Genomic DNA, 57,671 nt, shown 5'->3' with positions numbered 1-57,671 from the left:
AAAAAAGCTAGTGATTTTCCGTAGCGCTCGGTTGTAGCGTTGAAACCAGCGTTGAATTTATCGTAAAATTTCTGCAAAAAGCTTTTGTTGCTATGTTCGTGGTCATCGTGACCTTTCAAAAACAAGGCACAAAGCGCTGGACTCAAGGTTAAAGCGTTAACGGCCGAAATTAAAATCGCCACAATCAGCGTCACCCCAAATTGCTCATAAAACACCCCTGTTGGTCCTTGAATAAACGTTACCGGAATAAACACGGCTGCCATTACCAAAGTAATCGAAATAATAGCTCCCGAAATTTCGTGCATCGCATCCAACGTAGCGGTTTTGGCACTTTTAGCGCCTTCGTCTATTTTAGCATGAACTGCTTCAACCACAACGATCGCATCATCAACCACAATACCAATGGCCAATACCAAAGCGAACAGAGTTAATAAGTTGATGGAATACCCGAAAATATTCAGGAAGAAAAACGTTCCCACAATAGCCACCGGAACAGCAATGGCCGGAATTAAAGTGGAACGGAAATCCTGAAGAAATATAAACACCACCAAGAACACCAAAAGGAACGCCTCAATTAAAGTATTACGTACTTTGTTCATTGATGCCGTTAAGAAATTATTGGTGTCGTAATTAATCGTGTACTCGATGCCCTCTGGAAAATCTTGTGACAAACGGTTTAATTCCGATTTAATATTTTCAATTATTTCTTGTGCGTTAGAGCCAGCTGTTTGATATATACCCATATTCACGCTGGGGTGACCTTCGGTAAATCCGTACGAATCGTATCCTTGGGCATCCAGTTCAATTTTCGCAACATCTTTTAATCGAAGATATTCGCCATTATCCAAAGCCTTAATAATGATGTCTTCGTATTGCTTTTCGGTTTTAAAACGTCCGCTATACTTTATATTATATGAAAATGCTTGTCCGTCGTTTTGTCCCAAAGAACCTGCTGAAGCCTCTAAACTCTGCTCTCTTAAAGCAGCGGTGACTTCGGAAGGCACTAAATTATAAGCGGCTAATTTTTCAGGTTTTAACCACACACGCATCGCATAATCCTGGTTGGAAAACACATTTACGTTACCCACACCATTCACCCTTTGCAAAGCAGGAATCACGTTGATTTTTAAATAATTTTGAACAAACGTAGCGTTGTAATCTTCATTTTCAGAATACACTGATAAGAACATCAGTGCCGATGTTTGCTGCTTTTGTGTAGTAACTCCTGTTTGAATTACTTCACTAGGCAGTAATGGATTTGCTCTTGCCACACGGTTTTGCACATTTACCGCAGCAATATCTGGATCCATTTCTTGCTCGAAATACACGGTAATATTTGCTGTACCATTATTGTCAGCAGAAGATGTCATATAAGTCATTCCCTCAACACCGTTAATCTGCTCTTCAATAGGAATAATAACACTCTCTAAAATAGTTTCGGCACTCGCCCCAGGGTAAGTTGCATTTACCTGAATGGTTGGCGGTGCAATATCTGGATACTGTTCAACAGGTAGTGCTGAATACCCTAAAATACCCAAAATGACGATTATAATGGAAATTACGGTTGATAAAACCGGCCTTTCTATAAATGTTTTTAACATAATTTATTGCTCTAAAATGTTATTGAAATAGTGGTTTTATAGGCTTTACAATACTATCGAAAGCCACTTTTTGTGGCTGTATTGGCATACCGTTTCTTAGCTTACCTATACCTTTTACTACGATTAAATCGCCTGCTTTTACTCCTGAATTTACAATGTAAAACAGGTCGGTTTTATCTTCAACAGTAATTAAAGTTGACGTTGCTGCATTGCCTTCACCTACAGTATAAACATAAGTTTGCCCCTGTTGCTCGTAAGTGGCCGATTGTGGCACGACTAAAGCATTTTCGTATGTATTTGGGATTTTTATGGTTCCGCTATTTCCGTTGGTCAACAACATATTTGGGTTATCGAAAACAGCTCTAAAGCTTACCGTTCCAGTATTGGCATCAATTTGTCCAGTTACGGTTTCAATGGTTCCTTTTTGTTCGTAGGTTTGTCCATTGGCCAATTGTAATTCCACTTTTGGGAAATTGGCAATTTTGTCTTGAAGTGTTTTGCCTTCAGTTTGTTGAAGGAAATCCAAATACTCGGTTTCGTTCATTGAAAAATAAGCGAACACTCTTTCAATACTAGCCACTGTAGTTAATGGCTTTGCACTAGTAGCACTTACCAAAGACCCTTCGCGATACGGAATCGCCCCAACAAAACCATCTACCGGACTCGTTACCGTGGCATAACCAATATTGGCCACCACACTATTGTACGTACTTTTTGCCTGTGCTAAATTGGCTTTAGCGGTTTCCAACTGCACTTCGCTGATAATGTTTTTTTCAACCAGAGGTTTTAATTTGTTTACCTCAACTTGAGCTACATTTACACGGGCTTTTGCAGCATTAGCATCCTGACTTAAGGATTGGGTTTCCAATTTAAAAAGTGCTTGTCCTTTTCTTACTTTTTGCCCTTCATCAACTAAAACTTTTTGAATATATCCAGAAACCTTGGCACGAACTTCACTGTTAATCGTTCCCTCAATAGTGGTTGGGTAAGTCGTGTAAGATCTTACGTTTTTCTGAGGAACTTCGGTTACCGTTAACGGTAAGGCTTGTTGCTGTGGTGCTTGTTGTTGTTCTTGCTTACAACTAGCAAACATAAGAGCAATCATACTAAGAATAGTAAAACTATATTTATTTAATTGTTTCATTTTATGAGTTGATTAGTGTTTATTATTTATTACAGTTTCTTTTAGTTTAATTATTGATGAAATAGCACCGTCCAAGAAACCTATAAAACTGTCGTGAAAACCAAGTTCAAATTTATTTTCTTCCTCTAAGGTTTTATTTGTCTCTTCTTTATAAGCTTTAATTTCTAAGTGCAGTTCTTTTTCATTTTTCCATTCTTCCACCATATTACTAATACCTTGAAGCATGGTATCGCGATTAATGATATAGTATTTTTTTCTATCGCCTGTTTTGGTAAAGTAGCTTATCTTTTTTAAATCTTGTAAATGACTTAAATGAGTGGATATGGTACTTTTACTGGCACATAAATCGTTTACCAAGTCCTCGAAGGTTGTGCCTAGTTTTCCCGTAAGGATTACATAGGACAAAATTCTGGCAGCCACTGGTGCTAAATGGTCTTTTTTTTCAAGATGAACCCCTAGTTTTTCAACTAAATCGGCTTTCTGTTTATTTAAATGGTCCATTTTTCAAAATTTTAATGGCGCAAAAATACGTTTAGTTCGGAACAAACCGAACCAAACGAAGTTAAAAAATTGTTAAATAAAAAAAGCCGATGGTTTATCGGCTTCTATCTTTTATTGAATTGCGCTTACAGAGCAGATTTAAACTGTTCCAGAAAGCGTACATCGTTTTCACTTAATAAACGAATATCGCCTATTTGATGCAAGAGCATGGCTATTCTATCTATTCCCATACCAAAAGCAAATCCAGAATATTCTTTAGAGTCTATGCCGCAATTTTCCAACACATTAGGATCTACCATGCCACATCCCATAATTTCCAACCATCCTGTTCCTTTGGTTATTTTATGGTCAATTTCTGTCTCCAAGCCCCAATATACATCTACTTCTGCACTTGGCTCCGTAAACGGGAAATAAGAAGGGCGTAAGCGTATTTTAGATTTCCCAAACATTTCTGTAGTAAAGTATTGCAAGGTTTGTTTAAGGTCTGCAAAACTTACATCTTTGTCAATATACAAGCCTTCTACTTGGTGAAAAAAACAATGCGAACGTGCCGAAATGGCCTCGTTTCTATACACTCTTCCTGGAGAAATGGTCCTAATAGGAGGTTTGTTGTTTTCCATATAACGCACTTGCACCGAACTGGTATGCGTACGCAATAAAATATCTGGATTGGTTTGAATAAAAAACGTGTCCTGCATGTCTCTTGCTGGATGGTATTCCGGCAAATTTAGCGCTGTAAAATTATGCCAATCGTCTTCAATTTCAGGGCCTTCACTGACATTAAACCCTATACGGGAAAAAATATCGATTATTTGATTTTTCACAATAGATATTGGATGTCTTGCTCCAATCTCGATAGGCTCTCCAGGACGGGATAAATCGCCATAAACACCTTTAATCTCTTCTTTACTTTCCAGTTCTTCTTTAAGGGAAGCAACTTTGTCCTCGGCTGTTTTTTTAAGGGTATTTATAACCTGACCAAATTCTTTTTTCTGATCGTTGGCTACATTTTTAAACTCCTTAAAGTAATCGTTAAGAAGTCCTTTTTTTCCTAAATATTTAATTCTGAAAGCCTCAACTTCTTCTTTCGATTTTGCTTGGAAAGCTTCAGCTTCAGCAATTAACTCTTTGATCTTATCTATCATGATATTTTTGAAAATGAGTGCAAATTTAGTGAATTATGATGAAACTTGTCTTTGAAGCGTGTATAAAACCGCTAATTATTCAATGTATTTACTTTCCATAAAGTAGCTTACAATGGCTTCTTTCATTAAAACACTTTGTTCTCCAGCTTTTAATGGAGGCAACTGTTCTTTTATGATATAATGAGGCCATCCATCTTCATCAAAATAATCAAATTCATAGTAACCATAAGGCTCCAGAAGCCTGCAAATGGCTATGTGCATAAGGTCCAATTTGTGATCTTTTTTGAATTTTTTATCAAATTGTCCCAGTTCCTGAACACCAATTAAGTAGATTATGGCGTCTAAATCCAAGGTGTCTCCATCTGCAAATTGCTTGGATAGCTTGTCGACTATAAGTTCCCAACGTTGTTTTAATTGTTCGTCTCTAGACATATTTATTTCCCACAAAAGTGGGTACTCTGTTTTTTAGTTTTTTATAGAAATGCAAAGTTAAGTTATATTTACAGAAATATTACTATTATGAGTGTTATTGATATTGTTTTATTGGGTTTTCTGCTTCTGGGTTTGATACGTGGTTTTTTAAAAGGGTTTTTTGTTGAAATTGCCTCACTTGTAGCTTTGGTTGCTGGTGTTTATGGCGCCATTCATTTTAGTGATTATGCCGCTTCTTTTTTTGAAGATAGTGTAGATTGGGATGAAAAATATGTAAACATTCTTGCCTTTACCATTACGTTTATAGTTATTGTTTTAGCAATTGCTTTGGCAGGAAAAGCCTTAACTAAATTGGCAGATTTTGCTGCGTTGGGCATCTTGAACAAACTTTTAGGCGCTTTGTTTGGTGGTCTGAAAATGGCACTTATTTTAAGTGTGCTCTTAAATGTTTTTGATAAATTGAACACGACCATGAGCTTTTGGGACGAAGCTCAAACAGAACAAACTGTGCTATACAAGCCTGTAAAATCTGTAGTGCCATTGCTATTTCCATTTATAATAAAATATGAAGAAACAGACCTTTTAAATATAGAGCCGAAAGAAGGCGTTTAAAAGAATTTTGAATTAAAAAAGCCACTTTTAAAGTGGCTTTTTTAATGGTTTAATCTAAGTGGTAAATTTCCATAATGTCTTTTAGGTATTTTTCAAAATCGATTTTTAAATCAATCAATTTTCCTGTGTGCACATCAAACACCCAACCATGAACTTTTAAACCTCTTTTTCTTATGGCTTTTTGAACAGCAGCTGTTTTAATTAAATTCACACACTGTTCTTTTACATTTAGTTCTACCAGTTTATCGTAACGCTCATCTTCGTTTTCAATGGCATTTAACTCGTTTCTATGGAGCCTGTATACATCACGAATGTTACGTAGCCAAGGGTTTAAAATTCCCAAATCGGCAGATTGCATGGCTGCTTTAACACCGCCACAAGCATAATGACCACATACAATAACATGTTTCACTTTTAGGTGGTCCACAGCATAATTGATTACAGACATGACATTAAGATCTATGCTTATTACCATGTTTGCAATGTTTCTGTGTACAAAAACCTCTCCAGGAGTTGCTCCCATAAGTTCTTCGGCAGTTACACGACTATCAGCGCAGCCAATATATAGCAATTCAGGGTTTTGTCCTTTTCCTAAAGCTTCAAAATAGTCTTTATCGGCTTGTAATTTATCTTGTATCCAAGATTTATTGTTTTCAAAAACTTTGTCTAAATTCATAATATTAATATTTATCTTTTACATTATTTTTTATCCAAGTGGTACAGTCCTTAAAAGTAAGAAATATATGGTCTGGATGTATTAAGTCTGGAATAATATCTATACGTTCCATTAAATATCTAGGTTGGTTTAACAAACCAACAAAAAGCACTGTAATGTTATTATTGTAAAGTTCCTGCAGCACATCTTCCATGGCGTACAGTCCAGATTGATCCATATACTGCATTCTCCCTAAACGTATTACCACAGTTGAGGCAGTTTTGGGAATTTGTGCAGCAAGACTTTGAAAATCGCTGGTGGAACCAAAAAACAAAGGCCCTTTTAAGTGCTTTATAAAAACTTCTTCTTTCAATTTCTCTGGAAAATTGGCTTCGTCTGTCCAAGCTTTTTCTTCTTTTAAGGTCTTAACATCTGATCTTTGTGCTGTTAAATCGCCTATTTTCTTCATAAATAAAAGCGAGGCAATAACCAATCCTATTCCTACAGCATATACCAAGTTCCAAAAGGTTGATAACAGTAGTACTATGACCATAATCAAAACTTCTGAACTTAATTTTAAAGGTCCCACTTTAATATCTTTTGGCATACTAGGAATGGATTTCAAGCCTTTGTAGTCCATAACACCAATTCCCACAGTAATCAATATTCCAGCTAAAACTGCAGCGGGAATACTGGAAGCCAGACCAGGCAAACCAGGTATTAATAAAATACATAACAGCAACAAACCTGCAATCATACCAGACAACTTGGTTTTTCCACCAGATTTAATGTTTACAACGGTTCTTATGGTTGCTCCTGCTCCAGGAATTCCACCAAAAATGGCTCCAATACTGTTACCTATACCTTGTCCTATCAATTCTTTATTTGGTTTGTGCTTTGTTTTGGTCATATTATCTGCCACCACACTAGTTAGCAAGGAATCAATAGCTCCCAAAAGAGCCAAGGTCAATGCTGTAAAGATATATGGTGTTATTATGCCAAAACTAAAATTGGTAATGATACTTAAATTTGGAACAGGCAATCCACTTGGAATTTCTTCAATAGGTCTATAATTTAAACCAAAAGCCATGGCAATGCCAGACATTACCACAAGTGCCACCAAGGTGCTAGGAATAGCTGTTGTAATGCGTTTAAAGCCATAGATAATAATGATGGTCCCTAAAGCCAATAAAACTTCCAGCCAATTGATATTCTGTATCGCTTTGGGCAAAACTTTAATAGCCCCTACAACACCGGAAGCCTCATTGGCAGCTAATGTCTTGGACTCTTTTAAAATATCTTCTTGACTTATATTCTTGGCCCTATCAATGGTTTCCTTAAAATCCTCCAAAACCAAGATCCCTTCACCTGCTTCTTCTTTTAAAATGTTTTGTAGGATAATCTCTTCGGCTTGAGGCTTAAATTGTTCCACAAAAACTTCATCGTCTTTGGGATAGTATCCTAAAGCTGGTAGTATTTGAGTGACAAGGATAATGACACCAATGGCTGTCATAAAACCAGAAACTACAGGATAAGGAATGTATTTAATGTATTTACCAAAGCCTAAGAAACCCAATCCTATTTGAAACAAACCTGCCAATAAAAATACGGTTAAAATAGCCGGCAATGCTTTGGTTACATCGCCATCATTAACAGCAAGTATTCCTGCTATTACCACCATACTTACGGCAGTCATTGGAGCCGTTGGACCAGAAATTTGTGTGTTGGTACCACCAAAAAGAGCTGCAAAAAAGCTTATAAAGATGGCTCCATATAGTCCTGCACTTGGGCCTAACCCAGACGAGACACCAAAGGCCAATGCTAGAGGAAGGGCTACAATACCAGCCGTTATACCTCCAAAGGCATCCCCTTTGAAATTTGAAAATAATTTTTTCATGTACAGATGTATTTTGTTTATGTTGATACCCTTAATGTGTATCAAACACTAATTATAATTGCACCTCTTGACTTGGGTACAATACTAACTTTAAAAAATTGTGAATGTTTGGTTTGAAGAGTTTGTTTTCAAACCATGCAATAAGGATTTATTGCTAAATAATACAATCTGGTGGTGGAGAATGTGTTTCCAGTGAAAGCTGGGAATAGTGATTTAAATAAAAATCGAATTGTTTCTTTTTTTGAAGTTCCAAAACAAGTAATTCTGAATTGTCATAATTAGGAAAAGCTATTTGCTTATGCTTGATTTCGTAGTTGTTGTTATTTTCTTCTTCGTTGATACCATAAAACATCGATATATCAAACGATTTGTCCATAACAGTAATCACAAAAGGAGCTGCTATAAACATGGTGAAAATAATGATAAAGCAAAGTGAAATAGTAGTTTTCTTCATCCAATTTTTTTAAAAATCAAGAACAAAGATACAATTCCATTTTTTTATTTTAGTTAAATAAACTTTAAAGTGCTTTTATATCCTGTTTTAGGATCCAACCTGTTTTCCCATCGGAAAGTTTGATTTTTTTCCAGTTGTTTACAGTGTCCAAAATTTGAACCTTGGTTCCTTCATGTAAAATAAAAGCTTCTGTGCTGCGTAAATTAGGCTCGCTTTTTACTTGACTTTCTTGCGCAAAAATAATGGCTGGTTGGTCTTTTTTATCCAAATTGAATTTATGAAAAGCAAATATCAAGGCTAGGCAAGTGAAACCTAAACTTAACATACTGCTTACAAAAGCGAGTCGCTTTTTAGTAGTGGAATAAGCAAAATAATAGGTTAGGAACAGAACTACAAAGATAGAAATAAAAGCAATTGCAAGTTTGGCCCAAGTATTAAAACCAAAGGTATTGGTTACTTTTTTAATGTAATTTGAAAGCCCAACCTCTGGAACAGAATCTATGGCATCAATGGTCATATTTCTTGCAAAAGCTGCATTGTTTTTTATCTCTTTATCGTTTGGCGCCAATTGTAAGGCTTTTTCGTAATAATAAATACTAGGAGCAATATGGTTTAGTTTATAATGTGCATTTGCCAAATTAAAATACAGTTCTGCAGAATGTTCCCCGTTTTCAAGAATATTTTCGTATTTAAGAATGGCTTGCTCATAATTTCCATCGTTATATAAGGCATTTCCCTGTTCAAACAAAGAGATGTTTTGAGCCGTTGTAATAAAGCTCAATAAAAACACAAGTATGTAAACTAACTTCTTCATTTAATTTGTTTGTCTATTGCAGAAATGGTTTTTGCTGCTTTATCGTAATCTTGTTGCATTTCCACATGAGTGATTGGTGTGTACCTAGCCAATTCGCAATTTTTTAATATTGCTATAAAACTAGTTACAACTTGACTGTCCACTTGTTTGGTTAGCAATAAATCTTGAATTTTTTCTTTGGTAAATTCACTGGTTTCAATATGCAGTTTGGCTTTTAAATAATTATGTAATGCTTTTTCCAAGGCCACATAAAAAGCTTCTTTATTGCCTAATGCTTTTTTAGCTTCACCTAGATAGCGTTTGGCCAGTTTATCGGCTTTTCTAATTTTATTTCCAGTAATATCTGCATCGCGTTCCTGTTTCTTTTTTCTAATAACTATGGCCAAAGGAATGGCTAAAAGTGGCAGCAGTAACCCTGTCCAGAAACCCGTAGACTTAAAAAAGTTGTTTGGTGTTATGCTTGTTAACTCTGTGCTTGTTTTAATAAAAGCAAATTGCTGGTTGTTTACCACAACAGGTTGTTTTCCATTATTTGCTGAAGCAATATTGTTGTCTGAAGCTGTAGTGTTTGTTGGACCATCTAGTACATTAATAACAATTTCGCCAGAAGAAATACGTTTATAGGATTCTGTTTTTACATCAAAATACGAAAAGCTAATACTAGGAATTGGGTATTTTCCTTTATATTGAGGTACAATGGTGTAACTATCTGATATGCTTCCTTGCATACCATTTAAATTGGTCACCACATTTTCTGAATGTTCTGGTTCGTAAACTTCCAAGGAACTTGGCAATGATAATTTAGGGAGTTCGAATAGTTTTAAATTTCCATTTCCTTTAACTTCTACACGAGCTTGCAAAGATTCTGAAGCGTTTAGCTCAGATTTGGATGTAATGACATTGAATTCAAAATCTCCAACAGCTCCTGTAAAATCGGTTGGCTTTCCTTCTACAGGTAACGGTTTTACTTGAATTGTCCTACTGCCAGCTGAGATGGTTTTATGCACTTGTGTCATCAATCTACCTCCAAAAATATCCCTTCTGTTTGTTGGTATTTCTATAGTTACATCCAAACTTAAAGGTTCTATTTCAAGTTTTCCGGTTTTTTGAGGGTATAACACAGTTTTACGCAATACCACATATCTATAATCTTCGCCTTTATAAGTGCCATTTAAAACTTTAAGGTTTTTTATATCAATATTCTGGCTCCAAAAATCGTTATATCTTGGGTTGTCTATTTCACGCCAATTGCTCACTCCTGTGTCTGGAGACACATAAAGTTTGTAAACCACGGTTATGGCTTCATTTAAATAAGGGTTTCCGTTGGATACCTCAGCCACCAAATGTATGTTATTGGAAGCAATGGTTTCTGGGTTATTGTCGTCGTTAGGTCTGTCAACGGCAGCAGTAACCACAATGGTTTGAGGGGTTGTTTTATATATTTCACCATCAATTTCTATGGTTGCCTGTTTAATGGTGATAGAGCCTCGTTGTTTTGGTGATAAAAAATAACTGTATGTTTTTTTATAAGACCGTTTTCCATTCATCCAGGACGTGCTCACTGCCTGGTTGGGTCCTCCAACAATATTAAATCCCACAAAATCTGGCGGATTGAAATTATCGCCATCTTTGTTCATCTCAAAATCTACACGCAACCTTTCGTTAATACCAAGTTTTTTCTTGCTTACTTTAGCTTCAAAAGTTACTTGAGCAGTAGCAATACTTGTACTTAATACAATGAGCAATAATGATATGTGTTTTATTATTTTCATAGGTTCATTGTCCTTTGGACGTCTTTCCCAAGAGGAAAGAGAAATCTTTATAAATTGTTTACCAATCTTTTTCTGTTTGAACTTTTACCCCTTTTTGCTTTTCAGCATTTATTTTTTCCTGTACTTTTTGTTCTTGATTGTTCATGGCTTCCAACAAGTTTTTTACTTGTTGAGGTGATAATTGTCCTGGCTGAGGTTGAGGTGGTTGTTGGTCCTTTTTCTGGTCGTCTCCCTTACCTTGATCCTTTTTATCTTCTTTAGGTTTGCCTTGATCGTCTTTTTGGTCGTCGCCATCTTTTTTATCTTGATCGCCTTGGTCTTGGTTATCGTCTTTATTTTCGCCTTCGTCTTGTTTGTCTTGATCGTCTTTTTGCTCGTCCTGGTTTTGATCTTGATTTTGGTCCTGATTCTGATCTTGGTTTTGATCTTTGTTTTGGTCGTCTTTATTATCGTCTTGCTGTTCGTCTTTTTGGTCTTCGGCACATTTCTTTGCTAAAGCCAGATTGTAACGTGTTTCATTGTCTGAAGGGTTGTTTCTAAGGGCATTTTTGTAGGCATCCACTGCTTCCTGACACTTGTTTTCTTTCATTAATATGTTGCCAATATTATGAAAAGCTTTGTGTTTTTCTTTTTTTGAAGTAGCGTTTTTTGTTGCTTGTTGCAAACGGTATAAAGCTTCGTTATAGCTTCCTTCTTGATAATAGGAAGTCCCTAGATTATAAGCTCCAGCAACCGAAGTGGCTTGCTGTGAAAGTGCCTTACGATAAGCCATTTCTGCTGAAACAAAATCGTTGTTTACTGCTTTTTCGTTCCCTTCGTACACAAAATTATTGGCTTTTTTCAAGGCCATCAACTCTTGTTTCTCTTGGTCTTTTTCTTGAGAAAATCCAGAAATACTAATTAGTGCAAATATGTAAAATAGTAGCTTTTTCATTCTTATTCTTATCGTCTTTCATTTTGCTTTTTTGCAACCTCTAATATATAAAACTGTTGTATTGCTGATAGTTAAAGCTTTTATAAAATTTCAATTTGGTTAAGCTTGCAGGACATTGAAGCTTGAGACTATAAGTTTTCGTTAAACAGATTCAATTTTTTTAACCAAGCTGTTTTTCTGTCCAATAAAAAAATGTCCAAAAACAAAAAAGCTATGGCAAAGGCCAAGAACCATTGAAATTGATCTTTAAAATCGGCAAACTGTTTGGCTTCAAATTCCTTCTTGTCCATTTTATTTAATATATCCCTTATGTTTTCTACCACTTCGTTGGTGTTCTTGCCATTTAAATAAGCGCCATTGGCTTCGTTGGCAATGGTTTTAAGGGTTTCTTCGTTTAGACGAGTGATAACGGTTTCGCCATTGGAATCTTTTTTGTAGTTTAAAACAATGCCATTTCGTTTGATGGGAATGGGACCTCCTTTGGCGTCTCCAACACCTATGGTAAAAATCCTGATGCCTTCTTCGCTAGCTTCTTCCGCTACTTTTGCTGCATCTTCACTATGGTCTTCTCCATCTGAAATAATTATTAAAACCCGATTGGTTTGCTCATCGTCGTCGTAATAGGTTTTGGCCAATTCAATGGCTTCATTTATGGCTGTTCCTTGAGAAGACAGCATGTCTGTATTCATGTTTTGCAGGAACATTTTTGCTGAAGCATAATCTGTAGTGATTGGTAATTGAGGAAAGGCTTTTCCTGCGTATGCAATAATTCCCACACGATCGCTAGCTAGGTTATTGATAATTTGTGTTACCAATTGTTTGGCTTTTTCCAATCTGTTTGGTGCTATATCTTCTGCCAACATACTTTTGGAAACATCCACTGCAAAAACAATATCCACTCCTTCTCGTTTAACCGTTTCCAGCTTGGTACCTATTTTTGGGTTTACCAAAGCAATGGACAAAGACGCTATGGCCAAGCAAATAACAGTAAGTTTTAAAATACTTTTAAACAGCGATTGGTTTGGGCTTAATCTCTTTAATAGTTTTTTATTGGCAAACTTTTTTTGAGCATGGCGTTTCCATATTTGAAGCACCAAAAAGAATAGGATTATTACTGGAATAACCGCTAATACCCAAAACCATATTTTTTCTTCTAATTGATACATTTTCTATTGTTAAGTGTTCAAAGTTTTAAGTTTACACAAAACTCCTAAATATTGTAAATCTCAATAATAACTCCAAAAGCAATAACATGCCTGCCAAAAGCACCAATGGTCTGTATTTTTCTTCGTAGTTATAGTATTTAAATTCTTCAATCTCTGTTTTTTCCAACTTGTTTATTTCGTCGTAAATTTCGGCAAGCTTCTCATTGTCTGTTGCTCTAAAATATTTACCTCCTGTTACTTTGGCTATCTCTTTAAGCAGTTCTTCATCAATTTCAACTTGTGCACGACCATATTGAAAATTCCCATTAGGCAAAATAGCCATTGGCGTTAAAGCCATTCCATTTGTACCCAAACCAATGGTATAGGTTTTAATACCATATTCCACAGCCAATTCGCTAGCTATTTTAGGATCTATAAAACCGGAGTTGTTAACGCCATCTGTTAATAGGATAATTATTTTGCTTTTGGCCTTGCTATCTTTTAAACGGTTTACCGAAGTTGCCAGACCCATGCCAATTGCTGTTCCTCCTTCAATAATGGTATTGTATTTTATGCTTTCCAGAGAGCGCAATACTATGGCTTTGTCGCTGGTAATTGGTGTTTTTGTATAGCTTTCACCTGCATATTCAACCAAACCAATTCTATCGTTTGGTCTTTCTTTTATAAACTCGGCAGCCACTTCTTTTAATGCTTCCAGCCTGTTTGGCCTTAAGTCCTTGGCCAACATACTTGCCGAAACGTCTATGGCCATGACAATATCTATCCCTCGAGTGGTTTTGGTTTTTGTTGAGACATCTACCGTTCTTGGTCTTGCCAAAGCTGTAATCAATAACGCCAACACCAATAATCTTAATACAAAAAGGACATGTTTTAATTTTGGTAAAAAGGAATTTCCTGTTTTAAAACCTTTTAAGCTGGATATTTTAAGTTCGGCTGTTTGTTTATTGAACTTAAAAACATACCATAAAATGGCTATTGGAAGCAATAAAAACAACCAGAAAAACTCTTTATTTAAAAATTCAATCCCTTCAAACATTATTGTGTTGCTTTTTTAAGTTCTATGGAGTTTATAATTCGTTCTGAAATTTGTTCGGCATACCTATCAGCATCTGCCCAAGTGATTAAAATTTGCTGCAAAACATCTTTATTGTCTGAAACAAATTGAAGTAGCACATAATGTCCATCCTTGAAATCGTTTGAGTTTAATTCAGGGATTTTTAAGGTTCCAAAGGTTTTAAGGCCTTCGGCGCCATTGGGAGTGACAAATTTTTCCTGTTTTACAAAAATATCTGTAACGCCTTGTTTTTCTAAATCGTTAATACTTTTGGCAGCTACTTGGGTTAAATCCACTTCTTTCTTCTCTGGATCTTGACCTTGATTTTGAAAGGTAGTGGTGCTCAGGTTTATATATAAGTCCTCTTGCAAAGTACCATACTTAAAACTAGTAATGTTAAGTTTTGCTTTAATATCCTGAGGTGTTGGAGGATTGTCCCTTTTTAAAACTTCTGGTGTAGATATATCAATTGGTGGCACGCCATATTCGCTTCTAACCCATTGTCCTTCCAACAGTTCTTTAGTATCATGACCCAGAAGCGTATCGGTAACATACCCAAATCCATATTTTATTCCAAACCCTACATATACTGCAACAAGCAGCATTACAGCAGCCAAACTGGTAAACACTATCTTTCTTTGTTTCTTTTTTCTTGCTTGTGCCTCTTTGTATTGTTGGTCCAGTAATTTTTCTTCTTCTGTTGGTTCTGGAAGCACTTCTTTTACATGATCTATTTCCAAATCTATGGTGTTTCGGTCCAGTTTTGCCAATTCTATATCTGGAGCAGATTTAGCGAATTTTACCAAATCGGCACGCTTGAAAATGCTTTCTAGGTTTTTAAGGGTTTCTTTACTTAAATCTATTTGGTTGCCTTCTTTAAGTAAATTCAACCTGGAAATAAGTTCATCTGTTGTGCTTTCCAAAGCTCTATCGTAAACCTTTTCGTCTATATATCTTCTAATGGCAAGGGTTAATTCTGAATAGTATTCCTTTAATTCCGAATTTTCCAAATAACCACTTTCGTCCAATTTTTTTAAGGCCAATTTAGCTCTTTCATAAGGTGGCAACAAAGCTATCTCCTCTGCTTCGGTCAATGGTTTTTTTCGCCATATAAACCAATATAAAAAAGCAGCCACAACAGCTACAAATACAAGGATAATAAGCAAGGTCTTCCACCAATCGCTTGCACTTTTTTCAACGTCCATTAAAGGTTTAATTTCGTACAAACCTTGTTTGGTGGTATCTACCTCAATGGTGTTTACAACTACTTTAAGGGAATCTGTAAAATAGGATTTGTTTCCTATAAGGATTTTTTGCTTTGGAATGGTGTAAGTACCAGAATCGAATTGGGTTAAACCATATTTTTTTATGAGAAGCCATTTGGCGTCCTTTTTGGTGGTATCCACTTTGTAAGACTCTATAACTTCCAAAGGCATGAAGGTTTGTCCTTCAGGAAAAACCACCAAATTTGTTGAGTCTGTTTCCACTTCCACCTTAAAGGTAATTTGCTCACCTATTTTAATGGATGTGGAATCTATGGATGAGGAAATTTCCTGTGAAAAAGTTAGGGATGAAAACAAAACAAAAAACATGGAAAATAGACTCCACGACTTAATTAGGCTGGAACTGAAATATGTTTTAACTTTGGTATGATTAATCTTATATTTCATTTTATTTTTTATCTTGTTTAGCACGTTCACTGCACTTAGTGTGTCATGCCATACCTGACATTTTTTTTTACTAATTTCTTCTTTTAAAATATCCCAATAACTTTTTTACGTAGCTTTCGTCCACACGACAATCTAAAGAACCTGCTCCAGATTTAGCAAAACTGTCTTTGAAATAGGCCACTTTATCATGGTAAAATTTACTGTAATTTCTTCTTACGGTTTTGGATGCCGTGTTCACCAACATATACTCTCCTGTTTCGGCATCTTGCATTTGTACCATACCTAAATTTGGTATGGATTCTTCACTTTTATCATAGATTCTAATACCTGTAACATCGTGCTTTCCAGAGGTTATTTTTAAGGTTTGTTTATAATCGTCTGCTATAAAATCGCTTAAAAGAAACACTATGGCCTTTTTCTTCATTACATTGGACAAAAACTTTAAGGCTTCGGTAATATTGGTTTGTTTGCTTTTAGGGTGAAACTCTATAAGTTCCCGAATGATACGAAGTACATGTGAACGTCCTTTTTTAGGTGGAATGTATAATTCGATAGTATCTGAAAAGAGTATCAATCCAATCTTGTCGTTGTTTTGAGTGGCTGAAAACGCCAAGGTTGCAGCAATTTCAGTAACAATTTCATTTTTAAATTGTTCTTCGGTACCAAACAACTCAGACCCTGAAACATCCACCATAAGCATCATGGTCAATTCGCGCTCTTCCTCAAAGACTTTTATATGAGGTTCGTTGTAACGTGCTGTTACGTTCCAGTCAATGTTTCTTACGTCGTCTCCATATTGATACTGCCTAACTTCAGAAAAAGTCATCCCACGACCTTTGAAGGTGGAATGGTATTCCCCTCCAAAAATATGATCAGACAAACGACGTGTCTTGATCTCGATTTTTCGTACTTTTTTTAGTAGTTCTTTAGTATCCATGATTTAGATTCAAGATTAAATATTTAAAATTCAAAGTAACAAAACCCTGAATTTAGAATTTGAAACTTTGAACTATTAAGGTACTTCAATCTCGTTTACAATTTTGTTGATAATATCCACAGAAGTGATGTTTTCTGCTTCGGCTTCGTAGGTTATCCCTATTCTATGACGCAATACATCGTAAACAACAGCTCTAACGTCTTCAGGGATTACATAACCACGTCTTTTAATAAACGCGTAACATTTTGCTGCTGTTGCCAGGTTGATACTTCCACGTGGAGATGCTCCAAAAGAAATCAATGGTTTTAAATCGGCAAGTTTGTATTTTTCTGGATAACGTGTTGCAAACACAATGTCCAAGATATATTTTTCTATTTTCTCGTCCATGTACACATCACGAACAGCTTTTTGGGCGTTTAAAATTTGCTGCACGGAAATCACCGGATTTACTTTTTCGAAAGCGCCTTTTAAATTGGCTCTAATAATTAACTGTTCTTCGTCCATCTTTGGATAGTCTATAACTGTTTTTAGCATAAAACGATCCACTTGAGCTTCTGGTAACGGATAGGTTCCTTCTTGCTCTACAGGGTTTTGGGTTGCCATTACCAAAAATGGCTTGTCCAACACAAAGGTTTCGTCTCCAATGGTTACCTGTTTTTCCTGCATGGCTTCCAGTAAAGCCGATTGTACTTTTGCAGGTGCCCTGTTAATCTCATCAGCCAACACAAAATTTGCGAAAATGGGTCCTTTTTTAATGGAGAAATCATTTTGCTTCATGTTATAAATCAATGTCCCAACCACATCTGCAGGTAATAAATCTGGGGTAAACTGAATTCTGCTAAAGCTACCATCCACAGCTTGTGCAAGCGTGTTAATAGCGAGTGTTTTTGCAAGTCCTGGAACACCTTCCAACAAAATATGTCCTTGACCAAGCAAACCAATAAGCAACCTTTCTACCATGTGCTTCTGACCCACAATAACTTTGTTCATTTCCAAAATAAGTAAATCAACAAAAGCGCTTTCCTTTTCAATCTTCTCGTTAATTGTCTTAATATCAATTGTACTTGTATCTTCCATCATTTTTTTAACTTTTTATAGGCTCGAATATAGCATCCTTAATTGAGCCATGCAAATTGTTAAAATTTTCGCTGTCTTGCTGTTAATAATTGGTTAAAAATTAAAGAGCAGCACTGTTAGTGCTGCTCTTTAACATATATTTTAATAAAACTTTCAGTTACTCCAAAGTAATGTCTCCTAAATCTAAAGTTGCATCTTGAACAACTTCAACATCTATAAACTCTGTACTGGATAAGCCAGAAACTGGATCTGGAGTAATTATTACTGTATAAACACCTACTGGAATATTTTCTAAAAGAAACACACCAGTGTTTACATCGCTTTCGGCTGTAATTATGTTTCCTTCCACATCAACAGAAGCTGTAGCAGTAACACCAGTATTTAAAATAGTACCTGTAATTGCTCCAACTTCAGGCAATAGTTCTAATTCAACCAGACCCATATCTGTAATTTGACCATTTACAACAGTTATATTATCCACGGTTACTATTGCATATCCAGAATTTGGATCAGGAGTAAAAGTTACCTCATATGTGCCTTCTGGAATACCACCAAGTAAAAAATTACCATTGGCATCAGCATAAGCAGAAACAACTTCTCCGTTTATGTCAACAGATGCCATAACTTGAAAATTTGATGGATTTACCATGCCCTGAATGCTTCCTGAGGTATATTGAGTACTTGCCCTAATTACTGGTTTTAAGTTTATATTTCCAGAATTACCAGCTACTACAATAGACTCATCAACATCAAAGTCTAAAAGAATATCATAAGTAAAACCTGGTGATAATTGCTCATTAATGTTAATTTTTAGTCCAGATTGTTGCGCACTTGGGGTATTTAATGGAAAAGTTTCCCCATCAATAACTATGGTGTTATCTTCTCCTAAAACCAATCTTATTTGATTTAAGGTGCCAGAAGGGACTTCATAACCATCTGCAAGCAACACACTCACTCCACCTGTTAACTCCAACAAGTCATAAACACCTGTGTTAATGGCTTCTAGACTTACCCATCCGCTTTCATCATCGCTAGCATCATTAACCTTTACCATAACATCAACAATATCAACAAATACATGGTCGTAATCTCCTGGTTCATCTACTAATTTTACAGATAAATAGGATGTTCCATCTATTGCAGTAGTATTATCATCGTTGTCACTACAATTAAATAATGTAATTGCCAATATTGATAAAATAAAAATTTTAAATTGCTTTAATGTTTTCATAAATAAGTTTTTTATTAGGTTCATTTAATATACGATTATGTCTGTAGAAATTGATTATTCTTTAAAACCAAACGCTTGTTATCGTGATTAAACAATCCTTACTTTTAATTAATAATTATTATTAAAAACCTGTTAAACAGCATTTTAACTGTTTTGTTTTTAAAATCACTAAAATTTTGTTAAATCTTTTAATTGCTTAAAAATAACCCGTCCACCAAATATTTTATGCTATCAATAAGATATTATTTAATCACGAATTGATATTTTTATAGTATAATTAAAAATCATGAGAAAAATTGCCTTAATAACAGGAGCCACCAGTGGTATTGGTCGTGCAACAGCTTATGAATTTGCCAAACATGGCATGCATCTTATTTTGTGTGGAAGACGACAAGAACGTTTGAAATCCATACAAGCAGCTTTAAAAAAACAGACCGAAGTACATATTTTAAATTTTGATGTTAGGAACAAAGAAGAAACACTAAAAGCCATTGCATCCTTGCCTGAAGCCTTTAAAAACATTGACGTTTTGGTTAACAATGCCGGAAATGCCCATGGGCTGGACGCCATTCAAGCAGGCAATCTGGAGGATTGGGATGCCATGATGGACATAAATGTAAAAGGGTTGCTGTATGTTAGCAAAGCTGTGATTCCACAAATGACAGAACGAAAGACCGGACATATTATCAATATTGGTTCTTCGGCAGGAAAAGAGGTATATCCCAAAGGAAACGTGTATTGTGCCAGCAAACATGCTGTGTTGGCCATTACCGAAGGTATGCGAATAGATTTAAACGATTTTGGCATTAAGGTAAGCGCCATAAACCCGGGATTGGTGGAAACAGAATTTTCCAAGGTTCGTTTTAAGGGAAATGCCATTGCAGACAATGTATATAAAGGCTATAAAGCCTTGCAACCCGAAGATGTTGCCGAAATTATATATTTTACCATAAGCAGACCTGCCCATGTTAATATTGCCGATTTGTTGGTGTTCCCAACGGCCCAAGCTTCGTCTACAATTGTAAAGAAAGAGTTATAAATAAAAATGCCACTTTCGTGGTAAATGAACATGATCAACAAACGCTTACTTATTAAAAACCTATTGGCTCATAATGATGAGAATAGCTTTTACGATAAAAAGCGCATGATTGATATTAGCCAAAAAGAAGGAAAGGCTAAATTTTTAAAGCATGTCTGTGCCCTTTCAAATAGCAATCCAAAAAACAATTCTTACATAGTTATTGGTGTTGAAGATGAGGACAACCAAATAGTAGGTGTCGATTTTTTTGATGACAGCAAAATTCAAAACCTTATCAATGCCTATTTAACAAATCCTCCTATCGTTCAATATGAAAACATTCCGTTTCCTCATTTACCAGACGATAAAGTGGTTGGTTTAGTGACCATAAGGTCCATAGATAAAATTACTTCCTTAAGGAAAAATATCTGGAAGTATTATGGTGGTTCTGTTTTTTTTAGGGATGGCAGCATGAGCATGCCCAAAGTCTTTGATATAGAAATTAAGGATGTAAACTCTGGTATTGTAACTGCCATTGAAAATCATTCTCAAAACAACATTGAACATACCCTTGATGGTGTTTTCGATTTTTTAAAAAGCAGACAAGATTACAACCCGAAATACAAAGTATTTAAAGAATATTTTGTGTTATGCTGGTCTGGACAAAAAAAACAGGTAAAAGACGAAACCTTTTACTCCCGAGTTGATATTAAACTTATAAACGAACAAGTGCGTTTGTTTTACTCTACCTTGGATGAAGTTTCCATTTCTTATGATGAAGATAGCTTTAAAATAATTGAATATGTTAATTTAGGGCTACAAAACTCCTATAAATATTACCCTTTGGAGGAAACGGTTATTCAATTTTCTGATAACGTTAGTTATAACATTGAAACCACTTTACTTTTTGAAGCACCTCAATACGATAAGAAAGTGCTGCATCATATTTACAATGCCAATAATGCCATATTGGATAAATTAAAAAAAGGGATGTCTTTAAATAAAAACGAAGTCCAAGATTTAAAAAACCTTCCTGCCACCTACTTGATTTGTTATTTGAACTTGTTTCACGAAGCCATAGACAAACTTCATGAAGCGAAGCCTTTTTTAAAATCTTTTAACAAAGAAACCTACCTGCTTTACAAAGAAGCCGTTAGGATATTAAGAAAAGTAAAATACAGCTAAAGTTAAGTATGCCAAAATTACAACCAATTATACAATAGTTCTTACCAACTATAAAATAGTTAGCACTCTAGAGATGGTTTTTTAATATTTTTGAATGCTATTAATCAATTACCATATCAACCTTGTTTAAACAGTTTCATACTGCTTTAATCAAGGTTTTTTTTATATAAAATCCAGTTGCTTATAATTCTTGAACAATACTGCTTCATGGTTTACATCCAACCATTTATTTAAAACAGTTGCATATATAGTCCTAAAGTCTATTTCAAATTTAAGATCACCATTGTCGTCCAAATCGCTTAAACTTGCTAGATTGTTATAGATTCCTGGTTTTTTTAAATTTCCTCCAATAACAAACAGCGCATTGGCAGAACCATGATCTGTTCCATGACCAGAATTTTGTTTGACACGTCTCCCAAATTCAGAAAAAGTTAAAATCAAAGTGTCATTAAAGGTATCTTTAGATTGCAGGTCTTTTACAAAAGCATGGATGCCTTCAGCATATGCTTTTAAAAGTCTTTTATGTGTGTTTTCTTGATGCACATGTGTATCAAAACCGTTTAAAGACCCATAATATACTCTTGTTTTTAATCCTGAATTAATAAACTGCGCTGTGGTTTTTAACTGCTTGGAAAAAGAATTATTAGGATAGTTTACAGAAGTAGAAACCGTTTTACTGGTTTCGTAAATGTACTTGGCAGAAGACTCTGCATCTATCATGGTTTTGTATAAATACCCTAAATTATGTTCGCTTAAATGCGCTTCTTCTTGATGGCTTGCAATATTCTTTAAATAAGGATCCTGTGTCATTTTGTAAAATGTATGGGCATTTTGTACTGCCAAGCCATTTTGGGTTTCTCCTTTTAGAGCCAAAGACAAACTATGGTCTAACTCCAAAGCTGTATAAGGTGCTGTACCAAATTGGTCTACATATCTGCCTATCCAACCACTTTGCAAGTACTGATTGGAACTACTGGCTGTTTGCCAAATATCTGTTGCCCTAAAATGGGACCTGTTGGGGTTTGGGTAACCTACATTGTTAATAATGGACACAAAACCTTTGTCATAGAGTTTTTTAAGAGGCAACAGGCTTTTATGCATGCCCAAATCGTTATCCAAAGCCATGACGTCTTCCTTCTTTAAGGCAAGCGTTGGTCTAGCCCTATAATACTCATCATTTCTAAAAGGAACAATGGTGTTCAAGCCATCATTACCTCCAGAAAGCTGTAGAATAACCAAACGTTTATAGCCTGTTTCTGCAGTAATATAACTACTGAAGGCTTTAACAAAGCTTGGCACAAAAAACAAGCTACTTGCCAAAGAGGAATGCTTTATAAATTTTCTTCTATCCATAATTAACACATTTGATACTCTGGCAAAGACATTAGTTGTACGCAATAATCTTGCTTATTATTGATTCTTAAAGTTTCCAAATAATTTAACGTGCCCTTATTTATAGGACATTGCAACAGGTATTGTGCCAAATCCTTAGTTGAAACCTGTTGATAGTTGGAATTAAAAACACGCCAATTTGAAGTGGTTTTAAAAAAGTTATTTGCTACCTTTTCTTTGGTGTATGTTTGAAAAGAATCGTAAAACTCACCTTTTTTGTTATTGGCAATTGTTGCATTGGAGAGCAACATGGATGGTAGTTTCAATCGCAGCATCAAGGTATTGCTGTCTATCCAACTTTTCCCTCCTTTCCAACCTGCCACATTTGGAGGGAAAAATAATATTTGACCTAACATTCTTTCTACTGCAACCAGCTGTTTGGTATCCTTAAAAGATAAGGGAATGGTATTGGAAATTCCAGCAATCAACTCGATAGGGGATTTTATTTTATTGCCAATATGCTTTGGATTGTAAAACCAATCCTGAGCGAACATATACCTCAATACCGTTTCAATATTGTAGTCTGGATAGAATACTTGGGTCATTTCCTTAAGGTGTTCCTTATTTAAGGCATCATTAACAAAATACCGATACAGTTTTTTACAAATAAATTCTGCACAGGCCTCTTGTTCTAAAATAATATCTATGATGTCGTCTCCTTCATAGCGTCCTGCCTTTCCAAAAACATACTTAAATTGGGTGTTGTGATGGTTTTCGTTAAATACAAAATGGCCTTCAAAATCGTGATTATAACCTGTAAAAGCTTTGGCTGCTTCTTTAATATCCTCTTCAGTATAGTTCCCAACACCAAGAGTGAATAGTTCCATTAATTCCCTAGCAAAATTCTCGTTGGGTTTGTCATTTCTATTTTGTTTTAAATCTAAATATTCAATCATTGCAGGTTCCCTGGATATGGCTTTTACCAACTCTTTAAAACTGCCCAAAGCATGTTCACGGATGGTATTATGAAATTTTTGGACATACAGGATCATTCCATTCTGACATGCAAAATGGTTGCTCCAGAACAAAGTCATTTTTTCTTGTAAAACACTATGGGAGTTTAAGACTCTTTCAACCCATGCATGGTTTAATTCCTTAATCTTATTCCTGCTTTTTTCAATGTATTCCCGTTGTATTTTATCTGTTTTTTTAAACTGTTCTTGGGTAAGCGTGTCAAATTCATGGGTGTCAATCTTTAAAGGAAGAGTGTTTTGCGACTCATAAAACAACATATCTATAATATCTTCCCTACTTTTTGTTGAAAGAAATTCCAGCTCCTTTGGGTTAATACCAAATCCTGCCCTCCAATATAAATGTTTCATTTCCTTCTGTTCCATAAGTGGCTGTTCAAAAAATATTCACTCTTTAAAGTATATACGCAAAAACCTTTCCAAATAGTTTATAAAAAAAAAGCCACTATAAAAGTGGCTTTCCTTCTGTGGGTTAATATTTATTTTTTTATGAATTTTCTATTGATACTTTTGCCTTTTTCTTCCAATCTTAACACATAAAACCCACTTTGAAGCATGGAAACATCCAGCGTGTTGTTAAACAATTTAGAACTGAAAATTTTCTTTCCATTCACATCAAAAACAGTAGCCACTTTGTTTGAAATATCTACTGAAGATGTAAAGTTTAAAACATGCTGGGTTGGATTAGGATACATTACTAAATCTGAAAGTGTTTCGTCCTGAATGCTTAAAGACTGGCCTTCAACAATGGTATGTAATGTGTTGATGGAAGGGTTGAGAATATTATCGACCACACCTGATGGCCAATAAATTACCATGTTGTTGATAACTGTATCTGTACCTAGCCCAAAGTGTACGTTTAGGGAACTCATAAACTCAAAACCTTCTCCACTTCTTACATCTCTAATTTGTGTGCCAGAATCTGTGTGGATTTCTATTCTTGCCCCAATACCATTGTAATTACTTTGTACGCCTTGGGTACGAATCATGATGTAATTATTTCCATTGCCTCCATTGTTTTTGTATAAGTTGCCATTAAAAACATCCAAAAAGCCATCGCCATCCACATCTCCAATGGCTCCACTTGGTGGCATATCGGTTGTGACCACTGTAAACGAATTATCGCCATTGTTAAGGAGTATTCTGCCATTGGATAAAATATCCACATAACCATCGTTGTTAAAATCGCCAGGAGCATTTTCAATACCAAAAGGAGCACTGCCCACATTTGCTGTTGCAGTAGCATCTGTAAAAGTGCCATCTCCATTATTGATCATGTATTTATGGGACCCATCTGATGCTGAACTTGCGCCAACATACACATCCATATCGCCATCGTTATCAAAATCTGCCCAAGCAGAAGACCATGTTTGCACAGGATCGGCAAGGTTTGCAGCTGTTGCTACATTTACAAACACACCATTTCCGTCGTTTCTCCAAAGTTCGTTTATTTTATGAGTCACGTTACCACCACGACATTTGGCAATAAACATATCCACATCTCTATCGTTGTCATAATCAATCCAAACCGTTCCATAATTCCCACCATTTGGGTGCACTCCCAAACCATTAGGAACCGCTGTAGAAGGACCTTGATAAAAAGTTAATCCTCCACTGCCATTATTAATAAAATACACATTTGGTTGCACATCATGACACACAAAAGCGTCAAGATTTCCGTCGTTATTGATATCTACAAAGTTGGAGCGTTGTGAAAACACATACGAACTGGTATTGAAGGTTTGGGAATAAGCCGTTCCATCGGTATTTGCAGAAACAAAAGAAACGCCATTTCCTGCTGCATACAACAAGTCGTTATACCCATTTCCATCGATATCGCCTGCTGCAATACTCCAGGTAGGTCCATAGTTTGTTGGTGCAGAAAAATTAGACAAGGTAAAACCTCCAGCAATTTGATAATTGATATTTAAGTTTGAAGATGAGGCCGCAATCAAATCGTCCATGCTATCGTTGTTCATATCCACTACTGCATAGCTAGTACCACTCATGTTAATGGAATTATCCCTAATAAAAACAAAATCGCCAGGGTTTGGTGGTGCTTCATTGGTTGTAAAACTTATGGACACCCATTCACTATAACCGTCGGACAAACAATTTGCCCTCACATAAGCTTTATAAGCCGTATTGGGTGTTAAATTTGATACGCTATAAGGATTGTTTAAACTGGTTGCAGTTCCAGAAGTTGGAGGATTTGTTCCTGCCAGTTGCACAGCAACTTGCCAAGCTGTTTCTGTATCTCCAGGTAACCAACTAATATCTGCTGAATTATGGGTGATATTGGTTACATTTAAATTGGAAACTCCTATACAAGCTGGAGGAAGAACTGAAGTGATTGTAGGGGAAGAAAAACACATGCCCCAACCATAAGAACCATTGTCATTGTAATGGATTCGATATCGAAATCCTGCTAATTGCGTACTTGTAAAAGTTGCGATATTTAATTCAATACTTTCAAAATCACTAAAAGTTCCAGAGCAAAAATTCACATTTGGAGCATTAGGGGTATCAGTACCATATGGTGATCCCCAGTTTACCCATTCACTCGCATCAGCATCCCAATATTGTAAGGTAATGGTTTCTGATTGATATACATTTAACACGTAGGTGGAATAAACCCTTAAAACAGTTTCTCCAGCATTATAAGCGTTTGTTAAATTTATTGTTGGTGATTGTACGGCCACATTGTTAACAGAGCTGCTCCCACCCTGATCGTCATCAAAAGAAAAGGTTGATGAATTTGTTGTAGGGTTCCCTGTAAAGATTAAAGGATCTGAATCGAAAGAGCCTGCCAATGTCCAACTGGAATTGGGCCAGTTTGCAGGTTGATTCAATACTTGCGCTATGGTGTAATAACTACAACATAGCAAAGAAAATAATAGAATAATTTTTTTCATGTTCTTGGGTGTTTAATTGCATTGTATGGTTAAAGAGTTTATCCATTGTTGTATTAACTGGACTCCTTCTTGGTGTTTGAGTGTTCTTCCCAAAAGTGGCATTCTGGTTGATTCCTCAACAGAATTCATTCTGTAATATAAAACAGATCTATCAAAAGATCCTGGGTTTACAATGTGTGTTAATCCTGCTCCAACTATCTCTGTATCCGGTTCTACACAAATCCCCAAATTCTCAGGAATGGAGGTAGATTCAAAATCAAACCTAACAGGTCTGTAAGCACAATGTGCTTCTTCTGAGTGGCAATGAGCACAATTAATGTCTAAATAAGACCTGGCTCTTAGTTCTAAAGATTGCGTGGTATCGTCCCAACTTGGCAAGGATTCTATGGTATCTGGATATGACGCGTCCAAATAACCCATTTCTGCCCATTTTTGTAATTGATTTTTGGTTTCGTCTCCGTAATTAAAGAGTTTATTGATGTTTCTTGGTTTAGGACCAATAGGAATGGAAACATCACCTGTTTTATGACAGGTATGACATTCGGCTTCTGAAGGCACTCTAAAATTAACACTTTTAGTTTCACTATTTTCATCCCATTGCACAAAAACATCCCTTCCGTTTAAATCGAATATGGCATCGTCTTGTTCTTCGTTCCATATATATTCAGCAAAAATCCAGCCTTCAGCCTTTTTAATCATTAAACGGGTTTCTATTATTTTGGTATTGTAATCCGGAAGCACATTTTCATAATAAAAATTCTTTATTAAAACCGTTCCTATTGGAAAATTAAAAATGTCACCATCACTTACATAACTTGCGCTAACATTATCTGGCATCCAAAGAAATCTTTTTTTGTGTGCATAATCTGAAAAAAGAGGGGAAGTCAATTCGTATGGCACAACACCATAAACTGGGTTTAAGTTTTTTTGGTCGCCCTCAAAAAAGTTATATTCTGAAAGGGTTTGATAAGGCACATCATCTATGTTAAAATTAACAGGAGATGTAGGCTCTGGTTCAGGATTTTGGGTTGGGTTTGGGACATAATCATCGTCTGATGCGCAAGAAAAAAATCCCAAGCAAATAAGCAATACCGTTAAAACAGAAGCGTAATTTTTAATCATTTATCAATAAAATAGCGCGAAATATAAATAAAATACAATTATTTAGCAATAAAGATACTATAAGTCTATAGAAAATGACAAAAAAATATAGACTTAATGTTTAAAATTTCTCTCAAGAACAAGGTCTTGGCTGTTAAACCAATTGGTGTTTTACTAAATATTCGGCTATTTGGATGGTGTTAGTAGCAGCGCCTTTTCTAAGGTTATCGCTAACTATCCATAAATTTAAAGTGTTGGGCTGTGATTCGTCCCTTCTTATTCGACCTACAAACACATCGTCTTTTCCATGTGCATATATGGGCATTGGGTACATGTTGACATCTGTATTGTCTTGTACAACCACACCTGGAGTGTTGTCTAATATCTGACGAACATCTGTCAAATCAAAATCGGTTTCAAAAGCTACATTTACAGCTTCACTGTGTCCGCCAGATGTTGGAATACGCACAGCAGTTGCTGTTACGGAAATGGATTTATCGTCAAGAATTTTTTGCGTTTCCCTTACAAGTTTCATTTCCTCTTTAGTATAGCCATTCTCTTCAAACACATCGCAATGAGGCAACGCATTTTTGTGAATAGGATATGGGTAGGCCATTTCCCCTTTTATACCCGCAAGTTCGTTTTCCAGTTGTTTAATGGCTTTCACTCCTGTTCCTGAAATGGATTGATAGGTGGAAACCACAATACGCTTTATTTTATATTTTTTATGTAAGGGAGCCAAAGCCATAACCATTTGTATGGTAGAACAATTTGGGTTGGCAATTATTTTATCTGATTTTGTAAGCGACTTGGCATTAATTTCTGGAACAATCAATTTCTTGTTCAAATCCATACGCCAAGCAGACGAATTGTCTATAACCGTAGTCCCTATTTCGGCAAATTTTGGTGCCCACTCCAAAGAGGTTTCCCCTCCTGCAGAAAACAGGGCAATATCTGGTTTCATGGAAACAGCTGTTGCCAAAGAAACCACTTGATAATCTTTATCTTTAAAAGAAATTATTTTACCTACAGATTTTTCTGAAGCTACTGGAATTAATTCGGTTACCGGAAAATGTCTTTCCTTTAGCACCTTTAACATAACTTCCCCTACCATGCCTGTGACACCAACAACTGCTACTTTCATTTTATAACCTTTATATGAGGCAAATTTATAAATTAAATTAGCTTATGGCTCTAAAAAAAGCATAAAAAAACAGCTTCTTGTAAGGAAGCTGTTTTTAAAAATAATTCTATTAAAATTATTGTTTTTTCAACAAATCCCGAATCTGCAAAAGCAGTTCGTTGTCTGATGGTCCTGAAGGTGCTTCAGGAGCAGGCTCTTCTTTTTTCTTCATTCTGTTAACGGCTTTTACAACCATAAACATCACGAAAGCCACAATGATAAAATCAATAACATTTGTTAAAAATGTTCCATATTCCAAGTAAACTTCTCCTACCATTTCTCCTGCGTCGTTTAATGTACCATCTTGTAATTTGTATCTTAAATCTTTAAAATCTGCTTTGAATATCAACCCAATTAAAGGTGAAACAATTCCTCCAGTAAAAGTTGTCACTACTTCTTTAAAAGCAGCTCCCATGACAAAACCTACTGCAATGTCAACCAAATTGCCTTTCATGGCAAATTCCTTGAATTCTTTTAACATAATAAGTGTGTTTAATAGTTAGTGTAAGTGACTAAAGTAAATAAAAAAATCTAAAATTGAAATTATTTAATTAACAATCGTTTGATACGTTGTGAAATAGCTGTTAGTATTTCATAAGAAATAGTATTAGCCCGTTCTGCAAATTCTGAGGCATTTGGTTTTTTTCCAAACACGATCACCTCATCTCCTTCCTGACAATCTATATCTGTCACATTTACCATAATCATGTCCATACAAACGTTTCCTACAATATAAGCTGGTTTTCCATGAATGGTTACAAAGCCTTTGCCATTTCCATATTGCCTCCCTATTCCATCGGCATGACCTATGGGTATGGTTGCTGTTTTAATAAGGGAATCACTCTTAAAGGCTCTATTATAGCCTACCGTTTCTCCTTTTTCTATGGTATGGATTTGAGAGATAACCGATTTTAAAGTGGCTATAGGCGTAAAATGCTTATTTTCTATTTCAGAATTTCCAAACCCATACAAACCAATCCCACTTCGAACCATATCTAAATGAGCTTCTGGATAATTCAATATACCAGAGGTATTGCAAAGATGACGCATGGGTTTATAACCAACAGTTTCTATGAATTTTTTTGAAATGGATTGAAACGCTTTTATTTGATTTAAGGTAAACTCTCTCTCGTTTAAATCTTCACTCGCAGCCAAATGTGAGAATATTGATTTTACTTTTACAGATGAAGAAACTTTTAATTTATTGTAAATGGCTTCAATATCTACTTCATCAAAACCCAACCTATTAAGTCCTGTATTAAATTTTATGTGTATGGGATAATTTTGCTGTTTTTCTTCCAAAGCAGTTTCCAAAAAGCTGATAAGGCTTGTAAAATTGTACAAACTTGGCTCGAGGCATCTCGCTATTAGTATTTTGTAATTTACGGGTTGAGGATGCAATACAAGAATGGGTTTGGTAATTCCAGCATCTCTTAAGGCCACACCTTCACTGGTGTAAGCTACTGCAAAATAATCCACTTGTAAGTCTTGTAAATAATTGGCTATTTCCTTTGCTTCACTTCCGTACGCATAAGCTTTTACAACAGCCAAAAACTTTGTGTCTTTGGAAATTTTCGATTTAAGGTATTGAAAATTATGCTTAAGCGCATTCAAATCTATTTCTAGAACCGTTTCTTGTGTTTTTGGCATGCTATTCATCAGGTTTTGGGGAAATTTCTTCAGCATCATGCACCTTCATGTTTCTTACTTTGTCACGCATCATGGCTTTATAATAAGCAGCGCGACTTAATGGCTCGTACTCATCAACCTCACCTAACATCACCAAATTATCATTTTTGGATTTTCTAAAACTATATTGGGCCAAATTTCCGGTTCTTGTACAAATGGCATGTACCTTAGTAACATATTCGGCCGTTGCCATAAGATTTGGCATGGGCCCAAACGGATTGCCTTTAAAATCCATATCCAATCCAGCAACAATTACACGAACACCTTTATTGGCCAAATCGTTACAAACACGTACAATCTCGTCATCAAAAAACTGAGCCTCATCAATACCAACCACATCACAACCATCGGCCAGAATAGGAATATTGGCAGCAGCAGGAACTGGTGTGGAACGAATTTCGTTGGCATCGTGAGATACAACCATATCTTCGTCGTAACGCACATCTATGGCTGGTTTAAAAATCTCCACTTTTTGCCTGGCAAACTGTGCACGTTTCAGTCTGCGAATCAATTCTTCGGTCTTTCCAGAGAACATGGAACCACAGATCACTTCTATCCAACCAAATTGTTCTTTATGATTTACTGTATTTTCGAGAAACATTTTGTAATTTTAACACTAAAACAAAGCGATATTTCGTTTTGTATAAAGGTGGCGTAAATTTATTAAAAATCAAAAGCATAAAATAGATTAAATTTTAAAAGTTATGAAGAAGAAACTTGAAGCCGAATTAATGAGCATAGCCCATAGAATTCTTAAGTTAAAAGGCAAGGACGACATAGATAAAATGCACAAAGAGGTTGCTGCTCTTTATGAAAAATTAACCGTTTTAAAGTTTGCCAAAGAAAATTTTGAAAAAGACCTGCCAACCATAGGTAGCGATTCTTCGTTTTTTGGAATGTTGGATGTGGCTTTTAACAATAAAGTGAGTGATAACATAGAGATTGAAGACAAAACCTATGTCAATCTAGACGAGAGCGAGCATGATGATATTATGGAACCTGCCATTGAAAAAATAAAAGACATGGTTGCGCAAATGCCTCAAGAGGCACAACATATAGATGCTATTTTTGAAAAAGCCGTTCCCAAAAAACAATATCATAAAAACGATCTTGAAGAAATAACAGCTGGTTTTAACGAAATGCCGGAATTTGAACCTGTAACAAACGGAAACAATAAAGATCTTGCAAAAAAATCTTTAAATGACAAGCTTAAAAGTGGTGGTTTGCACATAGGCTTAAACGACAAATTGGCCTTTATAAAACACTTGTTTAATGGAGAAGCTGCCGATTACGATAGGGTTCTTTCCCAACTTAACACCACAACATCCTTTAAAGAAGCCGAAAACCTCATCCAAAACGTAGTAAAACCAGACTATAACAACTGGAAAGACAAAGAGGAGTTTGAAACACGTTTTATGGAAATTCTTGAAAGCAAGTTTAATTAGACTCCCATTTAATTGGGACTTATTATGAGCAAACTCTATATTGTACCTACTCCTATTGGAAATTTAAAAGACATGACTTTTAGAGCCATTGAGGTTTTAAAAGAAGTGGATTTAATCCTAGCTGAAGACACACGTACTTCTGGGAAATTATTAAAACATTTTGATATTGCCACACCTTCGCAATCGCATCACATGCACAACGAGCACAAAACAGTTGATGGGCTTATCCAGAAATTAAAAAGTGGTATGCGTATGGCTTTAATTAGTGATGCTGGAACACCTGCCATTTCAGATCCAGGGTTTTTGCTCACCAGAGCCTGTATTGAAAACAATATAGAGGTGGATTGCCTTCCTGGTGCTACTGCTTTTGTACCTGCTTTGGTGAATTCTGGCTTTCCAAACGATAAATTTGTATTTGAAGGTTTCTTGCCAGTAAAAAAAGGCAGGCAAACCAGATTGTTACTTTTAGCAGAAGAAACCCGAACCATTATTTTTTATGAAAGTCCACATAAACTCATTAAAACACTCACTCACTTTTGTGAATATTTTGGTGAAGACAGACCTGTTTCCGTCTCTCGCGAACTCACCAAACTTTATGAAGAAACCATAAGGGGAACAGCTAAAGAAGTGCTTGAACATTATAGCAACAAACCGCCAAAAGGTGAGATTGTGATAATTGTTGGAGGAAAACCTTGAAAGGGTAATTAATTATTACCTTCATGATAAAAGTGAAGAATCTGTTAAAAGATATCAGACAATGTACCATTTGCGAAGCCCATTTGCCTCTTGACCCAAGACCTATTGTGTCTGCCCACAAAGATTCTAAAATAGTTATAATTGGTCAAGCTCCAGGATTAAAAGTTCATACAACTGGAATTCCTTGGGACGATCCAAGTGGAAAACAATTAAGAAAATGGCTTGATGTAACTGACGAGTTGTTTTACGACGAAACTAAAATTGCCTTAGTTCCTATGGGGTTTTGTTATCCTGGAAAAGGAAAGTCTGGCGATTTACCACCAAGACCAGAATGTGCGCCACAATGGCATCAAAAATTATTGGACCAAATGCCTAATTTGCAATTGGTTATTCTTATTGGTATGTACTCCCAAAAATATTATTTAAAAGAGAAAGCCAAGCGAACCTTAACCGAAACAGTTGCCGAATACAAAACCTATTTACCAAACTATTTCCCTTTACCACATCCAAGTCCCAGAAACCGGTTTTGGCTAACTAAAAATCCTTGGTTTGAGAAGGAGGTTATTCCTGAGTTGCAGGAAAAAGTCAGTCAGATATTGAAATAATAATGTTTCATAGTAAGGTAGTTCATACCATTTTTAAAACAAACGGTAACAAATTATAAACAAAAACGGCTATTCAAGTCTAAGATACCTACTATCTGCGATTAAACACTGGAAACCTCTAATGCATGTTTCCCTGTTTCCCAACCATGTTTTCCCAAATATTTATTGCCACTTTCCACAGCTCCTTCTTCGATAGACGTTCCCATGGAATCATTCCAACGGTTCAGATAGCCAAAGAGGGAAATAACGCCTAACATTTCAACAATTTCACCTTCATTCCAATGTTCATATAACCGAGATTTAATGGTTTCATCAACAGCATTTGGCACTTGACTTGCAGCCAAGCTAAAGTCTAAAGCTGCACGTTCGGCTTCGCTAAAAGCTGGATGCGTTCGGTATTCCCAAATATTGTCCAACTGTTCCTGTTCTGCACCATAACGCTCTGCTGCTCGAATCGCGTGAGCCTGACAATACCTGCAACCTGTTGCATTGCTGGAAACCCAAGCTATCATACGCTTTAAAGCCGAAGTCACTCTGCCTTCATTTGCCATAACGGCTTTATTCAAATTAATAAAAGCTTTAGAAATAGCTGGTCTTCGCTGCATGGTTAAAACCGAATTGGGACAAAACCCAAGCGTTTCATTAAAGAATTCTGCCAATTCCTTGGTTTCCAAATCGTGTTCTGCTGATAATGGTGTTACTAATGGCATAGTCTAAATTTTATTGGTATTTTTGATTAAATATAGTGTCTAAAGTTATAAGTGCCTAAAATACAAAAAGCGATTTTGGTTTTTTTATCATTTTTAACTGGATGCACCTTAGTGTTACCGCACTTCAAAAATTCATAACTTAAATCTGTAACTATGATAAATAAAGTAACAACCCATTGGAAAGGCAACATGCAATTTGAATCGGATAATCCAAACGGTAAAACAGTATTAATGGACACAAGTCCAGAACATGGAGGGCATAATTCCGGTTTAAGCCCAAAAGCCATGATGCTTTCAGCTCTTGCAGGTTGCTCTGGTTTGGATGTGGTATCCATTTTAGACAAAATGAAAGTAACAATTTCCGATTTTAGAATGGATACCTATGGCGAATTAACCGAAGAACACCCAAAATATTATCACACAGTTTCAGTGGAATACCATTTTTATGGCGAGAAACTGGATGAAAACAAAATTAAAAAAGCAGTGGATTTATCCATTGAAAAATATTGTGGTGTCATGGACATGTTCCGCAAGTTTGCAACGGTAAAAACTTCCATTCATTTTCATAATTCTTTGACTGTTTAAAGAGTCCTAGAGCACTTAAAGTTTTTTAATCCTCGAAACAATTTATAACTTTAATACACTTTAAATACTTATAAACTTGAAACTTTCCCATGCGTTGGACATTAAAACCAAAACCCGAAGCTGAAAAGTTAGCTGCTTTACAAAAAGCATTGCAGGTAGATGAAGTTGTTGCCACACTTTTATTACAACGTGGCATTGAAACTTATGATGATGCTAAAACATTTTTTAGACCAAGTTTAGAGCATTTGCACGATCCCTTTTTAATGAAAGACATGGATAAAGCAGTTTTACGTGTGGAACAAGCTTTGGCAAACCATGAAAACATTCTTGTTTTTGGCGATTATGATGTAGACGGAACCTCTTCGGTAGCCTTAATGTCAACCTACCTTAAAACACGTACAGAACAAGTTGCCACGTATATTCCTGATAGATACGATGAAGGTTATGGTGTGTCCATAAAAGGTATTGATTTTGCAGACGATAACGATTTTTCTTTAATTATCGCTTTAGATTGTGGTGTCAAAGCCATCGACAAAGTGGCTTATGCCAAAAAAAAAGGGATTGACTTTATAATTTGCGACCATCATAGACCAGGAAAAGACCTTCCAGATGCCATTGCTGTGTTAGATCCAAAACGTGACGATTGTAACTATCCGTTTAAGGAACTTTGTGGTTGTGGTGTAGGTTTTAAACTCATCCAAGCTTTGGCTCTAAATGAAGGAAAACCTATTGAAGCTTTAACCGAATATTTGGATTTGGTTGCCACAGCCATAGGAGCAGATATTGTACCAATTATAGGAGAAAACAGAGTGTTGGCTTATTTTGGTTTGCAAGTAATCAACACCAACCCTAGACCAGGAATTAAAGCCATTATCAATCAAGTAAAAAAAGAAGAACTAACCATTACAGATGTGGTTTTTATAATCGCTCCCAGAATCAATGCAGCTGGACGCATGAAACATGGTAATTATGCTGTGGCATTGTTAAGCGAAACCAATTTTGATTTAGCTGAAACTTATGCAGAAGAAATAGAAGCTTTCAATACAGACAGACGGGAAGCAGACCAACGCATTACAGATGAAGCACTTCTACAAATTGAAAAAAACCAAGAACACGAAGGGTTTACAACCGTTGTATATCATGAAACTTGGCACAAAGGCGTTATTGGCATTGTAGCTTCCAGACTAATAGAAACCTACTACAGACCAACCTTGGTGTTTACAAAAAGTGGTGATAAATTAGCGGCTTCTGCACGTTCGGTTTCTGGGTTCGATGTCTATAATGCATTAGAGGCTTGTAGTGAACATATTGAGCAGTTTGGAGGTCATAAATATGCAGCTGGATTAACACTTAAGGAAGAAAATTACGAAGCTTTTAAACAAGCTTTTGAAGATGAAGTCTCGCGAACTATTGATAAACACTTGCTAGTTCCAGAAGTTAAAGTGGATTTAAAAATAGAATTACACCAAGTAACAAATAAATTAATGCGCATTATGCACCAATTTGCTCCTTTTGGCCCAGGAAACATGACGCCAATTTTTATGACTGAAAACCTAAAGGATACAGGTTATGGCAAATGTGTTGGCGAAGATGAAAAACACTTACGTATGACTGTAACGCAAACAGGAAATGAAAAGTTTGTCTGTATTGGTTTTAATCTTGGTGACAAATTTAACCTGATTAAGTATCAAAAAACCTTTAAAGCTGTTTATTCCATTGAGGAAAACCATTGGCAAGGCAACAGGTCACTACAATTAAAATTAAGGGATATTAGAGAATAATATTTCTATATTCGCAGGAAATTTATATGTCGAAAAAAGATCCTTACGCAGCTTTACGAATTAAAGAATTCAACATTTTTTTATTGTTGCGATTTGCTTTGGTATTCGCTTGGTCCATGCAGTTTATTGTTATAGAATGGCAAGTGTATAGTTTAACCAAAGACCCATTGTCCCTTGGGATTATTGGACTTATGGAAATTATTCCAGCCTTGTCCATGGCTTTGTTTGCTGGACATATTGTGGACCAAAAAGAAAAACGGAATTTATTAGCGCTCTGTATTGCTTTGTTTTCCTTAATAAGCTTAGGCTTGTTTTTATTGACTTGGCCTAAAATTGTACAGGATTGGTCTACAAATACCATTTTGTATTGCATTTATGCTTTGGTGTTTTTTGGAGGTTTTTTACGCTCCTTTTTTGGGCCAACTATATTTTCTTTAATTGCGTTAATTGTACCTAAGAAAATTTACCCAAATGCAGCTACTTGGAGCAGTTCTACTTGGCAAATGGCTTCAGTTTTAGGACCAGCAACTGCTGGTGTTTTAATAAGTGCCATTGGTGTGCATTGGTCTTTGTGCTTTGTATTTGGTTTGGTCATGTTTTCCTTACTCGTTTTAACTCAAATTAAAAAGAAACCTATTTTAAACCCAAAAATTGGCGAACCTGTTATGCAGAGTTTAAAAGAAGGGGTTAAGTTTGTGTTTAAAACCAAGGCTATTTTAGGAGCCATTACCTTGGATATGGTGGCTGTTCTCTTTGGAGGTGCAGTGGCTTTACTCCCTATTTTTGCCCAAGATATTTTAAAAGTTGGCAGTGAAGGTTTTGGTGTGTTACGTGCTGCTCCTGCTGTAGGTGCTTTTTTAACCATGTTGGCAACGGCATATCTGCCAATTAGCAAAAATGCAGGCATGAAGTTACTTGGAGCCATTTTTGGATTTGGCGTTTGTATTATTGTGTTTGGATTATCATCTGTTTTTTGGATTTCGATGGTGGCATTATTTTTTAGTGGTGTTACAGATGGTGTTTCCATGGTTATTAGACAAACCATTTTACAGATTAAAACACCAGATCATATGAGAGGTCGTGTGTCTTCGGTAAACTCTATGTTTGTTGGGTCTTCCAACGAGCTTGGTGCTTTTGAAAGTGGTGTAACGGCCAAACTTATGGGAACTGTTACTGCTGTGGTTTTTGGTGGAACCATGACACTACTTACAGTTATTACTACGGGAATAGTGTCTCCTTCGTTTAGAAAATTAGATTTGAGAAAGGATATAGAGGAACACGAAAAAGATGATTGATCTTAATACTCCTTCAACTCCAAAGTTTCCCCATCAAAAACACCATAAGTATAATAACTTATCCAATCGCCAAGATTGATGTATTTAGAGGTTTCGTTTAAAGCTATGTTTAAAGGCAAATGCCTGTGTCCAAACACATAATAATCCCTGTGTTTTTCTTCTTGTTTTTTCTTGCAGTATTGTACCAACCACTCGTTTTCTTCGCCTAAAAACTTGGCGTCTTCATCACCTGAAATCAGTTTATTTTTTACAGACATGTATTGAGCCAACTTCACGCCTAAATCTGGGTGCAACCAACGGAATAACCATTTACTAAATGGGTTGGTAAACACTTTTTTCATGCGCTTGTAGCCTTTGTCTCCAGGACCTAAACCATCTCCATGGCCAATTAAAAAAATCTTATTGTTAAATGTAAATTCTTTGGGCTGGTGATACACAGGAATATTGAGTTCTGCTTCAAAATAGCCATTCATCCAAAGATCATGGTTACCAACAAAATAATAAATAGGAATTCCCGAATCGCTTATCTCTGCAAGTTTTCCAAGGGTTCTGGTAAATCCTTTTGGGACAACGGTTTTGTATTCAAACCAAAAATCGAACAAATCGCCCATTAAAAAAATAGCTGCAGCATCTTGTTTTATCTCGTCCAACCAAGCTACAAATTTCCTTTCCCGAGGACGAGATTGCTCTTGTGTTGGAGCTCCTAGATGGTTATCTGAAGCGAAATAGATTTTTTTTCCTTTGGGAATTTGCATAAAGTAAATATATAAAAATTAGCCACGAATTCACGAATGACAATTTGTAAGCTCGTTTCACTGATTATTGAAACTAAATTTAGTTGTCACTCGCATACCATTCAGCAAAGCTGGTTTCTGTTTCTTGAAGTTTCAAGGAATGCAATACAATATGACTAGGTAATTGACTTTTAATTTTTTCAGCAAAATCAATTACCATCATTTCACTGGTTGGTTGGTAATCTACCAAAAGCACATTGTGACCTCTATGTTCCAGCTCTTTTGCCAACTCCACATGAGGTGTGTTTTTGTTAAAAACCGTTGCGTGGTCAAAGACATCTACAATTTCGTTTTTTACTATTTTTTTTAGGTCTCCAAAATCAATCACCATCCCATACTTTACATGATTGGTATCTGAAATTGGATGACCAATAACCGTTACAGAGAGTTTGTAACTATGTCCATGCACATTTTTACATTTCCCATCGTAACCATACAAGGCATGGCCAGTTTCAAAAGTAAACTGTTTTGTAATTCTAATTTTGCTGCTCATTGGGCTTAAATTTTCAATGCAAAGATAATCGTTTTGTGAAACCAATCTGTTTTTAGACTACATTTGCGCGCTTTATAAAAACGAAGTAACCCTATGAATCAGCTTTTTGAAGAAATTGCTTTTGCCGAAAACCCTCAATACGAACGTATTATAGAAGATCTTTTGGCTCAGCAATATAGTATTGTTGAAGATTTTTTTACTGCTGAAGATGTCTCCATTTTAAGGCAGTCTTTAGTTGAAAAACATGAAGAAGATGCCTTTAAAAAAGCGGCTATTGGTAATCGTGTGAACGAAATTATTGTTAAATCCATTCGTGGAGATGTAATTTTATGGATGGATGAGCTACAAGCCAATGAAGCCGAGATGTTATTTTTCAATAAGATCAATAATTTAGTGAATTACCTAAATAAGACCTGTTTCCTAGGCATTTTGCACAAAGAATTTCATTATGCATTGTATCCAGAAGGTACTTATTATAAGAGACATTTAGATACGTTTCAAAACGACGACAGAAGAAAATTATCGTTTGTCTGTTATTTAAACGAAGAAGGTTGGTTGCCAGAAAATGGTGGCGAACTCGTTTTATATTTAGACGAAAACGGGAAAGAAACCGAAAAAGTTATCTATCCGTTTCCTGGACGCGTGGTTATTTTTGAAAGCCAAATTATAGAACACGAAGTAAAACCTGTAAATAAAGAGCGCATGAGCATTACAGGTTGGTTAAAAACCCGATAGGTTACCGGTTCTTTCTTCGGTTATACACATAAATAATTATGAGTATGATTGCCAATACCAGAAACAATCCGTTTCCACTTAAAAAATTTAAAAATTCCATAATATTAATTATTCGTCGTTATTTGCTCTGTTTTTGTTGTATCTAAAAATAGCATAAGCAATGATAACCAGCGTTACAAAAGGTAGCAAGCTTCCTATAAAAACACCTATTTCATAAGAGCTGTCTGGTGCTTCTTTTATTTTTTCGTTGATATCAATTTCCTGAAGTAAGCTAATGATAGAAAACATCTTTAATTTTTTTGCTAAAGTTAATGCTTTTGTGAAAGTGGTAAAAACTCTTTTCTAAATTTAATTATCAATGGAAAACCTCTAGCCATGATCCAGCAAGTAAATGCTATAAAAATGGCATAGAGTTTTAAATCTAAAGAATCCAACCAAAACAAAATAGGAACAAATACAAAAAAGGTTGAAAACAACAAGAGATTTCGTAAGTCTTTCATTTTGCCAAGCCCTTTAAACATCCCATCAAAAATAAAAGCAATGGCACAAAAGGGCTGCATGGCTAGTACCATCCAAAATATGTTGTAAAATTCTTTTAAAACCTCTGGCTCTTTAGTAAAAACGGTTCCTATAAAATAATAAAACAAGCTTCCCAAGAGAGCCAAAAACACACCTAAATAAACCCCATACCTAATCAACTTGTTGCTTAATGTTATTAATTTGCCATACTCTTTTCCCCCTAAAAGTTTTCCGGACAAAATATTTCCAGCACTGGCATAGCCATCAATAATAAAAGCACCAAGAAACCATAAATTTATGGCAATGGTATAAGCAGCAATATATTGTTTGCCATAACTGGTAGAAAATGCACTGGCAAAATAAAGCGTGACGTTTAAGGCTAACGTTCTTACAAACAAATTAAATATCATAACCGTAAAACGTTTTATTTCCTTATTAAATGGCAACATCAGTTTTAAAGAAATGGGCGTTTTTTTAAGTAAGTAATAGGCAGACAAAGCTGCCATTAGCACTTGTGCAACAAGGCTTGCATAAGCTGCTCCTTGTATGTGCATGGCAGGAACATACCCTTTGATTCCATATACCAAAACCACATCTAGCACTATGTTTGATGCTGCCCCAACTATAGCAATTATCATAGGATAATAGGTGTTTTGCAATCCTCTAAAAGTCCCAAATACTGCAATGGTAAACAAGGTAAATGGAAAACCAAACACTCTTATTTGATAATACGCAACACTATAATCCAAAATAAGATTTGAAGCATTATAAAGTTTGAAAATTTGCTCCGCAAATGGATAGCTTACCAATATAATTAATATACTAATGGACGTGATAATAAAAATAGCCTGAGCTGGTAAGTTTTTAACCTTATCCAGATTATTTGCACCAACGTATTGTGACACTATGGATGAAATAGCGCTTCTGGTTTGTCCAAAAACCCAAATAAGCATGGATATGAACGCTCCAACAATTCCAACTGCTGCTAAAGATTCTGTGGCATTGATATCCACATTTCCAACAATAGCTGTATCGGTTAACGATAAAATAGGTTCAGACACTCCAGCTATCAAAGCTGGAATGGCTAGTTTGTTTATGTGCTTAAAGCTAATGTTAGTGCTCACAGTATAAGTTCGTAACAGTGAAAAGGATGTTCACTTTGGTTTGGGAAATAAATATCTTCCAACTGTTTGTAATTGCGAAGTTCGTAAAATTTTTGATTTCGTTTGTTTTGAGAAAAGGTATCCAATCTTATGGAATTTGCCTGGTTTTGTCTGGCTAAAGTTTCGGCAAAATCCATAAGTTTCTTTGCATACCCTTTACCTTGATGCTCTGGGAGAACTGCCAACCTGTGAATGTATATGTTATTCTTATTGGGTGTTAGCCAAGTTACAGGAAGGTATTCTTTATCCATATAAGTTGAAACAACCACACAACCTATAATTTTAGACGGGTTTTCAATAACATACAATTCGTTTCTTGAAACGTCGTTTTTAAAAGTAGAAAAATCTGGATAGTGCGCATTCCATTGAAAAATGCCTTGACCTACCATAAAAGCAGCGCATGCCTTTGTTATTTTTAAAATGTCATCAATATCTTTATAAGTAGCTTTCCGAATCATTTTTAATGTTTACTTTTGCATAAATTTTGTGTAAATTTAGTTTTTAATTCTTGATTATGAAGAATATATTAGTTCCTGTTGGTTCGTCTAAAAATGCTGTAAGCCATTTACAATATGCTGTAGATTTTGCCAAGGCTTTTGGTGCAAAATTACACGTTGTTCAAATTTACAATATATATACTAAGGCAGGAACCATGATTAAAGTGGATCATATTCTAGAACGTGAGAGTTTGGAGTTTTTAAAATCTCATGTTGCCAAGGTAGATACCAAAGGAGTAGATGTGCATATTAAGACATTTAAAGGAAAACTGGTAGACACTATAGAATTGGTATGTAAATCCTTGGATATTGATTTAATATTGATAGAACCTAGAACAAATTCTATAAGAGAAGAAGTCTATTTAGGTAAAACCTCTGGGAAAATCATTAAACAAACCAACATTCCTGCCCTAATAGTTCCTGAAGGTTATACATACAAACCTATTATCTATATTTTAATGGCCTTGAAATCTGCCATTATAAAAAAAGAAAACGCTTTAAATCCTTTAATGGATATTAAAAATCAATTTAAGTCTATTGTTAATTTATTGTTGGTCAAGACACCTTATCACAATGAAGGTGATTTTGATATTGACGAGAAATTATCGGCCATTATTACAAACACTACTTATACAGAAAATGCCACCACTTTTCAGGGTGTTTTAGAACATTACAAAGATAACGATCCAGACTTGTTGTGTGTTGTTAGACGCAAACGTGGGTTTTTCACCAAACTCTGGGAAAAGAACACCATTTTGAAAAAAGATTTTCAAAGTACAACATTACCAGTTTTGGTTTTAAGTGGATTGAAATAAATTTGTTTAATTTAACCAAAGTAATGTATCTTTGTCTGCTGCTGGAAGGAAGGGGCGAAATAAATAATTTGGGGGATTAGCTCAGTTGGCTAGAGCGCTACGCTGGCAGCGTAGAGGTCATCGGTTCGAATCCGATATTCTCCACAGATAAAAAGTCTTTATTTAAAACATAAAGACTTTTTTTATTTTATAAAATCGATACTTTTTTCAACAACTAACTTTAATTCTTTAGGTAGATTTTCGTTCTCCCAAGGATGTTTAGAGCCAAAGACATGATTACCGTTTTCTATGGAAATCAATTTACTTTTGGGATTCCAGGCATGCAACATGTTAGCTTCATTGAAAGGAATGGATGTGTCTGAATCTCCATGTACAATAAGATGTGGGATTTTTAACCTTTTAGTGGCCAATTCAATGTTTAAACGGGTTTCATTGGCCTTGAAATCTTTATAAAACTGATATTTATGAGGCATTTGCTGCTTGGTTCTTCCGTTTAACACATATTTTACACCTTCTTTTTTCCATGTCTCTAAATCGCCAATAGTAGCAGTTCTCTTGGCAAAATCGCAAACACTTGCCCAAGTTATTAATTTTGTGATCCTTGTATCTTCTGAAGCAAAAATGGTTGCAATTCCGCCACCTCGGGAATGTCCAATTAATGTCACATAGTTGGTATTGATTTCCGTTTTAAATGGGTTTTCATTAGATAGCAAGTAATTTAATACATCTTTCAAATCTTGGAGTTCCTTGGAGTAATTGTTTTCTGAGAATGCTTCTAAATCCGGGAAATCCATTGGGTTTTCTATAGTTCCTCCATTATGTGAAAAATTAAATTTTACAAAAAAGTAATTTTTGTTTTTGAAAGCTTCTGCCACTACATCCCAACTTCCCCAATCTTTAAACCCTTTATAGCCATGACAAAATACAACCAAGGGTTTTGGTGTTTTAGATGGGTTAAAAAAAGCATCCCAAAGGATTGGTTTTTGCTTTTTCCGATTTAATATGAGATTTTTGGTAATCATTCTATTTCCTTTTCAACAAAATCCATTTCAGGATTACAAATTTCAAGAATGAGCTTTTTTAACTCCGTTTCAAAAAATTGGAGAGTGTCGTTATAAATAAGCGTGTTTTTATTCCTGTCGTAAGTACTTTCTTTTTTTGCAAATTTTAAAAATCCTGAACTTAAGTTTTTAAACGAAATAACACCTGCTTCCAGAGGCAGATTGACTTTACGGTCTTTAAACATGGCATATGCATAACATAACACTTGAAAGGATTTACTGTATTTTGCATAGTCGGTTGTTAAATCTTCCCAATCAATTACCTCAACCTGATTTTGAATGACTTTTCCTGTTTTATAGTCAATAATTCTGGTAGTGCCATTATATTGGTCTACCCTATCTACTTTACCTGTTAAGTATACAGGAAAATCCAATTCCTTAAGGTCTATTAAAACCTTGTTTTCACTTTCTATGGCAACAATATTTATTTTATTGCCATTTTGCAATTCTTCAATCTCTAGGTTTAAAAAATTATTTATATAACGTTTGGCAATTTCATATACAATCAGGTTTTTACCTTTGGTGATGTCTCCTTGTTTATAAAACGCTTTAAAATGATTGGTAACTGTTGTGTCCACCAAGGTTTTCATGTGTTTTACATGGTCAACAGTAAGTTGTTTTCCTTCCAGAGGCTTATAAAAATCTTCTAAGGTATTATGTATCACATTGCCTAGAGTATTTGCTGCAATGGTTTCTTCAACCTCATCATATTCTCCAATTTTCAAAACTTTTTGATTGTAAAAATCTATTGGATTTCTTATATAATTGGTTAAAGACGAAGGTGAAAACCCTTTGTTGGCAATATCCTTTAAGCGTTCCAGTACGTTTGGCGTTTTGTAAATATGATGTAATGTAGGTTTTGACAAACTAACGTCTGGAAGCACCAATTTATGTGTAATGGTATGGATGCCCTCCAATTCCAATTGTGTTATAAGCCTGCTCTTTTCTCCACCATTTAAAACATCTGCTTCGGTATTATATAGTATGTGTACTTGTTTTGCGCGTTGTATCAATCTGTAAAAATGATAGGAATAAACAGCATCCTTTTCTTTATAAGTTGGTAAATTGTATTGCAATTTCACATCAAAAGGAATAAAGGAGTTATTGCTTTTCCCAGAAGGTAAAACACCTTCGTTAACAGAAGAAATGATAACCGTTTCAAAATCTAAAACCCGAGATTCCAACATACCCATAACCTGTAAGCCCTGTAAGGGTTCTCCTTTAAAATCTAGTGTTTCACTACTTAATAAATTTTTATATACCTCAAAAAGGGTTTGCACGTTTTTTAAATGTGGATAAGTGGCATGCAGTCTGCTTAGTTCATTAAACAACTCATTGAACCTATATAAATATTCCAGATGTAGTAGATTGTCATATTTTTTATTATCGAGATTGTTTTTAATTAGGAATATGAGTTTTTTGGTTTGTTTTAAGGCTTTATTGGCTTCGTTATCCCAGGTTCCAAATAAAACCTCTATAATTTCGGTAAAAGGTTCTGAGAGTTCTTTTAATTGCGCTGTGTTTAAGTAAACCAAGTTGTTTTGTTGAATGGTATTGACTATTTCTGTAATCTTGGTTTTATGGTTTATTTCAAATAAGGGACTGATATTTTGATGGGATAAAATGGCAATGATATCTTTGTAATAGTAATTAGAATTGGAGTCCTTGTGCAAATAGAACAATCTTTCGAACAAAGTAGCCAATGGAACAGAACTTAAGGGCAGACCCATGGTTATGTTTAGGGCATTGACCGTTGAAGGCAAGGAATTCAAAACAGGAAGCAGTAACCCTTCATCTCCCAATACAATGGCCGTTTTGTCTAAATTTCCCCGATTTGAAATCTGGGTGTTTAAAATAGAACCAATTTGTTTGGCTTGACCCACATTTTTTGGTACGCCATAAACGGAAATCTCTTTTTCCTGAGTATAATTATTGGAAACCCAATTAAAGGGATTTGCTTTAAAATAGGACCAGTTTTGCTTATATTGTTTCACAAACAAACCAGCATCGTGTAAGGGATTGTTTAAATAGCTTGTTTCAATATCCCAATATATTTCAGCCAATTCGTTTTGAAGCAGTTCTTGAATAATGGTTTCTTCAGCTTTATTTAAAGCATTAAAGCCTAAAAAAACAAGTTTTTTATCTGTATTGGTTTGAATATAGCTTTCAATATTGTTAACAGCTTCCCTATAAATCAATCCTTGATATCCAATCCCTTTATGGATAAGGGTCTCTGTAAAATGATTGTAGTACACCAATAACTTGTTCCAAAAGGCAAGATACTTTATTATGAAATCTGATTTATTTTCTTGTTGGGACCAGTGATTGATATCCTGTATGGCACTCAAGTAATTAAGTATGTCTTCTTGAGGTATCAAATAACGATCTATTTCGTTAAAGTCCTGAATAATTACTTGGGCCCATTTTGAAAAAGACTCAAACGAATCCTGTTCCGATGGTTTTGTGAGTTCTTTATAAACGGTATAAAACTCAAAAAGCAATTCCACATTAGAGATGGGTTTTAACTGGGATAAATTGCTTGTAAACTCTTCTATGCTTAGTATTTCTGGAGAAAAAACCGTTTGTTGGTACACATGTGGTATATTGTTTTTCAGGAAAACGCCCGCTCTTTTACTTGGTAAAACAAAGGTAAGATTAGCAATGATTTCTTTATTTGCTTTAAGTGTTTGGAGTACTTCATGAATAAATGTTGTCATAGTATAAAAATAAAAAACGCTCCGAAAAATCGGAGCGTTTTTAAAACTATTTTATGTTATAATCAGCTTATTTTACTAAGTTAATTTCAACTCTTCTGTTGTTTGCTCTACCAGCTCTAGTTTTGTTAGAATCAATTGGTCTAGATTCTCCATAACCTTCGTGAGTAAGTCTATTAGAAGCAACACCATTAGAAATTAAGTAATTCATTACAGAACTAGCTCTTTCTTTAGATAACTTCATGTTTAATGCTTCGCTACCTACGCTGTCTGTATGACCTTCAATATTGAACTTAGCATTTGGATACTCTTTTAAGATTCCAATAATGTTTTGTAACACTTCAGCTGATTGCTCTTTAATTGAAGATTTACCAGTGTCGAATAAGATAGTTTTAGCATAGGCATTTAATGATTTCTGTACTGCCTCAGTTACCTCTGGACAACCTTGGTTAGCAACTGTTCCAACTTTGTCTGGACATAAATCATCTTTATCAGCAACACCATCTCCATCTCTATCTGGCCAAGGACATCCATTGTTTGCAGCAGGACCAGCTTCGTTTGGACATTTATCATCTTTATCAGCAATTCCATCACCATCAGCATCAGGACAACCGTTTAATTCTTTAGGACCAGCAACTGTAGGGCAGTTATCTTTGTTATCAGGAATTCCGTCGCCATCAGTATCAGGACATCCATTGAATTCAGCTAAACCAGCTTCATTTGGACATTCGTCTTTGCTATCTTCAATACCATCTCCATCAGTATCAGGACAACCGTTAAATTCAGCTAAACCAGCTACTTCTGGACAAGCATCATCTTTGTCGTAGATACCATCTCCATCTGTGTCTTTTCCTCCAAATTTAAATGTTAAACCTGCATAGTGTTGGAAGTGTGTAGCTAAATAATCTTCGAACGCATGTTTGTATGTACTTTGTAAAGTAAATCCAATATTTTCAGTAAACCATAAGTTAAGACCAAGTGCACCATTAAGGGTTCCTGCTCCAATTTCGTCTACCCAAGTGTAACCACCACCTACTCCTAGGTAAGGCTCAACTACTTTAGAATTAATTAATTTTGCGAAACTATATTTAACAGTTCCATCTACTCCGTAATAAGACATATCACTTACATCAGCATCTCCCCAACTTTCAATTTTGTTGATAGACCCAGTAACTCCAAAAGAGAAACCATTGCTAAAATACTTTGAAACTGTAAGACTTGATAATGAAGGTAAGATATTCCAGTGATCACGAGCATTAAAATACTCATCGAAATAATCACCAAGTGGAGCATCTTCTCCTGTTGGATAGAAATCAACGGCGTTTACTCCTAGACTGATAGCCCATGGATTGTTTTCATCTTGTGCATTAATGTTGCTAAAACTTAACATAAGCAACATTGCGAACAATAATCTGCTAAGATTTTTCATATTCAAAAATTTAATTTTTAAGTGTTAATTGTAAGCAAAAGTAAGTTGTTAAATGTTATTAACAAAGACAAATATAGAAAAATATTGAATAATTTACCTAAAATCTGCTTGTTTGTATAAATTTTTTAAATTATTTCTAAAACTTTTCCAATTTTTATAAAGGCATTGATAGCCTTATCCAAATGCTCCCTTTCATGGGCTGCAGATAATTGAACCCTTATTCTTGCTTTTTCCTTTGGAACAACTGGGAAAAAGAATCCAATAACGTAAATACCTTCTTTTAACAATAAATTTGCCATGGTTTGTGCTAGTTTGGCATCGTACAACATCACTGGTACAATGGCCGAATCCCCATCTATGATATCGAAACCGGCTTTTTTCATACCTGCTTTAAAGTAATTGGTGTTTTCTTCTAGTTTATCTCTTAAGGACGTGTTATTTTTTAACATATCGAATACCTTAATAGAGGCTCCTACTATTGCAGGCGCTAAAGAATTTGAAAACAAGTAAGGTCTTGATCTTTGACGTAGTATTTCAATAATCTCCTTTTTGCCTGTAGTGTAACCTCCCATGGCTCCTCCCAGTGCTTTTCCAAGGGTTCCGGTAATAATGTCTACTCTTCCCATCACATTTTTTTCTTCAATGGTGCCTATTCCTGTTTTTCCTATAAAACCTGCAGCATGGCATTCGTCTACCATTACCAAAGCATCATATTTTTCTGCTAAATCGCATATTTTGTCCAATGGAGCCAATAGTCCGTCCATGGAGAAAACGCCATCTGTAACAATAATTTTAAATCGCGCACCATTTTTATTGGCTTCCATTAACTGAGTCTCCAAATCGGACATATCGTTGTTTTTATAACGATATCTGGCTGCTTTGCACAATCTTACACCATCTATAATGGAGGCATGATTTAAAGAGTCTGAAATAATCGCGTCTTCAGCGCCAAACAAGGGTTCAAAAACACCTCCATTGGCATCAAAAGCTGCTGCATATAAAATGGTGTCTTCTGTGTCATAAAAATCGGCAATTTTATGTTCCAATTCTTTGTGAATATCTTGTGTTCCACAAATAAAACGAACCGACGACATCCCAAAACCATGTGTATCCATAACATCTTTTGCTGCTTGAACCACCTCTGGATGAGACGATAGACCCAAATAATTATTGGCACAAAAGTTTAAAACTGTTTCGCCTGTGTTCAAGGTTATTTCCGCTCCTTGGGCAGAGGTTATAATGCGTTCGGTTTTAAATAATCCACTGTCCTTAATTTCCTGTATTTCGTTTTCTAAATGTTCTTTGATTTTTCCGTACATGTCTTGGTTGTTTTTTTACAAATTTAAAATTCTTTTACTTCTATCCCATCATTAATGTAAACAAGTATTTTTTTAGACACTGTAAAATTCATTTCCATCAATACATTTTTGTATGCTTCCAGCTGTAAAATGTGTTTCTTGTCTGGTGCGCCAGTTTTATAATCCAATATGGTTACTTGGTTTTGTTTGTTGATTATCAATCTGTCTGGACGATACTTGATTCCAGACTTGCCAATGATATCGCGTTCATTGTAAACTGTGTCTTCTGTTAAAAAATAAGGCTCCAAAATTTCATGTGCAACAATATTTAAAATAAGTTCTTTTAAAACTAAGGCTTGATCGGCTGTTATAACGTTGGCATTTATAAAGTCATGCATTACAAAATCAACATCTGCTTTCGTTTTAATTTTAGACATGATATGGTGCAACAAATTCCCTTTCTCTATGGCTTCTTTTTGGGATGTGTCCCACAGATACCCTGAATTGGTAACGATTCTTATTTGATGCTCATGTTTGGGAGTTGATATAAACGCCGTTTGTTTTAAAGTCGGGTTGATTTCTTTCTTTTTTTCTGAAGTTTTTATTGGGTTTCCAAACTGATATATCCATTGATTTTCATCCCAAAGCTTGATATGGAGCAAATAATCAATAAAAAATCCGGAATATGTGTTCTGGTTAGCTTCGCCTTTGCTACCGATGTCTTTTTTTGAAATAACGTGCAACTGTTCCTTAGCTCTAGTTAAAGCCACGTAAAGCAGGTTAATATTGTCAAGTTCCAACTCTGAACGATGGGTTTGATAAATTTCCTTTCCCGTATCGCCAAAATTTTCAAAATCTTTATTAAAATTCAGCAACGTGTATGGAAATCCACAAAAGCTTGCTTGATCAATAGGAAACCATTCTTTAGCTTCAATTTCTTTATAAATATCCAAATCTGCAAAAGGGAAGATAACCACTGGAAACTCCAAGCCTTTGGATTTATGTATGGTCATTATTTGCACAGCTTCTTGCCCTGAAGGCGAAACGATGCTTAACGTATCTTTTTTCTTTTCGAAATGTTCTATAAAACCGGATAGGTCCGATAATTTCTTTTGAGAATATTCAAATACAAAATCCAAGAAATATTGCACATACGCATTTGACGTTTGCACCAGGTTAAATGATCTTACCAAGGTTTCAGCAAGTTCAAACAAAGACAGCTGCATCAACTCATTATGGTTTAATTTTATCTGAAATTCTTCCAGTTTGTTGATTAAATCTGCTAAATCCAGTTCAATAAAAGACTCAAAAAATGCATGTTTATCTTCAACCTCAAACCGTTCTGCCAAATAATACAAGACCAGGATTTTAATGTCGTTGTTTTTTGGCTGTTCCATCAGTTTTAAAAAATCTACAATGAAGCTAACTTCTTCTGAATATTTCAACAACAAGGTTTCCGAAGAAATAAGAGGAACCTGATGTTCGTTTAAATAATCGGCAATTGCAACACCTTCTTTTTTCTTTCTAACCAAAATACAGATCTCACTGTAAGAAAAGCTATTATCCAAACATCTATTTATACATTCCAGGGTTTTTTCGGCATACAATTGTTGGGCATCATCTTCTTTTTGAATGTTTAAAAACTCCAAACCAACAAATCCCTCTTGGGTTTTGGTTACTTCTTGATAGGATGCTTGGTACAATTTTTTATAATTTTCATTGCCAAACTTAGTGTTGGACAAATACTCAAAAAATCCATTGTTAAATTTTAAAATTTCTTGAAAACTTCTGAAGTTTTGTGGCAGATTTTCAACATCTTGAATAATCTGAAAAGGCTTTTCTGTTTTATTGAACAGGTCTATAAATTGTTCAGCTTTCCCTCCTCGCCACCTGTATATGGCTTGTTTGGCGTCTCCAACCAAAAGTACAGAGCCTATTTCGTTATTTAAGTTTTCTTGAGATAAACTGTTGTCCATTAAAGGTTTTAGGTTCTCCCATTGCAGCACAGAAGTATCTTGAAACTCATCAATAAAATAGTGTTTAAATCGCTCTCCCAAACGCTCATAGATAAAAGGTGTAGGTTGGTTTTTTATCTCGTTGCTTATCAGCTCGTTAAACTCTGAAATCAACACCTTATTTTGTTCATTTTTTAAAGCATTCAATTCCTTGTTTATGGCATTTAAAACAGATAAAGGTGTGATATTTTTATAAAAAGCCTTTAAAAATTTATAATGAAAAAACGCTTTTTTGGTATCGTTGAAAACGGTTGCAATTTGAGGTTGTATGTTTTCTATTGTTGCTGCCACATCTGCAGAAACCCTTTTAGGGTACAAGGTTCTGGTCTCAATCTCTTCTTGCCATTTGGAATCAAAACCAATGGTAAAATTTTTGCTTGCCAGTTTTTGAAAGTGCTTTGGTAAATAACTGCCTGAAAAATCATCATACTGTAAGCCACACTCTTCTATATATGTTAAGATTTCTTGTGCTTGGTTAACAAGTAAGGTTTCGGTAGCCAATATATCGTTTCGCAATTGGTTTTTTAGTGCTTTAAAATCTTCTAAAGACTTGTTTTTTAGTGTATTTATAAAAAACAAATCCTCCTCACTAACCAAGAGTTTTGAAATTTTATTAAAATCGTAAGATACATCCCAGCTTTTGTCATCGTCTGCTTTTTCTATTGCAAAATCTATTAATATGTTGGTAAGTTCCTTTTCGGTTCCGGCTTTGGAAATCAATCTGTCCACAGCTTCATTTAACAGGGCTTCTTGATCCAGCTCGACTTCAAAGTTTAAAGGTAATTTTAAATCATACGCAAAGGTTCTGATAATTCTGTGTGTAAAGCCGTCAATGGTAGAAATATCAAAAGCAGCATAATTATATACAATGGTATTTAACAAACGTTTGGATTTGTTGTGAATGGCTTGAGGAGACATATTCAACTCTTCACAGATCATTAAAAACATGTCGTTGGGATGCTCCAAAATGTTTTCAGAAGAAAAAACCCTTAACGTATCAATAATACGCTCTTTCATTTCACTGGCTGCCTTATTGGTGAAGGTAATTGCAAGAATGTTTTTAAACGTATCGTAAAAAGGGGATTTCAATATAATTTTTAAATATGCTTTTACCAAAGTAAAAGTCTTTCCACTTCCTGCCGAAGCATTATAAACCAAAAAAGAGCTTTTTTTATCCATAAAGTAGAAAATTTTACACAAGATAAAAACTATCAATGATTTGATAGGTATTTATTATTTTTAATTGCTGCTATTTATACGTAAATTTGAAAGAATTAAATATTAACAATTAAAAATTTAAATATTATGGCTTTCGAATTACCGAAATTGAAATATGCTTATGATGCTTTAGAGCCTCATATAGATGCACGAACAATGGAAATACACCATACCAAACACCATCAAGGTTATACAAACAATTTAAACAACGCCATAGAAGGCACAGACTTAGAAGGAAAAACCATTGAAAACATCCTTATTAACCTGGACATGAACAACAAAGCTGTTAGAAACAATGGTGGAGGTTTCTATAACCATTCCCTTTTCTGGGAAGTTATGAATCCTGAAGGTAAAGGATATTTGTCTGGAGATTTAAAAGATGCCATTATTGCCCAATATGGCAATGTAGATGCCTTTAAAGACGCTTTTAGCAAAGCTGCTGCAACCCAGTTTGGTTCTGGTTGGGCTTGGTTATGCGTTCATAAAGGTGGAAAAGTGGAGATTTGCTCTACACCAAACCAAGACAATCCCCTAATGCCTGGAGTAGGTTGTGGTGGCACACCAATTTTAGGATTGGATGTTTGGGAACATGCTTATTATTTAAACTATCAAAATAGAAGACCAGATTATATCAATGCTTTCTTTAACGTTATTAACTGGAACGAGGTTGAAAGACGTTATGCAGAAGCAAAATAAGTTTAGATGACTTAAAAAAAAAGCAAACCCAACTTGGGTTTGCTTTTTTTTTAGCTTGTTTTTAAAAAGAGACATTTGGTAGAATAAAATTCTATCTTTCAGTTTGTAAGATACCTGCCTTTGTAGGTATCAAATGAAAAAAGGTGAACGAGAGTTCACCTTTTTTGCCCCAAATCTACCATAAACTTAACCTACTTATGTTATGGTAGGCCAAATATAGAATGGTCGTTACTCTTAAAAAAAATAAATAGATAAACGGCTTATAAATTAGGCTAAAAGAGGATATATTAATTATTTAAGGGTAAAATCCCCTTAAATATGAAGTTGAAGATATTTTTTTTGCCTTAAAACTGAAAAGAAGAAAATAAAAAAAGGCGAACGAAAGTTCACCTTTTTTTGCCCCAAATCTACCATGAACTTAACCTACTTATGTTATGGTACATCTAATGTAGTTTTATTTTATTTAATGTTTTTAAATTTTTAGACGAAATGCATATTTATCAGTTAAAAGTATGTTTTTGATAGACAAACCGTTTAAAATTAATGATTTAACCCTAGTCTTGAAATTAATACGCACGTTCTTTATTCCCTTCATAGAAATTAATAAAAGCCCTATTAACCACACGATTACCTCCTACGGTTGGATAGTTTCCTGTAAAATACCAATCCCCAAAATTTTTAGGACAAGCTTTGTGCAAATTTTCCACAGGTTGAAAAATGGTAACAACTTCTGCTTTTACAGTATCGTCTGAGATCAATTCTGCAATTTTATTGGATATGGCCTCATCTGAAAACTCAGAATATAAATCTTTTACAAAATTTCTAACGTCCTTGTCTTCTAAATGTACCTGTGCTTTACATTTTTCATAAACCTCTTGTACCAAATGGTATTTGTTGTTTTCTTCCAGCAACTCCAACATGGCCCTAAAAGCAATTAAATCTTCAAGTCTTGCCATGTCTATACCATAACAATCAGGATAACGAATTTGAGGTGCAGAAGAAACCACTATGATTTTTTTAGGATACAATCTATCCATCATTTTTATGATACTCTTTTTAAGCGTTGTTCCCCTTACAATACTGTCGTCTATAATAACCAGGTTATCAGTTGGTTTAATAACACCATAGGTAACATCGTAAACGTGAGCCACCAAATCGTCACGACTACTGTCTTCCGTGATAAAGGTTCTTAATTTAACGTCTTTAATGGCTATTTTTTCAATTCGAGGTCTTTCGCTTAAAATATCTGTTACTTTTTCTGCAGACAAACCTCCATTGCCATTCAATATTGCTTGTGTTTTCTTTTTGTTTAAATGCTCTTCAACCGTTTCTATCATTCCAAAGAAAGAGGTTTCTGCTGTATTTGGAATATAAGAGAACACCGTGTTTTTAGTGTCGTTATCAATGGCTTCAAGAACTTTTGGCATTAATAGTTTTCCCAATTTTTTACGTTCTTGATATATTTCAGCGTCACTTCCCCTTGAAAAATATATACGTTCAAAAGAACATGCTTTTCTCTCTAAAGGTTCAATGATTTTTTTAATGGACACATCACCAGATTTTTTGGTAATGATAGCATGACCTGGCTCCAGCTCCTTTACATCTTCAAAAGCCACATTGAAAACCGTTTGGATTACGGGACGTTCTGAAGCTACAACCACAACTTCGTCGTCTTTATAGTAATAAGTTGGCCTTATTCCTGCTGGATCCCTTAACACAAAGGAATCTCCATGACCTAAAAGTCCAGCCATGGCATAACCACCATCCCAGTTTTTAGAAGCACGCTTTAAAATTTTTGCCACATTCAATCGCTCGGCAATTAAAGGTGAACATTCTATTTTACTATAACCTTCCTTTTTAAGTTGTTTGTATTTTTTTGCAACGGCATCGTCTAAAAAATGTCCTATTTTTTCCATAATGGTTATGGTATCTGCCATTTCTTTGGGATGCTGTCCTATTCTAACCAATCCATCAAATAACTCATTTACATTGGTCATGTTGAAATTTCCAGCTACAATAAGATTTCTGTGCATCCAGTTGTTTTGTCTTAAAAACGGATGTACGTTTTCCACACTGTTCTTTCCAAAGGTGCCATATCTTACATGACCCAAAAGCACTTCGCCTATATATGGCAAGTGCTTTTTTTGCTTAGCAACATCATCTTTATATTCTGGATGCTCAAGCATTTCTTTATTGATGCGTTCGTTAATTTGAGCAAAAATATCTTGAATGGGTTGTTGCGCTATGGAGCGTACACGACTTATGTATCTTTCTCCAGGTTTGGTATCTAATTTAATGCTGGCAAAACCTGCACCATCTTGACCACGATTGTGCTGTTTCTCCATCATGAGATACATTTTGTTCACACCGTAAAAAGCTGTTCCATACTTTTTATGATAAAATTCTAAAGGTTTTAAAAGCCTAATATGGGCAATTCCACATTCATGTTTTAAAGCATCGCTCATTGTAATTTATGTTGTAGTTGTTGTTTGTTTTTAGTATTCATGTTCCTGTTTACCGCAAGACAGGTTTACCGTAATGAAAAATATAATCAAAAAACGCGCTCAATTGTGAGCGCGCTTGTTTATGTTAATTCGATATCGAATTGTGTTAAATTTTTAAATTCTTGCAAACGTTGATGCACCTCCTTGCTTTTTAAATCTGTCATGCGCTCAGTACCAAATTTTTCAACACAAAAGGATGCCAAGGTTGAGCCGTAAATAACAGCGTTTTTCATGTTTTCAAAAGAAACGTCTTCTGTTTTTGCCAAATAACCTGCAAAACCTCCAGCAAAAGTATCTCCTGCTCCTGTAGGATCAAACACTTCTTCTAAAGGTAGGGCCGGAGCAAAAAACACATTGTCTTTATGGAACAACAAAGCACCATGTTCCCCTTTTTTAATCACCACGTACTTTGGACCCATTCCATGTATTTTTCTAGCTGCGACAACCAATGAATATTCTCCTGTTAATTGACGTGCTTCTTCATCGTTTATGGTTATTACATCTACTTTACTTATTACGTTCAGCAACTCTGTCAAAGCACAATCCATCCAGAAATTCATCGTGTCCAAAATAACCAGTTTTGGTTTGGTGTTCATTTGTTCCAAAACACTCAATTGGACGTTGGGATGTAAGTTTCCTAACATTACAATATCAGAATCCCTGTAATTTGTTGGAACCACTGGATTGAAATCTGCAAGCACATTCAGTTCTGTAGCCAAGGTATCGCGAGAATTCATATCGTTGTGATATTTCCCACTCCAAAAGAAAGTTTTTCCTTCTTTTACTATTTCCACACCAGAAATATCGATATTTTTATTTGCCAAAAGGTCTAAATATTCTTGAGGGAAATCGCCTCCAACTATGGAAACCACAGATGCATCCACGTTAAATTGCGAAGCTGCCAACCCTATAAAGGTTGCTGCTCCTCCAAGAATTTTGTCAGTTTTTCCAAAAGGGGTTTCAATCGCATCAAAAGCTACGGTTCCTACTATTACTAATTTGCTCATATTGAGGTTTGAAAATTTGGTGCAAATATAAGGTATTTAGCCACGAATACACGAAAGATTTTTTTAAATAAATATTTATTTCCTGCCAAAATCAGCTGGGATTTCGCCCCAAGCTTTGGTTTCCCATTTAACAATAGTTGTGGTGTAATTGTTTTCTTTTAGCCAGTTTACAGCTCTATCTACCAGCTCAAAAAGTGTTTTGTTTTTTTGGTTTCGCTCCAATTTGGTGTTACATGATTTCTTTTTTACCCAACTCATGGCTGTTTTGGAGTCTGTATAAATAATACGGTCACTGTTATGTTGTTTTAAAAAAGCCAATCCGTGAACAATGGCGAGAAATTCGCCAATATTATTGGTGCCTTCTTCAAATGGTCCTTGAATAAAAAGCTGTTTTTTGGTTTTGGTATCCACACCTCGATACTCCATTTTTCCAGGGTTTCCGCTAGAGGCAGCATCCACAGAAATGGAATGGTAGTTGGGTTGACCTATTTTTTTAAGTTGATCTTCAGTAAGACTGGAACTGAACTTCTTGTTTTTACCTATATAGTCTTTATAGTTGCCATTTAAAGCTTTTTTGGCAGCATCAAAAGTTTCAAAAGATTTGTATTGGGCTCCTTCAAAGTCTTTTATTTGTGCTTTGCAATCGTGCCAAGACTCAAAAACACCTGTTTTGTGGCCTTTCCAAACTGTGTAATATTTTTTTTTCTTCTTACTCATTGTATCATTGCAGGCTAAGTGGACATCCTTTAAATGCAAGTTTCGGTATTAATTTATTGATAAGGTGCTTTTGACTTCGCTCAGCGCAACATTTTAGCTACTTTAATAACTTTTCAACAACCTTCGGAAAATGTTCCATTTCCAATTTATGAATATTGGCAGCTACATGTTGTGCAGTATCAGTAGGCAAAACTTTGCATTTAGCTTGAAAAATAATGGCTCCCGCATCATAATGTTCATTTACATAATGTATGGTAATTCCTGTTTCTGTTTCTTTATTGTTGACTATAGCTTCATGGACATGGTTTCCATACATACCCTTTCCACCA

At 35.3% G+C, this 57,671-nt stretch carries 52 protein-coding genes and 1 tRNA gene (1 of these 53 running past the window's edge); 13 read left to right on the top strand and 40 right to left on the bottom strand.

Annotation, left to right across the window (positions count from 1 at the left end; genetic code table 11):
- The 5 genes from AACY93_RS06315 to AACY93_RS06295 all read right to left on the bottom strand — a co-directional run.
- A protein-coding gene (locus AACY93_RS06315) for an efflux RND transporter permease subunit (RefSeq protein WP_286852991.1) crosses the window boundary here: on the bottom strand, positions 1–1,601 show its 5' portion. It extends 1,534 nt beyond the left edge of the window; the window shows 1,601 of its 3,135 coding nt (coding positions 1–1,601); it begins with the start codon at positions 1,599–1,601; its stop codon lies beyond the left edge, outside the window.
- 19 nt (positions 1,602–1,620) lie between these two features.
- Entirely contained in the window at positions 1,621–2,745 is a 1,125-nt protein-coding gene (locus AACY93_RS06310; protein ID WP_286852992.1) for an efflux RND transporter periplasmic adaptor subunit, read from the bottom strand.
- Positions 2,746–2,757: 12 nt separating this feature from the next.
- Positions 2,758–3,246: a transcriptional regulator gene (locus AACY93_RS06305; RefSeq protein WP_286852993.1), complete on the bottom strand. Its 489-nt coding sequence runs from the start codon at positions 3,244–3,246 to the stop codon at positions 2,758–2,760.
- A 125-nt stretch (positions 3,247–3,371) separates the two neighbouring features.
- Entirely contained in the window at positions 3,372–4,391 is a 1,020-nt protein-coding gene (gene pheS / locus AACY93_RS06300; protein ID WP_286852994.1) for a phenylalanine--tRNA ligase subunit alpha, read from the bottom strand.
- Between the two features lie 75 nt (positions 4,392–4,466).
- On the bottom strand, positions 4,467–4,823 hold the full coding sequence (locus AACY93_RS06295; protein WP_007647048.1) for a hypothetical protein: 357 nt from the start codon (positions 4,821–4,823) through the stop codon (positions 4,467–4,469).
- A gap of 87 nt (positions 4,824–4,910) precedes the next feature.
- Between AACY93_RS06295 and AACY93_RS06290 the strand changes: the two genes are divergently transcribed.
- Complete coding sequence (locus AACY93_RS06290) at positions 4,911–5,435, top strand: CvpA family protein (protein ID WP_286852995.1); 525 nt, start codon at positions 4,911–4,913, stop codon at positions 5,433–5,435.
- 49 nt (positions 5,436–5,484) lie between these two features.
- Here the strand turns inward: AACY93_RS06290 and AACY93_RS06285 are convergent, their stop codons facing one another.
- The 12 genes from AACY93_RS06285 to AACY93_RS06230 form a co-directional block, all read right to left on the bottom strand.
- Complete coding sequence (locus AACY93_RS06285; protein WP_007647052.1) at positions 5,485–6,111, bottom strand: carbonic anhydrase; 627 nt, start codon at positions 6,109–6,111, stop codon at positions 5,485–5,487.
- 4 nt (positions 6,112–6,115) lie between these two features.
- The gene (locus tag AACY93_RS06280) at positions 6,116–7,987 is read right to left on the bottom strand and encodes a SulP family inorganic anion transporter (RefSeq protein ID WP_286852996.1); all 1,872 of its coding nucleotides are present in this window, start codon (positions 7,985–7,987) and stop codon (positions 6,116–6,118) included.
- Positions 7,988–8,141: 154 nt separating this feature from the next.
- A complete protein-coding gene (locus tag AACY93_RS06275) occupies positions 8,142–8,441 on the bottom strand; it encodes a hypothetical protein (RefSeq protein ID WP_286852997.1) in 300 nt (99 codons plus the stop codon).
- A gap of 64 nt (positions 8,442–8,505) precedes the next feature.
- A complete protein-coding gene (locus tag AACY93_RS06270; protein WP_286852998.1) occupies positions 8,506–9,255 on the bottom strand; it encodes a tetratricopeptide repeat protein in 750 nt (249 codons plus the stop codon).
- Positions 9,252–11,027: a BatD family protein gene (locus AACY93_RS06265; protein ID WP_286852999.1), complete on the bottom strand. Its 1,776-nt coding sequence runs from the start codon at positions 11,025–11,027 to the stop codon at positions 9,252–9,254. Before AACY93_RS06265 ends, AACY93_RS06270 begins: the two co-directional genes overlap by 4 nt.
- A 58-nt stretch (positions 11,028–11,085) precedes the next feature.
- Positions 11,086–11,961, bottom strand: coding sequence for a tetratricopeptide repeat protein (locus AACY93_RS06260; RefSeq protein ID WP_286853000.1), 876 nt, complete (start codon positions 11,959–11,961; stop codon positions 11,086–11,088).
- A 128-nt stretch (positions 11,962–12,089) separates the two neighbouring features.
- Positions 12,090–13,127 carry a VWA domain-containing protein gene (locus AACY93_RS06255; protein WP_286853001.1) on the bottom strand — a complete coding sequence of 346 codons (1,038 nt, stop codon included), beginning with the start codon at positions 13,125–13,127 and terminating at the stop codon, positions 12,090–12,092.
- Between the two features lie 31 nt (positions 13,128–13,158).
- A complete protein-coding gene (locus AACY93_RS06250) occupies positions 13,159–14,163 on the bottom strand; it encodes a VWA domain-containing protein (RefSeq protein ID WP_007647065.1) in 1,005 nt (334 codons plus the stop codon).
- Positions 14,163–15,851: a hypothetical protein gene (locus tag AACY93_RS06245; RefSeq protein ID WP_286853002.1), complete on the bottom strand. Its 1,689-nt coding sequence runs from the start codon at positions 15,849–15,851 to the stop codon at positions 14,163–14,165. Before AACY93_RS06245 ends, AACY93_RS06250 begins: the two co-directional genes overlap by 1 nt.
- Before the next feature lie 70 nt (positions 15,852–15,921).
- On the bottom strand, positions 15,922–16,788 hold the full coding sequence (locus AACY93_RS06240; RefSeq protein ID WP_286853003.1) for a DUF58 domain-containing protein: 867 nt from the start codon (positions 16,786–16,788) through the stop codon (positions 15,922–15,924).
- Positions 16,789–16,863: 75 nt separating this feature from the next.
- Entirely contained in the window at positions 16,864–17,865 is a 1,002-nt protein-coding gene (locus AACY93_RS06235; protein WP_007647073.1) for a MoxR family ATPase, read from the bottom strand.
- A gap of 157 nt (positions 17,866–18,022) precedes the next feature.
- Entirely contained in the window at positions 18,023–19,096 is a 1,074-nt protein-coding gene (locus AACY93_RS06230) for a DUF4382 domain-containing protein (protein ID WP_286853004.1), read from the bottom strand.
- Positions 19,097–19,382: 286 nt separating this feature from the next.
- Between AACY93_RS06230 and AACY93_RS06225 the strand changes: the two genes are divergently transcribed.
- Together AACY93_RS06225 and AACY93_RS06220 are read left to right on the top strand one after the other, a co-directional pair.
- Positions 19,383–20,135 (top strand): SDR family NAD(P)-dependent oxidoreductase, encoded by a 753-nt coding sequence (locus tag AACY93_RS06225; protein WP_286853005.1) that lies wholly within the window; start codon positions 19,383–19,385, stop codon positions 20,133–20,135.
- A gap of 30 nt (positions 20,136–20,165) precedes the next feature.
- Positions 20,166–21,299 (top strand): ATP-binding protein, encoded by a 1,134-nt coding sequence (locus AACY93_RS06220; RefSeq protein ID WP_286853166.1) that lies wholly within the window; start codon positions 20,166–20,168, stop codon positions 21,297–21,299.
- Positions 21,300–21,461: 162 nt separating this feature from the next.
- Here AACY93_RS06220 and AACY93_RS06215 read toward each other — a convergent pair whose 3' ends face one another.
- The 8 genes from AACY93_RS06215 to AACY93_RS06180 form a co-directional block, all read right to left on the bottom strand.
- Positions 21,462–22,652, bottom strand: a complete 1,191-nt coding sequence (locus tag AACY93_RS06215) for a DUF1501 domain-containing protein (protein WP_286853006.1) — start codon at positions 22,650–22,652, stop codon at positions 21,462–21,464.
- A gap of 2 nt (positions 22,653–22,654) precedes the next feature.
- Positions 22,655–24,028, bottom strand: coding sequence for a DUF1800 domain-containing protein (locus AACY93_RS06210; RefSeq protein ID WP_287005734.1), 1,374 nt, complete (start codon positions 24,026–24,028; stop codon positions 22,655–22,657).
- A 113-nt stretch (positions 24,029–24,141) separates the two neighbouring features.
- Positions 24,142–26,577, bottom strand: a complete 2,436-nt coding sequence (locus tag AACY93_RS06205; RefSeq protein ID WP_286853008.1) for an FG-GAP-like repeat-containing protein — start codon at positions 26,575–26,577, stop codon at positions 24,142–24,144.
- A 12-nt stretch (positions 26,578–26,589) separates the two neighbouring features.
- Entirely contained in the window at positions 26,590–27,699 is a 1,110-nt protein-coding gene (locus tag AACY93_RS06200) for a hypothetical protein (RefSeq protein ID WP_007647086.1), read from the bottom strand.
- Between the two features lie 133 nt (positions 27,700–27,832).
- The gene (locus AACY93_RS06195) at positions 27,833–28,822 is read right to left on the bottom strand and encodes an aspartate-semialdehyde dehydrogenase (RefSeq protein WP_007647087.1); all 990 of its coding nucleotides are present in this window, start codon (positions 28,820–28,822) and stop codon (positions 27,833–27,835) included.
- Positions 28,823–28,937: 115 nt separating this feature from the next.
- Positions 28,938–29,342, bottom strand: a complete 405-nt coding sequence (gene mscL, locus AACY93_RS06190) for a large-conductance mechanosensitive channel protein MscL (protein ID WP_286853009.1) — start codon at positions 29,340–29,342, stop codon at positions 28,938–28,940.
- A gap of 62 nt (positions 29,343–29,404) precedes the next feature.
- Positions 29,405–30,511 (bottom strand): alanine racemase, encoded by a 1,107-nt coding sequence (gene alr / locus AACY93_RS06185; RefSeq protein WP_286853010.1) that lies wholly within the window; start codon positions 30,509–30,511, stop codon positions 29,405–29,407.
- Between the two features lies 1 nt (position 30,512).
- Positions 30,513–31,151 carry a thymidine kinase gene (locus tag AACY93_RS06180; RefSeq protein ID WP_007647094.1) on the bottom strand — a complete coding sequence of 213 codons (639 nt, stop codon included), beginning with the start codon at positions 31,149–31,151 and terminating at the stop codon, positions 30,513–30,515.
- 103 nt (positions 31,152–31,254) lie between these two features.
- Here AACY93_RS06180 and AACY93_RS06175 point away from each other — a divergent pair, with 103 nt between their 5' ends.
- The 3 genes from AACY93_RS06175 to AACY93_RS06165 are packed head-to-tail and all read left to right on the top strand — an operon-like array spanning position 31,255 to position 33,296.
- The gene (locus tag AACY93_RS06175; RefSeq protein WP_007647096.1) at positions 31,255–31,995 is read left to right on the top strand and encodes a hypothetical protein; all 741 of its coding nucleotides are present in this window, start codon (positions 31,255–31,257) and stop codon (positions 31,993–31,995) included.
- Positions 31,996–32,019: 24 nt separating this feature from the next.
- Positions 32,020–32,691, top strand: a complete 672-nt coding sequence (rsmI, locus tag AACY93_RS06170; protein ID WP_286853011.1) for a 16S rRNA (cytidine(1402)-2'-O)-methyltransferase — start codon at positions 32,020–32,022, stop codon at positions 32,689–32,691.
- Positions 32,692–32,714: 23 nt separating this feature from the next.
- Positions 32,715–33,296: a uracil-DNA glycosylase family protein gene (locus AACY93_RS06165; RefSeq protein ID WP_286853012.1), complete on the top strand. Its 582-nt coding sequence runs from the start codon at positions 32,715–32,717 to the stop codon at positions 33,294–33,296.
- Positions 33,297–33,397: 101 nt separating this feature from the next.
- Here the strand turns inward: AACY93_RS06165 and AACY93_RS06160 are convergent, their stop codons facing one another.
- On the bottom strand, positions 33,398–34,006 hold the full coding sequence (locus AACY93_RS06160) for a carboxymuconolactone decarboxylase family protein (RefSeq protein WP_286853013.1): 609 nt from the start codon (positions 34,004–34,006) through the stop codon (positions 33,398–33,400).
- A 153-nt stretch (positions 34,007–34,159) separates the two neighbouring features.
- Here AACY93_RS06160 and AACY93_RS06155 point away from each other — a divergent pair, with 153 nt between their 5' ends.
- The 3 genes from AACY93_RS06155 to AACY93_RS06145 all read left to right on the top strand — a co-directional run bounded on the left by AACY93_RS06155 (position 34,160) and on the right by AACY93_RS06145 (position 37,667).
- The gene (locus AACY93_RS06155) at positions 34,160–34,591 is read left to right on the top strand and encodes an OsmC family protein (protein WP_007647104.1); all 432 of its coding nucleotides are present in this window, start codon (positions 34,160–34,162) and stop codon (positions 34,589–34,591) included.
- 89 nt (positions 34,592–34,680) lie between these two features.
- Positions 34,681–36,372 carry a single-stranded-DNA-specific exonuclease RecJ gene (recJ, locus tag AACY93_RS06150; protein ID WP_286853014.1) on the top strand — a complete coding sequence of 564 codons (1,692 nt, stop codon included), beginning with the start codon at positions 34,681–34,683 and terminating at the stop codon, positions 36,370–36,372.
- 26 nt (positions 36,373–36,398) lie between these two features.
- A complete protein-coding gene (locus AACY93_RS06145) occupies positions 36,399–37,667 on the top strand; it encodes an MFS transporter (RefSeq protein WP_286853015.1) in 1,269 nt (422 codons plus the stop codon).
- Positions 37,668–37,669: 2 nt separating this feature from the next.
- On the opposite strand, the gene AACY93_RS06140 is transcribed toward AACY93_RS06145, so the two are convergent.
- Both AACY93_RS06140 and AACY93_RS06135 read right to left on the bottom strand, forming a co-directional pair.
- Positions 37,670–38,422, bottom strand: a complete 753-nt coding sequence (locus AACY93_RS06140; RefSeq protein ID WP_286853016.1) for a UDP-2,3-diacylglucosamine diphosphatase — start codon at positions 38,420–38,422, stop codon at positions 37,670–37,672.
- Between the two features lie 79 nt (positions 38,423–38,501).
- The gene (locus AACY93_RS06135) at positions 38,502–38,954 is read right to left on the bottom strand and encodes a 6-carboxytetrahydropterin synthase (RefSeq protein ID WP_007647112.1); all 453 of its coding nucleotides are present in this window, start codon (positions 38,952–38,954) and stop codon (positions 38,502–38,504) included.
- 93 nt (positions 38,955–39,047) lie between these two features.
- On the opposite strand from AACY93_RS06135, the gene AACY93_RS06130 reads away from it, so the two are divergent.
- A complete protein-coding gene (locus AACY93_RS06130; protein WP_007647114.1) occupies positions 39,048–39,689 on the top strand; it encodes a 2OG-Fe(II) oxygenase in 642 nt (213 codons plus the stop codon).
- A gap of 108 nt (positions 39,690–39,797) precedes the next feature.
- On the opposite strand, the gene AACY93_RS06125 is transcribed toward AACY93_RS06130, so the two are convergent.
- The 3 genes from AACY93_RS06125 to AACY93_RS06115 are packed head-to-tail and all read right to left on the bottom strand — an operon-like array spanning position 39,798 to position 41,829.
- Complete coding sequence (locus AACY93_RS06125; protein ID WP_286853017.1) at positions 39,798–39,977, bottom strand: hypothetical protein; 180 nt, start codon at positions 39,975–39,977, stop codon at positions 39,798–39,800.
- Positions 39,978–39,997: 20 nt separating this feature from the next.
- Positions 39,998–41,332: an MATE family efflux transporter gene (locus AACY93_RS06120; RefSeq protein ID WP_286853018.1), complete on the bottom strand. Its 1,335-nt coding sequence runs from the start codon at positions 41,330–41,332 to the stop codon at positions 39,998–40,000.
- Complete coding sequence (locus tag AACY93_RS06115; protein WP_286853019.1) at positions 41,329–41,829, bottom strand: GNAT family N-acetyltransferase; 501 nt, start codon at positions 41,827–41,829, stop codon at positions 41,329–41,331. The genes AACY93_RS06120 and AACY93_RS06115 overlap by 4 nt, the downstream gene beginning before the upstream one ends.
- 56 nt (positions 41,830–41,885) lie before the next feature.
- Between AACY93_RS06115 and AACY93_RS06110 the strand changes: the two genes are divergently transcribed.
- Together AACY93_RS06110 and AACY93_RS06105 are read left to right on the top strand one after the other, a co-directional pair.
- The gene (locus tag AACY93_RS06110) at positions 41,886–42,683 is read left to right on the top strand and encodes a universal stress protein (RefSeq protein WP_286853020.1); all 798 of its coding nucleotides are present in this window, start codon (positions 41,886–41,888) and stop codon (positions 42,681–42,683) included.
- Positions 42,684–42,753: 70 nt separating this feature from the next.
- Positions 42,754–42,827, top strand: a tRNA-Ala gene (locus tag AACY93_RS06105).
- Between the two features lie 38 nt (positions 42,828–42,865).
- On the opposite strand, the gene AACY93_RS06100 is transcribed toward AACY93_RS06105, so the two are convergent.
- The 5 genes from AACY93_RS06100 to AACY93_RS06080 all read right to left on the bottom strand — a co-directional run bounded on the left by AACY93_RS06100 (position 42,866) and on the right by AACY93_RS06080 (position 52,379).
- Complete coding sequence (locus AACY93_RS06100) at positions 42,866–43,705, bottom strand: alpha/beta hydrolase (protein ID WP_286853021.1); 840 nt, start codon at positions 43,703–43,705, stop codon at positions 42,866–42,868.
- The gene (locus AACY93_RS06095) at positions 43,702–46,461 is read right to left on the bottom strand and encodes a PD-(D/E)XK nuclease family protein (RefSeq protein WP_286853022.1); all 2,760 of its coding nucleotides are present in this window, start codon (positions 46,459–46,461) and stop codon (positions 43,702–43,704) included. The genes AACY93_RS06100 and AACY93_RS06095 overlap by 4 nt, the downstream gene beginning before the upstream one ends.
- 67 nt (positions 46,462–46,528) lie before the next feature.
- Entirely contained in the window at positions 46,529–47,887 is a 1,359-nt protein-coding gene (locus tag AACY93_RS06090; protein WP_040491217.1) for an OmpA family protein, read from the bottom strand.
- A 125-nt stretch (positions 47,888–48,012) separates the two neighbouring features.
- Entirely contained in the window at positions 48,013–49,206 is a 1,194-nt protein-coding gene (gene kbl / locus AACY93_RS06085) for a glycine C-acetyltransferase (protein WP_286853023.1), read from the bottom strand.
- Positions 49,207–49,229: 23 nt separating this feature from the next.
- On the bottom strand, positions 49,230–52,379 hold the full coding sequence (locus AACY93_RS06080) for a UvrD-helicase domain-containing protein (protein ID WP_286853024.1): 3,150 nt from the start codon (positions 52,377–52,379) through the stop codon (positions 49,230–49,232).
- A gap of 126 nt (positions 52,380–52,505) precedes the next feature.
- Between AACY93_RS06080 and AACY93_RS06075 the strand changes: the two genes are divergently transcribed.
- Positions 52,506–53,114, top strand: a complete 609-nt coding sequence (locus tag AACY93_RS06075; RefSeq protein ID WP_007647135.1) for a superoxide dismutase — start codon at positions 52,506–52,508, stop codon at positions 53,112–53,114.
- 566 nt (positions 53,115–53,680) lie between these two features.
- Here the strand turns inward: AACY93_RS06075 and AACY93_RS06070 are convergent.
- The 4 genes from AACY93_RS06070 to AACY93_RS06055 all read right to left on the bottom strand — a co-directional run.
- Positions 53,681–55,579, bottom strand: a complete 1,899-nt coding sequence (locus tag AACY93_RS06070) for an amidophosphoribosyltransferase (protein ID WP_286853025.1) — start codon at positions 55,577–55,579, stop codon at positions 53,681–53,683.
- A 119-nt stretch (positions 55,580–55,698) separates the two neighbouring features.
- The gene (locus AACY93_RS06065) at positions 55,699–56,625 is read right to left on the bottom strand and encodes a PfkB family carbohydrate kinase (protein ID WP_007647137.1); all 927 of its coding nucleotides are present in this window, start codon (positions 56,623–56,625) and stop codon (positions 55,699–55,701) included.
- A gap of 75 nt (positions 56,626–56,700) precedes the next feature.
- Positions 56,701–57,342 carry a ribonuclease H family protein gene (locus AACY93_RS06060; protein WP_007647139.1) on the bottom strand — a complete coding sequence of 214 codons (642 nt, stop codon included), beginning with the start codon at positions 57,340–57,342 and terminating at the stop codon, positions 56,701–56,703.
- 97 nt (positions 57,343–57,439) lie between these two features.
- Positions 57,440–57,671, bottom strand: a 232-nt coding sequence (locus AACY93_RS06055; RefSeq protein ID WP_339611450.1) for a formyltransferase family protein, incomplete at its 5' end; no start/stop codon positions are given.

It is taken from the genome of uncultured Xanthomarina sp., from assembly GCF_963971605.1.
GTDB classification, from domain to species: domain Bacteria; phylum Bacteroidota; class Bacteroidia; order Flavobacteriales; family Flavobacteriaceae; genus Xanthomarina; species Xanthomarina gelatinilytica.
Note: the sequence above shows the minus strand (reverse complement) of the source record. Positions and strands in the feature narration are given on the sequence as shown.

What these genes read in the sequence shown, in the direction of transcription:
- AACY93_RS06310 (WP_286852992.1), bottom strand. Translation starts at nt 2,745, where the DNA reads ATGAAACAATTAAATAAATATAGTTTTACTATTCTTAGTATGATTGCT.
- AACY93_RS06305 (WP_286852993.1), bottom strand. Translation starts at nt 3,246, where the DNA reads ATGGACCATTTAAATAAACAGAAAGCCGATTTAGTTGAAAAACTAGGG.
- pheS (WP_286852994.1), bottom strand. Translation starts at nt 4,391, where the DNA reads ATGATAGATAAGATCAAAGAGTTAATTGCTGAAGCTGAAGCTTTCCAA.
- AACY93_RS06295 (WP_007647048.1), bottom strand. Translation starts at nt 4,823, where the DNA reads ATGTCTAGAGACGAACAATTAAAACAACGTTGGGAACTTATAGTCGAC.
- AACY93_RS06290 (WP_286852995.1), top strand. Translation starts at nt 4,911, where the DNA reads ATGAGTGTTATTGATATTGTTTTATTGGGTTTTCTGCTTCTGGGTTTG.
- AACY93_RS06285 (WP_007647052.1), bottom strand. Translation starts at nt 6,111, where the DNA reads ATGAATTTAGACAAAGTTTTTGAAAACAATAAATCTTGGATACAAGAT.
- AACY93_RS06280 (WP_286852996.1), bottom strand. Translation starts at nt 7,987, where the DNA reads ATGAAAAAATTATTTTCAAATTTCAAAGGGGATGCCTTTGGAGGTATA.
- AACY93_RS06275 (WP_286852997.1), bottom strand. Translation starts at nt 8,441, where the DNA reads ATGAAGAAAACTACTATTTCACTTTGCTTTATCATTATTTTCACCATG.
- AACY93_RS06270 (WP_286852998.1), bottom strand. Translation starts at nt 9,255, where the DNA reads ATGAAGAAGTTAGTTTACATACTTGTGTTTTTATTGAGCTTTATTACA.
- AACY93_RS06265 (WP_286852999.1), bottom strand. Translation starts at nt 11,027, where the DNA reads ATGAAAATAATAAAACACATATCATTATTGCTCATTGTATTAAGTACA.
- AACY93_RS06260 (WP_286853000.1), bottom strand. Translation starts at nt 11,961, where the DNA reads ATGAAAAAGCTACTATTTTACATATTTGCACTAATTAGTATTTCTGGA.
- AACY93_RS06255 (WP_286853001.1), bottom strand. Translation starts at nt 13,127, where the DNA reads ATGTATCAATTAGAAGAAAAAATATGGTTTTGGGTATTAGCGGTTATT.
- AACY93_RS06250 (WP_007647065.1), bottom strand. Translation starts at nt 14,163, where the DNA reads ATGTTTGAAGGGATTGAATTTTTAAATAAAGAGTTTTTCTGGTTGTTT.
- AACY93_RS06245 (WP_286853002.1), bottom strand. Translation starts at nt 15,851, where the DNA reads ATGAAATATAAGATTAATCATACCAAAGTTAAAACATATTTCAGTTCC.
- AACY93_RS06240 (WP_286853003.1), bottom strand. Translation starts at nt 16,788, where the DNA reads ATGGATACTAAAGAACTACTAAAAAAAGTACGAAAAATCGAGATCAAG.
- AACY93_RS06235 (WP_007647073.1), bottom strand. Translation starts at nt 17,865, where the DNA reads ATGGAAGATACAAGTACAATTGATATTAAGACAATTAACGAGAAGATT.
- AACY93_RS06230 (WP_286853004.1), bottom strand. Translation starts at nt 19,096, where the DNA reads ATGAAAACATTAAAGCAATTTAAAATTTTTATTTTATCAATATTGGCA.
- AACY93_RS06225 (WP_286853005.1), top strand. Translation starts at nt 19,383, where the DNA reads ATGAGAAAAATTGCCTTAATAACAGGAGCCACCAGTGGTATTGGTCGT.
- AACY93_RS06220 (WP_286853166.1), top strand. Translation starts at nt 20,166, where the DNA reads ATGATCAACAAACGCTTACTTATTAAAAACCTATTGGCTCATAATGAT.
- AACY93_RS06215 (WP_286853006.1), bottom strand. Translation starts at nt 22,652, where the DNA reads ATGGATAGAAGAAAATTTATAAAGCATTCCTCTTTGGCAAGTAGCTTG.
- AACY93_RS06210 (WP_287005734.1), bottom strand. Translation starts at nt 24,028, where the DNA reads ATGGAACAGAAGGAAATGAAACATTTATATTGGAGGGCAGGATTTGGT.
- AACY93_RS06205 (WP_286853008.1), bottom strand. Translation starts at nt 26,577, where the DNA reads ATGAAAAAAATTATTCTATTATTTTCTTTGCTATGTTGTAGTTATTAC.
- AACY93_RS06200 (WP_007647086.1), bottom strand. Translation starts at nt 27,699, where the DNA reads ATGATTAAAAATTACGCTTCTGTTTTAACGGTATTGCTTATTTGCTTG.
- AACY93_RS06195 (WP_007647087.1), bottom strand. Translation starts at nt 28,822, where the DNA reads ATGAAAGTAGCAGTTGTTGGTGTCACAGGCATGGTAGGGGAAGTTATG.
- mscL (WP_286853009.1), bottom strand. Translation starts at nt 29,342, where the DNA reads ATGTTAAAAGAATTCAAGGAATTTGCCATGAAAGGCAATTTGGTTGAC.
- alr (WP_286853010.1), bottom strand. Translation starts at nt 30,511, where the DNA reads ATGCCAAAAACACAAGAAACGGTTCTAGAAATAGATTTGAATGCGCTT.
- AACY93_RS06180 (WP_007647094.1), bottom strand. Translation starts at nt 31,151, where the DNA reads ATGTTTCTCGAAAATACAGTAAATCATAAAGAACAATTTGGTTGGATA.
- AACY93_RS06175 (WP_007647096.1), top strand. Translation starts at nt 31,255, where the DNA reads ATGAAGAAGAAACTTGAAGCCGAATTAATGAGCATAGCCCATAGAATT.
- rsmI (WP_286853011.1), top strand. Translation starts at nt 32,020, where the DNA reads ATGAGCAAACTCTATATTGTACCTACTCCTATTGGAAATTTAAAAGAC.
- AACY93_RS06165 (WP_286853012.1), top strand. Translation starts at nt 32,715, where the DNA reads ATGATAAAAGTGAAGAATCTGTTAAAAGATATCAGACAATGTACCATT.
- AACY93_RS06160 (WP_286853013.1), bottom strand. Translation starts at nt 34,006, where the DNA reads ATGCCATTAGTAACACCATTATCAGCAGAACACGATTTGGAAACCAAG.
- AACY93_RS06155 (WP_007647104.1), top strand. Translation starts at nt 34,160, where the DNA reads ATGATAAATAAAGTAACAACCCATTGGAAAGGCAACATGCAATTTGAA.
- recJ (WP_286853014.1), top strand. Translation starts at nt 34,681, where the DNA reads ATGCGTTGGACATTAAAACCAAAACCCGAAGCTGAAAAGTTAGCTGCT.
- AACY93_RS06145 (WP_286853015.1), top strand. Translation starts at nt 36,399, where the DNA reads ATGTCGAAAAAAGATCCTTACGCAGCTTTACGAATTAAAGAATTCAAC.
- AACY93_RS06140 (WP_286853016.1), bottom strand. Translation starts at nt 38,422, where the DNA reads ATGCAAATTCCCAAAGGAAAAAAAATCTATTTCGCTTCAGATAACCAT.
- AACY93_RS06135 (WP_007647112.1), bottom strand. Translation starts at nt 38,954, where the DNA reads ATGAGCAGCAAAATTAGAATTACAAAACAGTTTACTTTTGAAACTGGC.
- AACY93_RS06130 (WP_007647114.1), top strand. Translation starts at nt 39,048, where the DNA reads ATGAATCAGCTTTTTGAAGAAATTGCTTTTGCCGAAAACCCTCAATAC.
- AACY93_RS06125 (WP_286853017.1), bottom strand. Translation starts at nt 39,977, where the DNA reads ATGTTTTCTATCATTAGCTTACTTCAGGAAATTGATATCAACGAAAAA.
- AACY93_RS06115 (WP_286853019.1), bottom strand. Translation starts at nt 41,829, where the DNA reads ATGATTCGGAAAGCTACTTATAAAGATATTGATGACATTTTAAAAATA.
- AACY93_RS06110 (WP_286853020.1), top strand. Translation starts at nt 41,886, where the DNA reads ATGAAGAATATATTAGTTCCTGTTGGTTCGTCTAAAAATGCTGTAAGC.
- AACY93_RS06100 (WP_286853021.1), bottom strand. Translation starts at nt 43,705, where the DNA reads ATGATTACCAAAAATCTCATATTAAATCGGAAAAAGCAAAAACCAATC.
- AACY93_RS06095 (WP_286853022.1), bottom strand. Translation starts at nt 46,461, where the DNA reads ATGACAACATTTATTCATGAAGTACTCCAAACACTTAAAGCAAATAAA.
- AACY93_RS06090 (WP_040491217.1), bottom strand. Translation starts at nt 47,887, where the DNA reads ATGAAAAATCTTAGCAGATTATTGTTCGCAATGTTGCTTATGTTAAGT.
- kbl (WP_286853023.1), bottom strand. Translation starts at nt 49,206, where the DNA reads ATGTACGGAAAAATCAAAGAACATTTAGAAAACGAAATACAGGAAATT.
- AACY93_RS06080 (WP_286853024.1), bottom strand. Translation starts at nt 52,379, where the DNA reads ATGGATAAAAAAAGCTCTTTTTTGGTTTATAATGCTTCGGCAGGAAGT.
- AACY93_RS06075 (WP_007647135.1), top strand. Translation starts at nt 52,506, where the DNA reads ATGGCTTTCGAATTACCGAAATTGAAATATGCTTATGATGCTTTAGAG.
- AACY93_RS06070 (WP_286853025.1), bottom strand. Translation starts at nt 55,579, where the DNA reads ATGAGCGATGCTTTAAAACATGAATGTGGAATTGCCCATATTAGGCTT.
- AACY93_RS06065 (WP_007647137.1), bottom strand. Translation starts at nt 56,625, where the DNA reads ATGAGCAAATTAGTAATAGTAGGAACCGTAGCTTTTGATGCGATTGAA.
- AACY93_RS06060 (WP_007647139.1), bottom strand. Translation starts at nt 57,342, where the DNA reads ATGAGTAAGAAGAAAAAAAAATATTACACAGTTTGGAAAGGCCACAAA.